Below are 57,671 nucleotides of genomic sequence, written 5' to 3'. Positions count from 1 at the left end.
ATTCGAACGGGCGCTGGAGGCGGTACTTGAGAGCTTGCGGCAAGGGCAGGCGCAATAGGCAGACACATTACAATCATTCACATGCACACGGTGTTGGCCACAGGGCATACTGTGGGCATGTTCACGGCGTTTTTCAGGATCTGCCCATGCAATTGGACCGTGCCACTGGCTGGTTCCACGGAATCGGAATCACCCACTGCCCCTCGCCGAACTTCAATGCGCGCCCCGAAGGCGAATCGATTTCCCTGCTGGTGATCCACAACATCAGCCTGCCCCCGGCCTGTTTCGGCACGGGCAAGGTGCAGCAATTCTTCCAGAACCGCCTGGCCCCTGATGAACACCCGTATTTTGCCAGCATCAACCACTTGACTGTGTCGGCGCACCTGTTTGTCGAGCGTGACGGCGCGGTGACGCAGTTCGTGTCGTTGCATGACCGTGCCTGGCATGCGGGTGTGTCGAGCTTTGACGGGCGCGAAGGCTGTAACGACTTTTCCATCGGCATCGAGCTGGAAGGCACCGACGACCTGCCCTATACCGATGCCCAGTATGCGGTGCTGGAGCAACTCACCCGGCACATCCGCAGTGCCTGGCCGGCCATCGACCTGAACCGCATTCAGGGCCACAGCGACATTGCCCCGCAGCGCAAGACCGACCCCGGCCCGGCCTTCGACTGGCCGCGCTACCGCCAGGCGCTGCAGCACAACGAGGACAAGGCATGAGTTTTCTGGTGTTGGTGCTGGCGCTGTGGGTCGAGAAGTTTTCGGCGCTGCGCCATAAGGTGCAGCGTGACGGGTTCTTTCTTGGTGAACTGGTGCGCCTGGAACGCAGCGGCAAGGTGCACCCGTGGTGGACGTTGGCCATCCTGGTGTTGGCGCCGGTAGCGCTGCTGGTGTTGCTGCTGCATGTGCTGGAGCCTGTGGCGTATGGTTTGCTGGCGTTGCCGGTGCACCTGCTGGTGCTGATCTACAGCCTGGGCCGCGGCGATGCCAAGGCATCGTTGGGGGCGTTTCGTGATGCCTGGCGGCGGGGGGACGATCAGGCGGCGCTGCACGTAGCCGAGCGTGACCTGGGCCTGGTGGCCGATGAACCCCACAGCCTGCTGGTACGGGTGCAGGGTAACTTGCTGTGGCAGGTGTACCAGGGCTTTTTTGCGGTGATCTTCTGGTATTTCGTACTGGGCCCTGGCGCTGCGCTGGCTTATCGATTGTTGGCGCTGTGTAGTGAGCACAGCAAGCAGCCGGCTTTGAAGGCGCGTGCCGAGCAGTTGCGGCACATCATGGACTGGTTGCCGGTGCGGGCGCTGGCGTTGAGCTTTGCCCTGGTGGGCAACTTCCTCGCGGTGACACGGGTGATGCTGCACGAGGTGCTCAACTGGCACATCAGCGCCGGGCACCTGGTGGCTCGGGTGGGGCGGATTGCCGATGACATTCCCGAAGAAGAGGACAGCCAGCGCGGTTTGGGGCGGCTGGACAGTCTGTGGGAATTGCTGTTGCGCTGTGCAGTGCTGTGGTATGCCGGGTTCGCGCTGTGGACCGTGCTGGTCTGATTCGGGGCCAATCGCATCCCACGCGAATCCCGGTCACCCGAGTTTCACCAGCCGAACAACGTGCAAGCATTGCGGGTGCTGGCCTGTGCCAGCACCTCGACATCCAGCTCCATCACGTGCGCCAGCGCCGTGGCAATTTCCGGCAGATGCTCCGGGCTGTTGCGTACCCCCGGGTACATCGCCGGTGCCATGTCCGGTGCATCAGTCTCCAGCACCACACTGTCCAGTGGCAGCCGCGCCAGAGTCTTGCGCAGCCGCAGCGCCTGCGGCCAGGTACCCGCACCGCCTAACCCAAGCAGGAAGCCCAGCTTGATGTACTCGCGGGCCTCTTCGTAGCTGCCGGCAAACGCATGAATCACCCCCGCCCGCGCTGGCTTGTAGCGCTTGAGTGTGGCAATCACCTGGGCATGGCTGCGGCGCACGTGCAGCAGGGCCGGTAGTTCGAAGTCGCAAGCCATCTGCAGTTGCGCTTCGAACAGCGCCTGCTGGCGGGTCTTGTCAAGGTCTGCGAGGTAATAGTCCAGGCCAAACTCACCTACGGCACATAGCCGCGGGTTGTCGCGCAGGCGCTCCAGCCACTCGCGCAACTGCACCAGGTGCTCAGGGCGATGCTGGTCGAGGTAGACCGGGTGCAGGCCAAGCGCGGCGAACAGGCGCGGCTCGGCGCAGGCCAGCTCCCACACGCGCTGGAAATTCGCCTGGTATACCCCCAGCACCACCATCCGCTCCAGCCCACGGGCCGCCGCGTTGGCCAGCAGGCGCGGACGGTCGGCGTCGAAGTCGGGGAAGTCCAGGTGGGTGTGGGTGTCGATCAGGCGCATGTTCAGGCCGCTGAGATGCGTTGCTTGAAGGTGCGGCCAACGGCGTGCACGCCGGGTTCATAGCGTTTTTCCTCGATGGCGGCCAGTGCCAGTTCAAGCGCAGTGGCGGCAATCTGGCCATGCTGCTGGGCCATGGCATTGACCGGCAGCGGCAGGAAGTCGAGCAACTGGTTGTCGCCAAAGGTACCCAGCTGCAGTTGGCGCGAGTCGACCGGGCGCGCCTGCAGGGTGTCGAACACGCCCTGCAACAGCACGTACGAAGTGGTCACCAGAGCATCCGGCAGGCCCCCCAGGTCGTCGATCAGTTGCTGCATCAGGCGTTGGCCGCACTCACGGCTGAACGCTTCGCCCTGATAGCGGCGCACTTCGCCGGTATAGCCTTGCAGGGCTTCGTCGAATCCGCCGGCACGCGCCTGGCTAACCGACAGCTCGGGGCGCGCGCCTATCAGGGCGATGCTGCGTGGGGCCGAGCTGAGCAGGCTGGCGGCCAGCTGGCGGCTGGCATCGCGGTCGTCGCTGATCACCGAGCAGAAGTGTGCGGGGTCCAGGCGGCGGTCGATGGCAATCACCGGCAGGCCTTTGTCCTGCAGTTCGCGGTAGCTGTCATCTTCTGGCGGCAGGCAACTGGCAACGAACAGCGCATCGCATCGGCGCGCACGGAACAGTTGCTGCAGTTGGCGCTCGCTGTCTGGCTGGTCGTCGCTGCTGGCGATCAGCAGCTGGTAGCCGCGGGCGCGGGCGCCTTGCTCCAGTTGCTTGGCAATGCGGGCGTAGCTGGGGTTCTCCAGATCCGGGAGAATGAAGCCCAGGGTGCGGGTATGCCGGCTGCGCAGCCCAGCAGCCTGCGGGTTGGGGGTGAAGCCGTGGGCTTCGACCACCGCGCGTACCCGCTCGACAGTACTGTTACTGATGCGCTGCTGTTCAGCCTTGCCATTGATGACGTAGCTGGCAGTGGTCACGGACACACCGGCCAGACGGGCGATATCGCTGAGTTTCACCGAATTTTCCTTGTTATTACCGGGGCTGGCTGTAAGGCCGGACCGGGTAGTTTGACCCGGTACAGGCATCACGCGCAGACGACCATTGTCGCAATTGTCCGACAGGATGGGGCTTTTTACTGGGCAGATTATCGAGTAACGTGGCCGTCTGGTCAGATTAAACGTTTCAGCTGCCGAATTTTCTGCCTCGGCTGCCACCTGCGCAAGGCTGCTGAACTGGCCCTTTATGTGAATTTCACAACAATACTCCAGTACCCGAACGGGAACTGCAAAAGGAGAAGGTCATGCTCGAGCTCGCCAATGAGCAGATAGCCATGGGCCAGAAGGCCGCCGACAAGGCCGAGGCATTGCGCCTTCTGGCGGATCGGCTGGTTGCGGACGGCCTGGTTGCCGACGGTTACCTGCAAGGGCTGCAGGCCCGGGAGGCACAAGGCTCCACGTTTCTTGGCCAGGGCATCGCCATTCCCCATGGTACGCCGCAAACACGTGACCTGGTGTATGCCACCGGCGTACGCCTGCTGCAGTTCCCCGAGGGAGTAGACTGGGGTGACGGGCAAATGGTCTACCTGGCCATTGGTATTGCCGCCCGCTCCGACGAACACCTGCGCCTGCTGCAGCTGTTGACCCGGGCGCTGGGCGAGACCGACCTGGCCGAAGCCTTGCGCCGGGCCAGCTCTGCCGAAGCGCTGCTCAAGCTGCTGCAGGGCGCGCCCCAGGCGCTGGCGCTGGATGCGCAGCTGGTCGGCCTGAACGTGCCGGCAGAAGACTTCGACGAACTGGCCTGGCGCGGTGCCCGCCTGCTGCAACGTGCCGACTGTGTCGACAGTGGCTTTGCCGCCGTGCTGCAGCAGGCCGAGCCGCTGCCGCTGGGTGAGGGCCTGTGGTGGCTGCACAGCGAGCGCCAGGTTCGTCAGCCGGGCCTCGCCTTCATCACCCCGCAGCAGCCGCTGCGTTACCGCGACCAGCCGCTCAACGGTCTGTTCTGCCTGGCCAGCCTTGGCGCCGCTCACGAGGCCCTGCTCGAGCGTCTGTGCGAAGTCTTGATCGAAGGCCGCGGGCAGATGCTCTACCAGGCCACCAGCAGCCGTGCGGTACTGGAAGTGTTGGGCGGTGAAGCGCCGGCGGACTGGCCTGGCGCACGTGTCGTGCTGGCCAATCCACATGGCTTGCATGCGCGCCCGGCCAAGGTGCTTGCACAACTGGCCAAAGGCTTTGAAGGGGAAATCCGTGTGCGCCTGGTCGATAGCGCGCAGCCAGCCGTATCGGTGAAGAGCCTGAGCAAGCTGCTCAGCCTCGGCGCACGCCGTGGTCAGGCACTGGAACTGGTCGCCGAACCGAGCATCGCTGCCGATGCCTTGCCGGTGCTGCTGGCAGCTATCGAACAAGGCTTGGGTGAAGAGGTGGAACCGCTACCGCAGAGCGTCGCGCCCATTGCCGATGACGTACCCGAAGTACTGCAAGCGCCAGCGGCCGGCAGCCGTATCCAGGGTGTGGGCGCCGCCCCCGGCATTGCCAGCGGCCCGGCGCATGTCTGTGTCGAGCGTGAGTTCGACTATCCCTTGCGGGGTGAATCGTGCGCCCTGGAGCGGCAGAAACTGCGCGAAGCCTTGGCTACCGTCAATGGCGAACTGCAGGCTTTGGTCCTGCGCAGCGACAAGGCTATTGGCGAAATTTTCGTCACCCACCAGGAAATGCTTGCCGACCCGGCCCTGAGCGACGACGTCGAACAGCGCCTGGCCCAGGGCGAAAGCGCTGCGGCCGCGTGGATGGCCGTGATCGAAGCTGCGGCCCGTCAGCAAGAGGCGTTGCACGATGCGCTGCTCGCCGAGCGCGCCGCCGACCTGCGCGATATTGGCCGCCGCGTGCTGGCGCAGTTGTGTGGTGTGCAGGCGCAGGCTGAACCCGAGCAACCCTATGTGCTGGTGATGACCGAAGTCGGTCCATCCGATGTCGCCCGCCTGGACCCCAACCGGGTTGCCGGCATTGTCACCGCCCAGGGCGGCGCCACGGCCCACAGTGCCATCGTCGCCCGGGCGTTGGGCATACCAGCAGTGGTCGGCGCGGGTGCATCGATACTGCTGTTGGAGAGTGGTACGCCGCTGCTGCTCGATGGCCAGCGTGGTGTGGTCAGCGTCGCACCGCCAGCGGATGAGCTTCAGCGGGCGCTGGCCGAGCGTGACCTGCGCGAGCAACGCCTGCAGGCCGCCTGGGCCAACCGCTTCGAGCCGGCCATCACCCGTGATGGGCATGCCGTCGAGGTGTTTGCCAACATCGGCGATAGCAACGGCATCGCCAAGGTGGTGGAGCAGGGCGCCGAAGGTGTCGGCCTGCTGCGCACCGAACTGATTTTCATGGCCCACCCTCAAGCGCCGGATGTGGCTACTCAGGAAGCCGAGTACCGCCGCGTGCTCGATGGCCTCGATGGGCGCCCGCTGGTGGTGCGCACCCTGGATGTTGGCGGCGACAAACCGTTGCCTTACTGGCCGATCGCTGCCGAGGAAAATCCCTTCCTCGGCGTGCGCGGCGTGCGTTTGACCCTGCAGCGCCCGCAAGTGATGGAAGATCAGTTGCGCGCGTTGCTGCGGGCCGCCGACCAGCGCCCGTTGCGTATCATGTTCCCGATGGTTGGCCAGGTGCACGAGTGGCGTGAGGCTCGGGCCATGGTAGAGCGCCTGCGTGCAGAAATCCCGGTAGCCGACCTGCAACTGGGCATTATGGTCGAGGTGCCTTCAGCGGCCCTGCTGGCAGCGCAATTGGCGCGCGAGGTGGACTTCTTCAGCATCGGCACCAACGACCTGACTCAATACACCTTGGCCATCGACCGTGGCCACCCCAGCCTCTCGGCACAGGCCGATGGCCTGCACCCGGCGGTATTGAGCCTGATCGACATGACCGTGCGCGCCGCCCATGCCCACGGCAAGTGGGTGGGCGTGTGTGGCGAGTTGGCGGCCGACCCGCAGGCGGTGGCCGTGCTGCTGGGGCTGGACGTGGACGAACTCAGCGTCTCCGCGCGCAGCATCGCCGAAGTCAAGGCACTGGTTCGCCAGGCCGATCATCAGACAGCCCGCGCCCTGGCGCGCGAGGCCCTGCAACAGGACAGCGCCGCAGCAGTTCGCGCGCTGGTGGAGCGTTACTGAATGGCCAAGATCCTCACTCTTACCCTGAACCCTGCGCTGGATATCACCATCGGCCTGGACACTCTGCGCCCAGGGCAGGTCAACCGTAGCCAGGCGCAGCACAGTCACGCCGCAGGCAAGGGGCTGAACGTTGCCCAGGTACTGGCCGACCTGGGGCACAGCGTAACCGTGGGCGGTTTCCTCGGGCGCGACAATCTGCAGCCCTTCGAGGCGCTGATCGACGGCCGCGGTTTTACCGACTGCTTTGTCCGTGTGTCGGGCGAAACCCGCAGCAATATCAAGCTGGTCGAGGCCGATGGCCGCGTGACCGACATCAACGGGCAGGGCCCGGAGGTCGACGAGGCGGCCCGCAGTGCCTTGCTGCACAGGCTGGAACAGATTGCCCCCGGTCACGATGCCGTGGTGGTGGCCGGTAGCCTGCCGCGTGGAATCAGTGCCGACTGGTTCCGCCAGTTGCTCGAACGGTTGAAGGCCCAAGGCCTCAAGGTAGTCCTGGACAGCAGTGGTGAAGCCCTGCGTGTCGGCTTGCAAAGCGCGCCCTGGTTGGTCAAGCCCAATACCGAAGAACTGGGCGAAGTGCTGGGCCTGGCTGTGGATAACCTGGCGCAACAGCGCGCCGCCGCCAAGCGCCTGCTGGACAGTGGCGTTGAACACGTGGTGGTGTCTGCGGGCGAGCAGGGCGTCACTTGGTTCAGTCGCGATCTGGCCCTGCAGGCCCGCCCACCCAAGGTGCGGGTGGCCAGCACGGTGGGGGCGGGGGATTCGCTGGTGGCCGGCATGGTCCACGGCCTGCTGCTGGCCGAGGCGCCTGCAGAGACGTTGACCCGGGCCACTGCCATCGCCGCCCAGGCCGTTACCCAGGTTGGCTTCGGCATCCATGACCGCGAGCACCTGGCGCAGTTGGAAGCGGCCGTGCAACTGACAGAACAACAAGAGGGTTGCCGATGAACATTGCCATAGTCACCGCCTGCCCCAACGGCCAGGTATCGAGTGTACTGAGCGCACGCTTGCTGTCCGCCGCTGCCCAGCGGCGCGGCTGGAGCACCAGCGTCGAAGTGCAGAATACTGAACACCCCGAGCGGCAACTGAGCGCTGCACAGATCGCCGAGGCTGACTGGGTGCTTGTGGTCAGCACCGGGCCGGTGGACCTGGCCCGCTTCGTCGGCAAGCGCCTGTACCAAAGCACGCCGTCCCAGGCGCTGGCTGATCGCGAAGGCTTTCTCGACGAAGCGGCGGCCAACGCCGAACTGCTGGCCGCTGTGACAGGCACCCCCGCCGCAGTTGGCAGTGCTGGCGCCCGCATCGTTGCCGTCACGGCATGCCCGACCGGCGTAGCCCATACCTTCATGGCCGCTGAAGCCTTGCAGCAAGCCGCACAACAACTGGGCTACCAGCTTACCGTCGAGACCCAGGGCTCGGTCGGTGCGCGCAACCCCTTGTCCGCTGACGCCATCGCTGCGGCCGATGTGGTGCTGCTGGCCGCCGACATTGAAGTACCCACTGCACGTTTCGCCGGTAAACGTATTTACCGTTGTGGTACCGGCATTGCCCTCAAGCAGGCCCGCGCTACCCTGGACAAAGCCTTGGCGCAGGCCACGGTGGAAAACGCTGCCGACGCTGCAGCGGCGACCACGCCGGCCAAGGGCGAGAAAACCGGCGTGTACAAGCACTTGCTGACCGGTGTGTCGTTCATGCTGCCGATGGTGGTGGCCGGCGGTCTGCTGATTGCCCTGTCGTTCGTGTTCGGTATCGAGGCCTACAAAGAGGCGGGCACCTTGCCGGCGGCGTTGATGCAGATTGGCGGTGAAGCCGCCTTCAAACTGATGGTTCCGCTACTGGCAGGCTATATCGCCTGGTCCATCGCCGACCGCCCCGGGCTGGCCCCGGGCATGATTGGCGGCCTGTTGGCCAGCACCTTGGGGGCCGGCTTTATCGGTGGCATCGTCGCCGGTTTTCTTGCCGGTTACAGTGCCAAGGCCATTGCCCGATGGGCGCGCTTGCCCAGCAGCCTGGAGGCGCTCAAGCCGATCCTTATCATTCCATTGCTGGCCAGTCTGTTCACCGGGCTGGTGATGATCTACGTGGTCGGCCAGCCGGTAGCGGCGATGCTCGAAGGCCTGACGCACTTCCTCGACAGCATGGGCACCACCAATGCCATCCTGCTGGGGCTGTTGCTGGGCGGCATGATGTGCGTCGACCTTGGCGGGCCGATCAACAAGGCCGCCTATGCGTTCTCGGTGGGGCTGCTGGCCTCATCGAGCTACGCGCCAATGGCGGCGACCATGGCCGCCGGCATGGTGCCGCCGATTGGCTTGGGTATTGCCACCTTCCTGGCCAGGCGCAAGTTCGCCCAGAGCGAGCGCGAGGCGGGCAAGGCGGCGCTGGCGCTGGGGCTGTGCTTCATCTCCGAGGGGGCGATTCCGTTTGCCGCCAAGGACCCTTTACGGGTGATTCCGGCCAGTATCGCCGGTGGTGCGTTGACCGGGGCATTGTCGATGTATTTTGGCTGCAAGCTGATGGCGCCGCATGGCGGCTTGTTCGTGTTGTTGATCCCCAACGCGATCAACCATGCGTTGCTGTATTTGCTGGCGATTGTGGCGGGTAGCCTGGTGACAGCGGTGGTGTATGCGGTTATCAAGAAGAGCGAGGGTGTGGAGTTGGCCGTGGCGCCTGCTAAAAGTGTATGAGCAGACCTCGTTCTGTGGGAGCGGCCTTGTGTCGCGAAAGGGCCGCGAAGCGGCCCCGGCATTGTTTGCATCGACGCTGAAATCCCGGGGCTGCTGTGCAGCCCTTTCGCGACGCAAGGCCGCTCCCACACGGATCGCGCCAGCTTTCAGAAATTGAGCAAGACAGTTGCTCCCACAGAGCCCGTGTTGGCCTTTCAACGGCGATGCTTCTGCCGCAACGGCACCAGTAGATCACCCAGCCCGTTGTGATCGATCTCATGCATCAATGCCAGCAACCCGCCCAGTTCTCCTGCCGGGAAGCCCTTGCGCGCAAACCACGCCAGGTAGTCACCGGGCAGGTCGGCAATGATCCTGCCCTGGTACTTGCCGAACGGCATGCTGCGGGTCACCAGTAGTTCGAGGGTTTCCGGCTTCATCTTCGCGCACCTGGCTGTGGAAAGGCGCCGACCATACTGCAATCTGCACGAAGCCCCAAGCGGCAATCATGCAGAACGCCGTAACCAACAGTCGCCAATCAAGCTGTAAGTTATTGAATAGTAAGGGGTTCGCGTTTTTTAAAAGCGTGGCACGAACACTGCAATTCTCTAGAGGACTATCACCTGCCAAGGAGTTCGACCATGAGCAACCCCAACAAAGACGTGATCGACGTACTCAACGACCTGATCGAGTACAGCAAGGATGGCGAGAAAGGTTTCAAGGCCTCGGCCGATGATGTAAAGAACCCCGAACTGAAAGCGTTCTTCGTCCAGCGTGCGGGCGAGTGCGCCAACGCTGCCAGTGAATTGCAGGGCGAAGTACGCCGCCTGGGCGGCGACCCGGAAACCTCTACCAGCATCAGTGGCGACCTGCACCGCGGCTGGGTCAACCTCAAGTCGATGGTCACCGGCAAGGACGAAGAAGCCGTGCTGAACGAGGTGGAGCGTGGCGAGGACCACGCCCTCAAGGCCTACAAGGAAGCCCGCGAAAAGCTGGTGAAACTGGGCCGCACTGCCAGCGACATGACCTACAGCCTGGTGGAAAAGCAGCTGCAAGGCGTGCAGCGCAACCATGACCAGGTCAAGGCCCTGCGCAACGCTGCCCGCGCCCGCTCCTAATCGAGCGGGCCCTCTACCCGATTTCGGCCATTGGCCTTGGCGCGGTAGAGCGCTTCGTCCGCAGCACCCAGCACCCTGCCAAGGTCGTGCTGGGTGCCGGACAGACCGATACCGATGCTCACGGTCACTGCGTGGGCATCATCCGCAAACGGCGCCAGCGCCTCGACGCTGGCGCGGATGCGTTCAGCCAGTAGCTGGGCCCCGGCCAGATCGGTTTCCGGCAGCACTACCTGAAACTCCTCCCCACCATAGCGCGCAGCCAGGTCTGCCGGGCGACGAATGCAGGCTTCGATGGCCTTCGCCACTTCGCGCAAGGCATGGTCGCCACCGGCATGGCCATGGCGCTGGTTGAATGCCTTGAAGTGGTCCACGTCCACCATCAGTATCGCCAACGGCTTACGGCTGCGTTGGGCGCGGGCCCATTCCTGGCGCAGCACATGGTCCAGCCTGCGGCGGTTAGCCAGGCCAGTCAGGCTATCGGTGGACGCGAGCATCGCCAGGTTTTCTTCGGCTTCGTGGCGGCGGCGCAGTTCGCGGCCAAGCAGCAACGTCAGCCACAGAATGCCCACGCACAGACCGCCGGTGGCGACGCTGACCAGAATGGCGGTGCGGCGCCAGGACTGAAACACCTCGTCGGCCGAATCCACCACCAGTACGATCAAGGGCAATTGCGCGACCCGGGCGAAGGTGAATATGCGCGGCTTGCCGCTGCTGTGGGAGCGGGCGGTGAAGTTACCGCTTTGTTCACTGAGGATGCGCTTGAAATTGGGCCGTTCGGTGTAGTAAGTGCCAATCAGCGGGTCTTGCGCGGGGGAGGGCTGGCGGACGAGCAACTGCCCGTCGGTATTGAACAGGTTGATGCTGCTGTCGTGGCCAATGTCCAGGCGCTGGAACAACTCATTGAAGTACGACAGGCGCAGCGCACCCGCTGCCAACCCGGCGAACTCGCCATTGGGGCCCGAGATGCGTCGGCTGAAACTGATACACCAGTCCAGGTCGCCAAGCTTGGCCTTGAACGGGGGGCCCACCAGCAAGCCGAGGTTGGCATTGTGCTGGTGGGCCTTGAACACCCCGGTGTCGCCGAAGTTGGCCTTGCGTGGCACGCTGCTGGTGGAGTCGCCGACGACATTGCCTTGCTTGTCCAGCCACAGCACGTCACCGCGCTTGCGGTCGACGAAGGCTTCATTGAACAGCAGGCGCTGGCGTATCGGGCCGGGGACTTCCGGCAGTTCCTTGCGCCCGACGGCCCAGATCAGGCCTTGCAGTGATTGGTCGTAGAGTTCGACGTTGCGCAGAATGTCGCTTTCGATCAGCTGGACGATGTTGTTCGACGAGCGCACCGCCGACTGCTCGACACTCTCGCGCTCGCGGGCAAGCAGGTAGCTGACGATGGCCACGATGGCGAGCACGGCAAGGCAACTGCCCAGATTGAGGATCAGCTCGGGGTGCGACCTGTAGATTGCGAAACGCGGGGATTGGGTGGGCATGCTCGCTACTGCGTGGGCAGGGCCATTCGCGGCGGCGGTATTCTAGGGAAGCAGGGATTGTCGGACAAGATTTGTCCGACGGAAGCACGGTGTACTGTTCTTTTCGAGTTGCCGTGTGCCCCTGTAGGAGCGGATTTACCCGCGAACATCGGCGAGCCTTCTTCGCGGGTGAACCCGCTCCTACACTGGCAGCAAAAGATCAGAACACGTTCAGTGGGTAGTCGACGATGACCCGCACTTCATCGTTGTCGCTGTTGCTGTCGATCGACGCATAACCCTGGCTGCCGCGGTGGGTGGCATAACGCACCAGCACCGACAGGTCCTTGAGGTCACCTTCCTGGAACACGTATTTCACGTCCAGGTCGCGTTCCCAGTGCATGGCGTTCTTGCCATCTTCACGGTAGTAGTCGTAGTGAGTGGTGTCCTGAGTGGCCTTGGTCAGGTCAGCCTCGCCGCGCGAGTAGGACAGCGAGGTAGACAAACCAGGCACACCGACACCGGCGAAGTCATAGCCGTACTGCAGTTTCCACGAACGCTCGTTCGGCGCGTTGAAGTCCGAGTACATGCGCGAGTTGTCCAGGTACACGCTGTCGCCCAGGTTGATGTAGTCGAATGGCGTGTTGCCGTTCACTCGCTGGTAGGCGGCGGTGACGCTGTGGAAGCCAGCGTTGACGGTGAAGTGCACGCTGTAGGTGTTGTTGTCGATCTTGCCTAGCAGGGCCTGACCGGTGTCCTGGGTGTGATAGAAGTGCACGCCTGGGTTCAGGCTGACCAGGTCATTGACCACATAGGTGTAGTCGAAGTCCGCGTAGTACTGGTTCCAGATGTCCTTCAGCTCGGCGGCGTACAGGTTGGCGGTGATGTGCTCGGTACCGCTCCACGACGCGCCGGCCCAGTTCAGGTGCTTGCTCTTGTCGTGCTCGTCCAGTGACCCGTAGTAGGTGTCGATGCGGCGGTGGCCGCTCTGGTTGTACGGGTGGGTGAAGCTGACCTGGCCGCCTTCGAGCAACAGGCCATCAATGCTGGTGTTGGTCAGGCTTACACCGCGGAAAGTTTGCGGCAGCATGCGCGTTTCACCGCCGGCGATCACCGGGTTGGTGAGGAACAGGTCACCGGCTTTCAGTTCGGTGTCGAAGGCCTTGAGCTTGACCGCAGCACCGGCAGTGGAGAACGAATGCGGGGCAGCGCCCAGTTCGCCGTCGTCCTTGATGTGTTCGGGCAGGATGCTGGTGCCGGCATGGCCGCCACCGCCGTCGAGCTTCAGGCCCAGCATGGCATGAGCATCCAGGCCAAAGCCGACCACACCTGGGGTGTAGCCCGACTCGAAACGCGCTACCGCGCCTTGGCCCCACTCGCGGGTGTCGCGCACGCCGGCGTTGTGGTTGTCGCGGTTGAAGTAGGCATTACGAAAATGCAGGTTGAAGGACGAACCTTCGATGAAGCCATCAGCCTTGTCTTCATCTGCCTGGGCGGCGAAAGGGATCGTTGCAGTCAACGCAATGAAAAGCGGGGTAAAACGAAACGCGGAAGGCACCGGTACTAGCTCCTTTGGTCTGACGGTGGGGCAGTTTTTATATTTGAATGTGCGTCTTTTTATAGGTACACGTTACAGCCGGGCTGAGTGTTAAAGCACATAAAAAAAGCCGCTGATCGGCAGCGGCTTTAAAAGGCTAACATATCGGCACCGGAGGTGCCCATGGCGTAGCCAAGGGAAAGAAGGAACAGCGACAGCGTTTGATCAGCTGTCGGCATTGGCATCGACGTTCACTTTGGAAGCTGTCTGTTTCGCGTCTTTTGCGGTATCTGCCTTGTTTGCGGCAACAGCCTCACGGGCCTCTTGATGGACCGCCGCGAACGCTGCATTACGGGTAACGAAAGCCGGGGATTCTTCGGCCATGGCCAGGGGCGACAACAACAGGGAAGACAGGACGAAGACGCTGGCAATACCCATACTGTTGGACATTTGAAACTACCTTCTTGCGGTGCAAGTGCTAATGAGGACAGGGGTAAAGTTAGTCCTTTCAGTGCACTCGAAACAGAGCGAAGTGCGATAAGCACTGTTGCGCAAAAGGTAACGATACTTGCGAAAATCAATAGGACTTTCGGCGAAAGTCCCGTGCTAGAACACCTGCACAGGGTGCTGCCTTGGGCAAAATGGTCAGGCTAGAAACCGATAAAGGCGTAATAAACCGGGGTTTGATGGGTTGTGCGCAAACCCAGTGCCTGCAAGCTTGCCGTCAGCGCTTCATCCTGCACATGCAAGGTCCACTGTGCCGCTTCATTCCCCTGTACCTGCGCCAGTGCCGCAGCAAAGGCCCCCATATCCGGCAAGTAGGCGGTAAACCCATTCCCCTTGAGCGCACTGGTCGTCATGCCCAATGCCTGGCACACCGCCACTTTGGCGGCAATGTCATCGCGGTCGGCCTGGCGCGAAGCCTGTACCAGTGCCTGCAGTTCCACATCGACCAGTTGCGCGCCATGAATCAGCTCCGGCCCCTGTTGCCAAGCCTCAGGCGGGCAGTCTTTGCTGTCTGGCCGCAGCGGGATATGCGGGTTGATTTCTACCGGATAGATGCGACACACCAGCGGGCGCTGCTCATAGATGGTGCAGAGGTCGTTGGCGTCGAGGTTACGGCAACGTCCGGGGTTGAATGCAGCAAAGGTCACCGAGACGCGTGCCTCGCCCTCGCCACAATGCACTGGATGGGAGCGTCGCAGCACATGGTCACGCTGCTCCAGCGGCATGCCGGGGCCGTCCACGACGAAGGCCTCGATCAGTACCACCACCTGGCCGGCATCGTCCGCCCAGCGACGCGCTTCGGCCAGCGTCAGTGGCACATGGTGGCCGGTGCAGCATTTGCCGCAGCCGGTACAGCCGAAACGTAAGCGGTCGGTCACTTGGCCTCCGGGCTCCATTCACTGACGAAAGCACGCTGGTGCTGGCGGTCGTACAGGCACAGTTCGGTGCCGGTGCGCTGCTGCATGTGCTTCTGTGGGTAGACGCCTTCGATCAGCAGGGCACTCATGCCGACCTGGTCATCAAACTCGGCGGGCTTGCCGCGGGCATGGGCGTCCTTGAACTGGCTGGCGGTCAGGCAAGCCTTGAGCATCTGCTGGCGTTGCTCGTTCCAGGCCTGGCTACTGGAGGCCTGGGCAATACCGCTGAAGAGGGCGCAGCTGATCAAGATAGAGCTGAGAAGCTTCATACGCGATTCCGGCAATTTTCTTGCGAGGGGCGCGAATTATGCCCGAGTCACCCCCGGCGGCAAGCCGGGGAGTTTGTCGCTGAATATATCAGTGCTCGGCGAACACCACGGTACGCGCAGCCACCACCAGACAATCGGTCAGCTCTGGCGAGGAGAACTTGGTAAGGATGGCATTGGCCCCGGCCTGGGTCGCCTTTTCACTGCTCATGGCACTGTCCAGCGAGGTGTGCAGCAGCACGTACAGGTGCTGGAAGTCGGGGGTTTCACGCAGCGTGCGGGTGAAGGCGTAGCCGTCCATTTCGCTCATTTCGATGTCGGAGACGATGATGTTGATCTCCTGCGCGGTGCCTTGCAGCTCCAGCAGCACGTTGATGGCGTCTTTGGCGCTGCGCGCGGTGTGGCATTCGATACCGAGGTTGCGCAGGGTGTGCACTGACTGCTGCAGGGCCACCTGGCTGTCGTCCACCACCAGGATGTTGGCGGCGGCCAGCAGGCTGGCGTCTTCTTCGCTCAAGGTGCCGTGCGCTGGCTCGGCGACGGGCGGGGCGATGGCGTGTATGACTTTTTCGATGTCCAGCACCTGCACCAGGGTGTTGTCCACGCGCGTCACACCGGTGATGAACGAGCGGGTGCCCGAGGCGTAGGGCGGCGGTTTGATGTCGGTGCTCAGGCAATGCACGATGCGGCTGACTGCCTGTACATGCAGGCCTTGGCGTGAGCGGCTGATCTCTGTAACGATCAGGCAGCCACCCTGCGGGTCGACCAGTGGCTGTTCGCCAATGGCGCGAGACAAGTCGATGACCGACAGCGAGTGGCCCCGCAGGGTTGCCACACCTTTTACGTGGGGGTGTGACTCGGGCAGCTTGGTCAGCGGCGGGCAGGGGATGATCTCGCTGACCTTGAGCAGGTTGATTGCCATCAGCTTGCCGCTGCGCAGGGTGAACAGCAGCAGGGATAGCGAATCCGCGCGGGCATTTTGCGTGGCCATGGTGACCTTCGGTGGGGAGCAGGGGATATCCGGTTATCGGCCTGTTTTGGTCGGGCTTTAGGCAATTTGCACAGAACTCAGGAGTGCTTGGGCCCCTTGTGGAAGCGGGTATGCCCGCGAAACGTGCGTCGCGGTGCATGGCACCGGCTTCGCCGGTGTTCGCAGGCATGCCCGCGCGCACAGGGATGTGTGTAAACAACTGGATCAGCGTTCGCGCAGGGCCTCCTTGGCCCGGTTCAGCGGCTTGATCAGGTAATCGAGGATGGTTTTCTCGCCCGTTCGGATATCCACCGTGGCAATCATCCCTGGCACGATCGCAAAACGCTTGCCGGCCTTGTTTTGCAAGCTGTCCTGTTCGGTGCGGATGAACACGCGGTAGTAGTAGATTTCCGGTTTGACCTCGTCCTGCAGGGTGTCCGGCGAAATGCCCACCACCTTGCCGTCCAGCCCGCCGTACACCGAGTAGTCATAGGCGCTGATCTTGACCTTGGCCGCCTGGTCGGGGTGAATGAAGGCGATGTCCCGTGGCGCGATGCGGGTTTCGATCAGCAGGCGTTCGTCCATCGGCACGATCTTCATCACCTGGCCACCGGGCTGCACCACGCCACCCAGGGTGTTGACCTCGATGTCCTTCACGATGCCGCGCACCGGCGAGCGCAGGGTCAGGCGGGTGAGCGAGTCGCTGCGTCCGCGGATCACTTCCGACAGGGCGTCCGCTTCGGCGCTGGCCTTGGCCAGTTCTTCCCGGGCGCGCACCAGATAGTCTGAGCGCGCCTCGTTGGCTTTGAGTTCCAGCTCGGAACGCTGGCGGTTCAGGCGGATCACTTCAACCCGGCTGGAGGCCCCCATCTTTGCCAGGTTCTCGGTGATTTTCAGCTCGCTGCGCACCAGCTGCAACGAGTCCTGAATACCCGCCAGGGTCTGTTCCAGGCCGCGGCGGCGGGTCTGGTACAACGCGGTTTCGGCATCGATCAGGTCAGGAGAGTCGCGCAGGCTTTCCGGGAAGGTCAGGGGCTTGCCGGTCACCTCTGCCTGCAGGCGAGCCTGACTGGCTTTGGCAGCCCGGTACTTGGCCTCGCTTTCACCCACACTGGAGGCCGTCTTGGTCGGGTCGAGCTGGGCCAGCACTTGGCCGCGCTCGACCAGGTCGCCTTCGGCCACGCTCATCTGCGCGACGATACCGCCCTCGAACGACTGAATGACCTGCTCTCGCGAACTTGGGATGACCTTGCCTGTGCCGGTGGACACCTCGGTCACCTCGAACCAGGCCGCCCAGGCCAGGAACGCCGCCAGCATCAGCGCGCAGAGGGTGATGATGCGGCTGGCGCGGAACACCGCCTGGTCGTCCTGCCCGTCCAGGTAGGAAGCCGGGAGTTCATGGTTGCTCATGCCTGGGCTCCCTGCAGTTTGGCCAGCGCGGCATCGCGCGCGTCATCGATGACGATGCGCCCGGCGTCCAGCACCAGGATGCGGTCGACCCGCTGCAGAACACTCAGGCGATGGGTTGCGATCACCAGTGTACGGCCCTGACAGAAGCGCTCCAGGTTATCCAGCAGCTTGCGCTCGGTCATGTCGTCCAGCGACGCGGTCGGCTCGTCCAGCAGCAGTACTTGCGGCTGGCGTACCAGCAGGCGCGACAGCACCAGGGCTTGGCGCTGGCCGCCAGACAAGCCCAGGCCTCCTTCGAGGATCAAGTGGTCCATGCCCTTGGGCAGGCGGCGGACGAAGTCCAGTGCGCCAGTGGCGGCCAGCGCGGCCACCAGTTCCTGGTCGCTGGCCTGGCCGGCGCCGAGGGTGAGGTTTTCCCGCAGGGTGCCGTGGAACAGCCTCGCGTACTGCGGCAGCAGGCCGACGTCACGGCGCAGGTCAGCAGGGTCGAGGTGGGCCATGGCGATGCCGTCCAGGCTGATCTCGCCCTGTACCAGGTCCATGGCCCCACCCAGCGCCTGCAGCAAGGTTGATTTGCCGGCGCCGTTGCGGCCCAGCACGGCAATGCGCTCGCCCGGCTGGATGTCCAGCCGGCCAATGTTCAGCACTGGCGGGTAGTCTTCGCTGTAGCGGAAGTTGGCCTGGCGCAGGCGGTACTCGCCGTGAATGGCTGGCAGGTGCACGCGGGCTTCGCCTTCGGGGTGGTCGACTGGTGACTGCATCAGCTTGTCCAGGCCTTGCAGCGCTACCTTGGCCTGCTGCCAGCGGGTCAGCACATGGGTCAGCTGGGCGAGCGGTGCCATCATCCGCGACGAAAGCATGGATGCCGCCACTAGGCTACCCGTGGTGAGGTCGCCGGCGATGACCATGGGTGCGCCGATCACGATGACCACGGCAAACACGGCACCCTGCACGTTCTGCGTCCAGGTCACCAGGCCGTTGGTGAGGGTGCGCAGGCGCAGGTTGGTGTGCGCGCAGGCCGCGTTGTACTGGTTCCACTGCCGTTCGAAGCGAGCCTCCGCCTGCAGTGCCTTGATCTCGTCCAGGCCTTGGATACTTTCCACCAGCATGGCGTTGCGCAGCGCGGACTCACGCATCGAGGCATTGGCCAACCGTGCCAGGCGCCGTTGTGCAAGCAACCCGGGCAACACCATGGCCAGCAGCGCGACCAGCGGGATGAACACCAGTACGCCGCCGATCAGCCAGAACACGAACAGGAACAGCAGGAAGAACGGCAGGTCGGCCAGCACCGTGGCGGTGCTGGACGTGATCAGGTCGCGGATCGACTCCAGCTCGCGCAACTGCGAGATGAACGAGCCGGTGGACTTCGGCCGCACCGAGTTGCGCAGGCGCAGGGCATGGCCGTAGACCAGGTCGCTCACCCGCAGGTCGGCGCGCTTGCCGAGCAGGTCGGTCACCTTTAGCCGCAGCAGGCGCATGCTGAAGTCGAACACCAGTGCCAACACCACACCGCCAAACAGGACGTAGAGGGTGGGCAGGGATTCAGCCGGTATCACTCGGTCGTACACCTGCATCGAGAACAGCACGCCGGCCAGCGCCAGCACGTTGGCCACCAGTGAAGCGACCATCACCTGCCCATAAGGGCGCAGGTCACGCAGTACGATGCGGGCGAACCAGTGGCGGTCGTAAGGCGCGGTGTAGTCGTCGGTGCGCACATCGCGCAGTGGCCGGGCCGGGCGCAGCAGGGCCACGCGGTTGATACGGCCTTTCAGGGTGTCGCGGGGCAGACGTGAAGTCAGGCCCTGGTCACCGGCGAACACCACTGCCAGGTCGTCCTCTTCGGTCACCGACTCGACCACGGCCAGCTGCCCATCGTCCAGCTCCAGCACCAGCGGCGTGCGCCATTGCCGCAGGCCCTTGGCATCGAAGTGCACGAAGCGCAATGCCAGCCCCGCCTGACGTGCCATGTGGCGGAGGATTTCATTCAACGGGCGGGCATCCTCCGCAGCGGCCAGGCGAATACGCTGGGGTGATACGTCCAGGCGGTAGTGGTGTGCCACCTGCAACATCACCTCAAGCCAGGGGCCAAGGTCTGGCCGGTGGGCGGCGGCCTGCTCCGGCGCGGGCGCCTGGTTGGGCAGGGTCACATCGATCGAATCACTCATGGCTGGATCTCCACACCTTGCAGGTTGCGCCCCTCAAGGCCAAAGGCCGTGCGCAGGGCGCCGGTGTTGTACAGGCAGTCGACATCCAGGCGCAGCAGATCGGAGCGGGTGCCGGCAAGTTCGAAGCGTGACTGGTAGATCTCCTGCTCGGCGTTGAGCAGGTCGAGCAGTGGCCGTGTGCCCAGGTCCAGGTACTGACGCCCGTAGAGCATGCGTGCCTCCTGGATGCTGACCTGGCGTGCTTCCAGCGAGGTTAGCCGGCGGCCCAGCCCGGAGGTTTGCGCCATGGCCTCGGCCAGGCCTCGACGCGCTTGCAGGCGTGCGGCGTCTTCGGCGGCGTCGGCGGCGGTCAGCGCGTGGCCGGCGGCGCGGGTACGGGCGCTGATGGAGCCCCCTTGGTAGATGGGGACTTCGACGTTCAGGTAGATGCCCGCCTGGGTGCGGTCCAGCCGTGCGTTATCGCGGTTGTAGTCGTCGTCCAGGTAATGATTGACCTGCGGTTGCAACGACAGGGTAGGGTAGGCCTCCGCCTTTGCCTGGGCCAGCTCGGCCTGGCCCTGTGCGCGCTGGGCCAGGGCCATCAGCACGGCGGGCAGGCGGTCATCACCCTGTGCAGGGCGCTTGCAGGCCTGGTTCAGCTCGGCGGGTGAGCCTTCGGCCAGTGCCGGTGGGGTAACGCGGCCCATCAGCGCCGCCAGGGTCGAGCGCCAGCGCTCGTACTGCGACTGGTACTCTTCCAGGGTGGCACGGGCGCTTTCCACGCGGGACTCGGCCTGCACCACGTCGGAACGGGTACTGGCGCCCATGTCGCTGCGCTGGCGCGCCATGCCGGCAATGTCGCCCACGCCGCGAATCTGGTCGCGGGCAATCGTCATCAGTTGCTCGTAGCGGCGGGTTTCGATCCAGGCATAGGCTGTGTCGCGGGCCAGGTCGTCGACCACCAGCAGGATATTGGCCTGGGCGCGGGCGGCGGCCGCCTGGGCCGCGTTGACGGCGCTGTCGACCTTGCCGAAGTCATAGAGCATTTGCTTGAGCGACAGGTTCAGGGCCTGGCTATTGCGGTCGCCGCCATAGCCGGTGTCATAACCGGTGCGCAGGCCACCGGAAATCTGTGGGTAATACCCCGCACGGGCGACGTTGATGCCTTCGCCCTGCTTGTAAAGGTTGCCGATGGCCTCAGCGATGCTCGGGTGCCATTGCGCTGCCTGCAGCACCGCGTCGGTAAGGCTCAGCCGTTCGCCACTGGCGACCGGGGCCATGCCGATGGGGGGGCGGGCGGGCACCGCTTCGGGCGCATCGCGTAGCAGCGACGGCCCGATCTGGCGCAGGTGGGGGTCTATATCATCGGCTGCCTGGGCAACCGGGTGGAAGTTCAGGGCCAGGAGCCCGAAGGCTCCCAGCAACAGCGGTGACAGCGGACTGCTTCGCTTCACATAGTTCCCTTACTGCTGGTCGTCCATGCCGCCGGGTATTCACCCGACGGGTTTACAGCGGCCTCAAACCACATGGATACCGTTCTGTACCCACAGGTGATGGCTTGGATCCTCCTGGGCCGTGTACTGGTTATAGTCGATGCCGTCGGCAGTTTGGTTCCCGACCAGCGTCCAGTTGTCCGTCATGTGAACTGAGTCTTTGTCGTCCCCCTTGATGATCAGTGTGTCGGTACCGGTTTCGGTGATCGCCACCACATCCGCCAGGTTGAGGGTGAGCGCCACCGAACTGGTGTCGTTGAGGTCGAGGATTTCGATGTCGTGTACGCGCCCGGCCAGGTTGCCCAGGTCAATGCTGGCATCACCGCCGCCCCACAGCAGGGTGTCGGTTCCCGAGCCACCGTCGACGCTGGCGAAGTTCTGGTCGACCACCACCAGTGTGTCGTCACCCGCACCACCCTGCAGGGTGATGTGGCCACCCTGGCTGCCATCGAGGTGGTCGTTGCCGTCAGTGCCGGCGATCACATCGGTGGCCGCTGCCAGGCTGGCGAGTGCCGCGGACTCGTCGCCGGTATCGGCCAGCAGCGATGTGGTGGCGGTGAGGCCGGCGGCGCTGTCCACGTTGATGGTGAGGGTTGCGGTGTCGGTCGTGCCGTTCGGGTGGCTTAGCTCGTAGGTGAAGGTGTCGTGCTGGCCCACCACCGCCGAGGTGAGCCCTGCGTTGAGGGTGTAGGTGTAGCTGCCGTCGGCATGCACCAGCAACGTGCCGTAGGTGCCGGCCACGCTTACCCCGTTGTAGCCCGGGATGGTGTAGGTGTTGGCCGCTGTCAGCACGCTCAGCACGGTCAAGGCCGAACCGACATTGTCGTCAGCCAGCAGGTTGCCGGTGGCGGCTGTCGCGCCACTGACCACGAACTCGGTCAGGTACGTTGTAGTGGTGTTCAGGCTGGTGGTGATGGAGCTGAGCAAGCCGATGCCGCCGGCGGTGACACGTATGTGGTAGGTACCGGCGCCCTGGTTCTCGAAGGTATACCCGGCGCCGCCGCCCAGTATGCTGACCAGCGAACCACCTGGCACCGACTGCACCAGCACGTACTGGCCGGTGGCCGGGTTGAGCTTGAGCAGCTCGATGGTGGTGCCGTTGAGCAGGCTCAACAGGTTGGTGGAGTTGACCACCACCTGCAGGTCGGCCGTGGTATTGGCGGCAACCGTGGTGGTGTAGGTGGCCTGGCGGGTACCGATCACTGGCAGGTTCAGCGAGCCCAGCGTACTGCTGCTGGAGTCCACGCGGTTGTCCAGGGTGACCTGGCTGGTACCAACGTCGTTGACTGCGTCGACCACCGTGGCCGGTGCACCGTAGTTGGTGTCGCTCCAGACCTCCGTGGCTTGCGGGCTGTCGATGCGCACGTACAGGTTGGCGGCATCGGACAGGCCGTTAGGGTGCACCAGTTGGTAGCTGAACACGTCCACCTTGCCGACACTGTTCGGGCTGCCGTTCGGCGTGTAGGTGTAGCTGCCGTCCGCACGGATCACCAGGGTGCCGTACTGGCCCTGAACCGTCGTGGCGGTCCCGGCCGAGACGTAGCTGCCGTTTTTGAGCACTTGCAGCACGGCGGCGCTGTCCGGGCCACGAGCATCCACTGCGCCATCGGTACCCACGTCGGTAATGACGTTGCCAGAGGTGGCAATGCCGGTGCCGGTGAATTGGGTCAGGCTGGTGGAGACGATGTCCAGCGTGGTGCTCACTTCGGTGATCAGGCCGATGCCGCCACTGCCCACGGTCAGTCGGTAATCACCGGCTTGCAGCACGCCGATGTCCACCTGCAAGCCGATTGGCAACACGATCAGGTCGAGCAGGCCCTGAGTGTTACCGGTGGCGATGGTCACCCAGGTGCCGCTGGCGTCTTTCACCTGCAGGGTGAAGCTGGTGTTGTTGAGCAATGCCAGCACGCTGTTGGTGGTCAGCGTGAGGGTAGGGTCAGCCGTGGTGCCTGCTGCCACCGTCCAGGTGTAGGTCTTGGAGAACCCCGACAACAGCGTGGTGAAGCTGTCGGTGTAGGTCTTCGTGGCGCTGACCGCTGCCAGGTTGACCGTGGCCGTGGCCAGGTTGTCGCTGGCGATGACCGGCGCGTTGGCATCCACATCCGGTGCAGTGACGTTGACGTTGCCCGACACGTTGCCGCGCGGGTCGCTGAGGGTCACCGAAAGGATCTGGCCGTTGTCCTGAGGAGGGCTCAGGGTCACGGTGAAGGTGCCGTCCGCCTGCACCGTCGCGGTCTGCAGCACGGTACCGCCGGCGCTGAGTACGGTGACGGTGGCACCCACTTCGCCAGTACCGGTGAGGGTACTGCCGTCGGCACTGAACAGCAGGTTGCCGGCAGCCGCAGGCGGGGTCAGGTCCGGTGCGGTCAGTGCAGTGCCCGTGGACACGTTACCGGCGCTGTCGGTGAGGGTGACGCTGAGCGCCTGGTTGTCGATCTGCGCCGCAGTCAGGCTGACCACGAACAGGCCGTTGCTGCCCACCGTTGCGGTACCCAGTACGGTACCGGCGCTGTTGCGCACGGTGACCGTGCTGCCGACCTGGCCAGCACCACTGACCGAGGTGCCGTTGGCGTTGATGGTGGCCAGCGGGGCGGCTGGCGGGGTGGTGTCCGGCGCAGTCAGGCTGGTGCTGGCGGACAGGTTGCCGGCAGCATCGGCCTGGCGTACCACCAGCAGTTGCCCGTCGTTCTGTGGCGAGGTCAAGGTAATGCTGAAGGTGCCGTTGGCTTGTACCACACCGGTACCCACCTGGCCGTTCGGGCCTTGGACGGTAATGGTAGCGCCCGCCTCACCGCTACCGGTAAGCACGGTACCGGTGCCGTTGATGGCGACGTTGGTGGGGGCAGCAGGTGGCTGCAGGTCTGCGGCGGTGTAGCTTGTGCTGCCGGACACATTGCCTGCAGTGTCAGCCTGGCTCACGCCCAGTACCTGGCCGTTGAGCTGCGCGGCGTTCAGGTTGACGGTGAACACGCCACCGCCATTCACCACCGCCGTGCCGAGCACGTTGTTGCCGGCATCACGCACTGTCACCGTGGCACCGGCTTCACCCGTGCCGGTCAGCACCAGGCCATTGACAGACAGGCTGGTGACCACCGGGTTGGTCGGTGGCGTGATGTCGGCCGCTTGCAGGAAGGTCGGCTGCGATTCGCCGCCTATCAGCGCCACCGCTGTCACCGAAATGTGTTCGCCATTGAGCTGGGCTGCGTCCAGCGTCAGGGTGAAGGAGCCGTTCAGGCTTGCGACCCCTGTACCGATCAGGTTGCCTGCAGCGTCGTACACGCGAATGCCCACACCGCTGGGTGCACTGCCTGTCAGGGTCAGGCCGTCGCTGCCCAAGGTCACGTCGGTGGGCGGCACGGGTGGTGCGATCAAGGGGGTGAGGTAGGTCGCGACCGCAGACGTATTGATGCCGTCGGACTGTGTCACTTCCAGGGTTGCGAGCGAGCCCGCCGCCGGCACCAGCGTTATCTGGAAGTTGCCAGCGGCATCCACCACGCCGGTACCGATCACGTCTCCGTCGAGGCTGACGGTAACCGTGGCATTGGCTTCGCCCTTGCCGGTCAGCACGTTGAAGGTGTTGTTGATCGCCAGGTTGGTCACCAGGTCGGGTGGCGAGGTGTCGTTGGTCTGGTAAGGGACAGCCACCGAAGCGTTGCCAGCATCATCCGTGGACACCACCGTCAGCAACTGGCCGTTGTTCTGTGCCGGGCTGATCGGCACAGTGAACTGGCCGTTCTCACCCACTTCCACCGTGCCCACGATGTTGTTGTTCGGGCCACGCACCGTGATGGTGCTGCCGGCTTCGGCCGTACCCGTCATCGACGTACCGGCTGCGTTGAGCAGCAGGTCGGTCGGCTGCACCGGTGGCGTCAGGTCTGGCGCAGTCACTGCCAGCGGTACCGACGGGTTGCCAGTGGCGTCCTGAGCGATGATGGTCAGCGTTTCGCCGTTGATTTGCGGGCGGTTCAGGTCAAGGACGAAGGTGCCGTCCGGCTCCACCGTTACCTGGCCCAGCAGGTCGCCGTTGTTGTTGACCACCGTGACGCGGGTGCCGGCTTCGGCAGTACCGATCACCTGGGTACCGCTGTCGTTGATGATGGCGACCACGGTGGCCGGTGGTGTGGTGTCCACCGCCGTGACCGAACTGATTGGCGAGATGTTGCCAGCTGCATCGGTCAGGGTGACCTGCAGCACCTGGCCATCGAGCTGCGCTGCATCCAGCTCGACGATGAAGGTCCCGTCGGCGCCCACTGTGCCGGTACCCACCTGCGTGATACCGACGTACACGCGCACGGTGGCGCCCACTTCGCCGACACCCCCCAGCTCGTCACCTGCCGCATTGAGCCGCAGCTCGGTTGCTGCCGCTGGCGGCGTGAGGTCCGGCGCTTGCACGTTGACCGGCAGGCTGACGTTGCCGGGGGGATCGGCCTGCAGTACCGACAGTGTCTGGTTGTTGATTTGTGCGGGTGACAGTTCGACGCTGAAGCTGCCATCAGCCAATACGATACCTGTGCCCAGTACGGTACCGGCCGCGTTACTGACGATTACCGTGGCGCCGGCCTCGCCCAGGCCGCTGACCACACTGCCGTCGGCGTTGATCACCACTTGGGTGAGCGGGTCGGGCGGGGTGAAGTCGGGGGTTTGCAGGATTGCCACTGCCGACACGTTGCCGGCCGCATCGGCCTGGGTGAAGCTGAGCAGCTCGGCGTTGCCCAGTGCCGGGCTCAGCGTGATGGTGAAGTGGCCACTGGCATCGACGGTGGCGCTGCCGATTTCCTCGCCTGCCGGGTTGGTCACGGTCACCCGCGCGCCCACTTCGCCGCGGCCGGTGAGGGTGACACCATCACCGGAAACGGCCAGTTCGCCGGGTGCCGTTGGCGGTGTGGTATCGGGTGCGGTGATGGCGCTGGCAGCAGACTGGTTGCCGGCCGCATCGGTCAGTACCACCTGCACCTGTTGGCCGTTGGCCTGGGGCGATGCGAGGCTGACCTGGAAAGTCCCGTCGGCGCGCACCGTGGCGCTGCCCAGCACCGAACCATCGGCGGCGAGCACACGCACGGCGGCACCCGCTTCGCCGGTACCGTTCAACAAGCTGCCACCCCCGGCGAAAGCCAGGTTGCCGGCAGCATCCGGCGCGACGCGGTCAGGGGCTGTCAGGCTGACGCTGTTGGACTCGTTGCCGGCCACATCGGACTGGCTGGCGCTGAGCTGTTCGCCGTTAATCTGCGCGCTGTTCAGGTTGACATTGAAGTTGCCATTGGCATCGACCACGGCAGTGCCCAGGTCGACACCGCCTTCGCCAATCACGGTAACGGTGGCACCTGCTTCACCGCGGCCACTGAGTACCAGGCCGTCGCTGGACAACGCCAGGTTGGTCAGTGGTTGCGGTGCCGTGGTGTCGGGTGCCTGCAGGGTAGCGGGTAGCGATACGCTGCCATCGGGGCCCGTTGCGCTGACCTGCAGCACTTCGCCATTGGCCTGCGCACTGCCGAGATTGACAGTGAACGTGCCGTCGTTGGCGACCGGGCTGCTGCCCAGCAATACGCCGTTGGGGCCGTACACCTTGATTGTGCTGCCCGCCTCGGCGGTGCCGGTCACTGACAGGCCGTCGGCGGCCAGTATCAGGTTGTCCGGTGTGGCCGGTGCCAGCGCACCCGGCGCCGTCACGCTCTGTGCAGGGGAGACGTTCTGTGCGGCATCGGCCTGAACCACGCTCAGGCTTTCACCCGTGATCGCTGCCGGCGACAGGGATACGCTGAAGTGACCGTCGGCGGCCACTGTAGCGTTGCCCAGCACGGTACCGTCCGGCGCCCGTACGATCACGGTTGCGCCTGCTTCGCCATCGCCTGTCAGGGTGGCGCCATTGGCGGAGACAGCCAGGTTGGTCACGGCGGCCGGCGGCGTGGTGTCGGCTGCAGTGTAAGGTGCGGCCGGCGACACGTTGCCGGCTGCGTCGGTGGCGGTCACCTGCAGCATCTGGCCATTGGTCTGGGCACTGTTCAAGGTGACCTGGAAGGTGCCGTTGCTGCCGGCTACCGCTGTGCCCAGCACGTTGCCGCTGGCATCGCGCACGGTCACGGTGCTGCCGGCTTCGGCGTTACCGGTCAGTTGCAGCCCGCTACCGGACAGCACGAGTGCTGTCGGTGCCGTAGGCGGGGTGAAGTCTGGCGCGGTGACCGCCACGGCGGTGGAGGTGTTGTTGCCCGCGTCGGTCTGCGTAACGCTCAGGTGCTGGGCGTTGAGCTGGGCGCTGTTCAGGGTGAGGGTAAAGCTGCCATTGGCCGCTACCAGGCCGGTGCCGATGATGGTCCCGTCCTGGCCGTGAACGGTGACCGTGGCACCGGCTTCGCCCAGGCCGGTCAGGGTCAGGCCGTTGTTGTTCAGCACCACGTTGGTCAGCGGCGCGGGTGGGGTCAGGTCCGGGGTTGTCACATTGATTGCCGGCGAGGTGTTGCTGGCGGCATCCACTTGCGTCACGCCGATGACCTGGCCGTTGGTTTGCGGCGTGTCGAATGTCACCGTGAAGCGACCGTCAGCGCCCACCGTGGCGGAGCCGAGCAAGGCACCGGCGGCGTTGCGTACCTGTACCGTGGCGCCCGCTTCACCGCTGCCGGAAAGCTGCCGGCCGTCCTGGCTCAACACCGGGTTACTGATGGCCGCTGGCGGCGTGTGGTCTGGCGTGGCCAGGCTGGCCGGGCCGGACACATTGCCCGCGGCATCACTGAGGGTGACCTGTAGCGGGCTACCGGTCACCTGCGCGCTGGGCAGGGTGATCTGGAACTGGCCGCTCTGGTTGACGGTGCCGGTGGCCAGGATGGCGCCGCTGGCGTCGCGCACGGTGACGCTGGCACCGGCTTCGCCCTGGCCGCTGAGCACGGTGGCTGCGCTATTGAGGCTGAGGTTAGTGGCCGCCAGCGGTGCCTGCAGGTCAGGCGCTTGCAGGGTGGCCGCGAGCGAAACGTTACCTGCAGCATCAGCCTGGGTGACGATCAGGTTCTGCCCATTGGCCACGGCCGGCGAGAAGCTGACGCTGAACAGGCCATTGCTCGCGACGGTTGCAGTCCCCAGCAAGGTGCCTTGTAGGTCTGTCACGCGCACAGTTGCACCCACCTCGCCTTGGCCGGTCAGCGTACTGCCGGTGGCGTTGAGGTTTACCTGCGTCGGCGCGTCCGGTGCCGTGGTGTCATTGGCCACGATAATGGCCGGCACCGAAGGCTGGCCATCGACGGTAGCCTTGGCACTGACCTGCAAGATCTGGGCGTTGAGCTGGGCGTTCTGGAGGAACACACGGAAGGTACCGTCGCTGCCGACCGTGGCGCTGCCCAGCGTGGTGCCCCCGGAGGTTACGGTAATCAGCGAGCCGACCGTACCCTGGCCGGTCAGCAGGAAACCGTCGGCGCTGATGGCAAGGGCTGAAGGCGTGGCCACTTCGGTACCGGTCGGGCCAGCCAGTGGTATTTCAGGCGATTCGTTACCGGCAGGGTCGATCACCACCACATCGACGGTTTCACCTGATGCCAGCGGTGGGGCGACCGGGATCACGAAGGTGCCGTCCGGCCCTGCAGTTACAGTGCCGCGCACGGTGTCATCCGGGTTGCGGACTTCCACTGTGCTGCCAGGCTCGGCTGTGCCGCCGACCGTGCTGCCATCCGGGCTTACGGTAAGCCCGGTCGCCGGTTCTGGGTTGGTCGTGTCCGGAGCGGTGACAGAGACCGGCGCCGAGTCGTTGCCGGCTGCGTCGGTCACTACCACGGTTACGGTCTGGCCGTTGTTCTGCGGTGTATCCAGCGGCACGCTGAAACTGCCATCCGGGTTGACCGCAACGGTGATCACATTGCCGGCCCCATCGCTCACGGTCACCGAACTGGCGCCAGGTGCGTTACCGGTCACAGCCGTGCCATCGCTGCTGACTGCAACGTCGGTGGGTAGTGCCGGTGGCGTGATGTCAGGCGCAAGGATCTGGCTGGGCTGCGAAATGTTGCCGGCCGCATCGGTCAGCGTCACATCCAGGGCCTGGCCGTCCAACTGGGCGGGCGATAGTGGGACCGTGAAGCTGCCGCCTGCGGGCACGACGACGGTGCCTACCAACGTGCCGTCGGCAAGCTTCACTTCCACCGTGGCGCCAGCTTCACCGGTACCCTGGATGGCACTGCCGCCCGGGGTGATCGTGAGGCCGGCAGGCGCAGCTGGCGCGGTACTGTCGTCAGCGGTGAAAGTGGCCGACGGCGAGGCATTGCCGCCGCCATCGATCAGCACCACCGACAGCACTTCACCGTTGGTCTGGGCCGGGGAGAGTGCCACTTCGAACGTACCGTCTGCATTCACCGGGATGGTGCCTAGCAGGTTGCCTGCGGCATCACGTACCTCTACGGTGCTGCCTGCCTCGCCCTGCCCGCTGAGCAGTGTGCCGGTAGGATCAAGGCCCAGCCCTTGCGCCGGCAGCGGTGCCTCGAAGTCAGGTGCGGTCACGGTGCCAGCGAGCGAGCCGTTGCCGCTGTTGTCCGCCTGAGTGACAGACAGCGTCTGGCCATTGAGCTGTGGCGGGTCGATGGCCACCTGGAAGGAGCCATCGGGCTGGACCGTTGCGGTGCCCAGTACTGTGCCGCCAGTGCCGGTCACGGTCACCTGCGCACCCGGCTCGCCGCTGCCGCTCAGGCTGCTGCCGTCGCCAGCCAGGACCAGACCGGTGGGGCTATCGGGTGCCTGGGTATCCGGTGCCGACACGTCGACTGCCGCCGACAGGTTGCCGGCCGCGTCGCGTTGCTCCACGGTCAGTGCCTGGCCGTTGGTTTGCGGCGTTTCGAGGGTGATTTCGAAAGCGCCACCCGCGCCAACCACCGTGCTGCCCAGCACGCTGCCATCCGGCCCGCGCACGGTCACGGTGGCGCCCGGTTCGCCGTTGCCGGTGATCGTGGTACCGGTGCCGTCGATGGCCGGGTTGGTGACCACTTGCGGCGGGGTAGAGTCGGGGGCGGTGAAGTCCACCGGCCCTGCGCTATTGCCCAGGTTGTCGGTCGCTTCGACGGTCAGGCTTTCGCCATTGCGCTGTGGCGCGTTGAGGGTGACGTCGAAACGGCCGTCGCCGCCCACGGTGGCAGTGCCCAGCACATTGCCGTCGGCGTCACGCACGGTGACGATGGAGCCGCTTTGACCCTGGCCGGTAAGGTGAATGCCAGCGGTATCGATAGCCAGCCCGGAGGGTTGCAGCGGGCCGTCGGTATCGGGCGCGACGATGTTGGCGGTCGAGGTGTTGCCAGCGGGGTCGCGCAGGACCACGTCCAGTTCCTGGCCGTCGGTCTGCGCTGGGTTCAGGACCACGCTGATCACACCGTCGGCACCGACCTGGGCGTTGCCCAGCACAGTGCCGTCGGCGCTGATGACCTGCACGGTGGTGCCCGGTTCGCCGCGACCGGTGAGCAGGCCGCCATCGGCACTCAGTTGCAGTTCACTGGCTTCATTGGGCGGGGTGATATCGGGCGCGGTGATCTGGGTCGGCAGCGAACTGTTGCCAGCTTCGTCGACCGCGACGACATCCAGTGCTTCCCCGTTGGCCTGTGCCGGGGTCAGGCCGATGGTGAAGCTGCCATCCGGGCCGGCCTGGGTGCTGCCCAGGACATTGCCCTGCGCGTCACGCACTTGCACCTGCGTATCTGCCGGTGCGGTACCGGAAACACTGGAGCCGTCACCGGCCACCACCACGCCGCTCGGGCTTTCGGGCAGCGGTGTATCGGCAACGGTCACGCTGACCCCTGCCGAGGTATTGCCAGCGGCATCGGTCTGCACCAGCACGAGGTTCTCACCTGCGGCCAGCGGTGCCTCCAGGTCAATCACGAAGGTGCCATTTGGCGCCACGGTGCCAGTACCGATGACTGCGCCTTGGGCATCACGCACTTCGACTGTGGCACCAGGCTCACCACGGCCAGACACGGCCAGGCTGCCATCGCCTGCCAGCACGTCAGTGACGATCGCCGGTGCGGTAATGTCCGGGGCCACGTAACTCAGCGGTACCGAGGTATTGCCTGCCGCATCGGTCACGGTGATGGACAAGGTTTCGCCATTGGCCTGGGGCGGGTTGAGGGTCAGGCTGAAGCTGCCATCCGGCTCGGCAATGACGCTACCGATCAGGTTGCCCAAGGCATCTTTGACCTCAATCCGTGCGCCCCCTTCTGCAGTACCGACCAGGCTGTCACCATTACTCAGCACCAGGTCGGTGGGTTGCAGCGGTGCTACCTGGTCGGGCGCCGTCAGCGGGCTAGGTGTAGAGACGTTGCCGGCGGCATCGGTCAGGGTCACTTGCAGGGACGAGCCATCCACCACCGGGGTTGGCAGTTGCACATTGAAGCTGCCATCGGGCTGAACGGTGCCGCTCACCAGCACCTGCCCCTGATCGTTGCGCACCTCCACGGTGGCGCCCGCTTCGCCGCGCCCGGAGACTGTGCGGCCATCGTTACTGATGGCCAGCTCGGTAGCGGGCTCCGGCGGTGTGGTGTCGCCGCCGTTGTCCACGATCGGTGCGGTGACGCTGCCGGCCGTGGAGGCGTTGCCTGCGACATCGGTGGCCGTCACCTGCAATTGCTCGCCTGCCACTTGTGGCGGGGTGAGGCCGATGCTGAAGGCACCGCTGGCCCCCACCACGACACTGCCCAGTACAGTGGTGCCATCGGCGGCCAGCACACGGACGGTGCTGCCTGCTTCGGCGCGGCCGCTGACAACGGTACCGTCGCCACTGATTGCCAGATCGCTTGGCGCCACAGGCGCGGTGATGTCTGGTGCGGCGACCTGCACCGGCAACGACGAGGTGCCGTTGTTGTCGATCGCCACCACGTCCAGTAATTCGCCATTGGCCTGGGCCGGTGTGAGCACCACGGTGAAGGTGCCCTCGGCACCCACCACGATGCTACCGACCAGCGTGCCGTTGGCATCATGCACTTCCACGCGGCTACCAGCAGGAGCAGAACCGCTGATGCTGCTGCCATCGGCGGCGACGACCAGTTCGCTCGGGCTGGTCGGGGTGACCACCAGTGGCACGTCGTAGGTCAGCGCTTCAGAGGCGTTGCCGCTCGGGTCGGTCTGTACCAGGCTCAGGCGTTCACCCGGCAGTGCAGCCGGATCGAGGTCGATCAGGAAAGTACCGTTCGCGGTCACTGTGCCGGTACCGATCAGCGTGCCATTGGCATCGCGCACCTCGACGGTAGCACCGGCTTCGCCGCGACCGCCCAAGGTCAGGCCGTCGGCGCCGACGACAATGTTGCTGACTACGGCAGGCACGGTGATGTCCGGGGCCTCGAACTGCAGGGGTGAAGAGACATTGCCGGCAGCATCGATCAGACGGATGTCGAGAATTTCGCCATTGGCCTGGGCCGGCGACAGGGTGATGCTGAAACTGCCGGTTTCAGTGACCAGGCCAGTGCCGAGCAAGTTGCCCAAGGCATCGCGTACCTGCACGGTCGCGCCTGGCTCGCCGTTGCCGCTCAGGGTCACGCCGTCGGCCAAGGCCACGCCGGTCGGTTGGGCCGGGGCCTGCAAGTCCGGGGTAACCACCGACGCCGGGGCAGAAGCATTGCCGCTGGCATCGGTCAGCACCACTTGCAGGTTGCTGCCATCTTTCACCGGTGGGTCAAGGGTGATCTGGAAGGTGCCGTCCGGGTTGACCGAGCCGTTGGCCAGTACATTGCCCTGGGCATCGCGCACCTGCACGCTGGCCCCGGCTTCGCCGCGGCCATTGAGCTGGGCGCCGGCCAGGCCGACTACCAAGTTGGTTGCGGCATCCGGTGGTGTGGTGTCGCCACCGTCGATGTCCGGCGCGGTGATGTCGCCGGCCGTGGAGGTGTTGCCGGCGGCGTCGGTGGCGGTGACTTGTAGTACCTCTCCACTCACCTGCGGCGGGTCGAGGGTGATGCTGAAACTGCCAGTGGCGTCGACCACCACACTACCCAGCACGGTGGTGCCATCGGCGGCCAGCACACGCACGGTGCTGCCCACTTCGGCGCGGCCGGTGACCTCGCTGCCGTTGGCACTGATCGCCAGCTCGCTCGGGGTGACCGGCGGGGTGATGTCTGGCGCAGCGATTTGCACCGGCAGGGACGAAGCGCCGGTGCCATCGATGGCCACCACGTCCAGCAGTTCGCCGTTGGCCTGGGCCGGGTTGAGGATGACGGTGAAGGTGCCACCGGCACCTACCACCACACTGCCGACCAGTGTGCCGTTGGCATCGTGTACTTCCACACGGCTACCCGTCGGGGCTGTACCAGTGATGCTGGTGCCGTTCGCAGCCACCACCAGGTCGCTTGGGCTGGCTGGGGTCGTGGTTGCCGGGACTTCATATTGCAGGGCTTCAGAGGCGTTGCCGCTCGCATCGGTCTGCACCAGGCTCAATTGCTCGCCCGGTTGCGCGGCTGGGGTGAGGTCGACCAAGAAGGTTCCGTTGGCGCCGATTGTGGCGGTGCCTATGACAGAGCCGTTGGCATCACGTACCTGTACGGTAGCACCGGCCTCGCCACGGCCACTGAGCACCAGGCCATCGGCGCCCACCACGACGTTGCTGACGGCAGCTGGCGGCGTGACGTCCGGTGCAGTGAACGCCAGCGGCGTTGAACTGTTGCCGGCGGCGTCTACCACGCGAATGTCCAGGGCCTCACCATTGGCCTGGGCGGGGAACAGCGTGACGCTGAAGGTGCCGTCTTCGTTGACCAAGCCAGTGCCGATCAGGCTGCCGCTGGCATTGCGCACCTGTACGGTGGCACCGGGCTCGCCGCGGCCGGTAAAGGTCACGCCATCAACCAAGGCCAGCTCGGTTGGCTGCGCTGGGGCCAGCAGGTCTGGCGCGGCGACCGAACCGGGTTGCGAGACATTGCCGGCAGTGTCGGTCAGGGTCACTTGCAGGGTACTGCCATCGGTGATGGCCGGGTTCAAGGTGATGGCGAAGGTACCATCGGGATTGACTGTGCCCGTGGCAACTACGGTGCCTGCGTCATCGCGCACCTGAACGCTGGTACCGGCTTCGCCACGACCGCTGAGTTGGCTGCCGGCAGCACTGATCACCAGGTTGGTCGGGGTCTGCGGTGGCGTTGTGTCGCCGCCATCGATGTCCGGCGCGGTAAGGTTACTGGCGGTGGAGGCGTTGCCTGCCGCATCGGTGGCCGTCACTTGCAGCACTTCGCCGTCTACCTGTGGCGGGTCGAGGGTGATGCTGAAGCTGCCGGTAGCGCCAACTACCACGCTACCCAGCACAGTGGTGCCGTCGGCGGCCAGCACGCGTACGGTGCTGCCCGGTTCGGCACGGCCGGTGACCACGCTGCCGTCGGCATTGATCACCAGTTCGGTCGGTGCGGCAGGGGCGGTGATATCCGGTGCGGTGATTTGGGCGGGCAGCGAGGAAACGCCGCTGTCATCAATGGCGACCACGTCCAGCAGTTCGCCGTTGGCCTGGGCCGGGTCGAGGGTAACGGTGAAGCTGCCGTCGGGGCCCGCCACCACACTGCCAATCAGCGTGCCGTTGGCGTCATGCACTTCCACACGGGTGCCGGCAGGTGCGGTACCGCTGATGCTGCTGCCGTCTTCGGCGAATACCAGGTCGCTGGGGCTGGCAGGCGCAGTGGTGACCGGGACTTCGAATTGCAGTGCCGAGGAAGCGTTGCCGCTTGGGTCGGTCTGCACCAGGCTCAACTGCTTGCCTGGCTGTGCGGCCGGGGCGAGGTCGATCAGGAAGGTGCCGTTGGCACCGACAACACCCGTGCCGATCACGGTGCCATTGGCATCGCGCACTTCCACAGTGGCACCCGGTTCGCCGCGACCGCTCAGGGCCAGGCCGTCAGCACCAACTGTAATATTGGTTACTGCCTCAGGTGGTGTGATATCCGGCGCATCGAATTGCAATGGGGCAGAGCTGTTGCCGCCGGCATCCACCAGACGCACGTCGAGTGCTTCGCCATTGGTCTGGGCAGGCGACAGGGTGAGGCTGAACAGGCCGTCGGCACCGACGACACCAGTACCGATGACAGTACCGCCGGCATCGCGCACCTGCACGGTAGCACCGGGCTCGCCGCGACCGGTGAAGGTGACGCCATTGGCCAGGGCCAGGTCAGTCGGTTGCGCGGGCGGCAGCAAGTCGGCCGAAGTGACCGAGCCCGGCTGTGATACGTTGCCGGCGGCGTCGGTGAGGGTGACTTGCAAGGTGCTGCCGTCGTTCACGGCAGGGTCCAGGGTGACGGTGAAGGTGCCATCTGCAGCGACGGTGCCGGTCGCGAGGATGTTGCCGGCCGCGTCACGCACCTGCACGGTAGAGCCGGCTTCGCCTCGACCACTGAGTTGGCTGCCGGCAAGGCCGATCACCAGATTGGTCGGTGCTTCAGGCGGGGTGGTATCGCCGCCATCAATGTCCGGCGCGGTGACCGAGTTGGCAACGGAAGTGTTGCCAGCCGCATCGGTTGCGGTGGCCTGCAGCACTTCGCCGTCAACTTGTGGCGGATTGAGGTTGAGGCTGAACACGCCGGTCGGGCCGACCACGGCAGTGCCCAGTTCGGTGCCGTCGGCAGCCACGATGCGCACGGTGCTGCCCGGTTCGGCACGGCCGGTGATAACGCTGCCGTCCGCGCTGACCGCCAGTTCGGTTGGGGCGGCAGGGGCGGTGATGTCGGGCGCGGTGATTTGTGCGGGCAGCGAGGAAACGCCGCCGTCATCAATGGCCACCACGTCCAGCAGTTCGCCGTTGGCCTGTGGCGGGTCGAGGGTGACGGTGAAGCTGCCGTCGGGGCCCGCCACCACACTGCCAATCAGCGTGCCGTTGGCGTCATGCACTTCCACACGGGTGCCGGCAGGTGCGGTACCGCTGATGCTGCTGCCGTCTTCGGCGAATACCAGGTCGCTGGGGCTGGCAGGCGCAGTGGTGACCGGGACTTCGAATTGCAGTGCCGAGGAAGCGTTGCCGCTTGGGTCGGTCTGCACCAGGCTCAACTGCTCGCCTGGCTGTGCGGCTGGGGCGAGGTCGATCAGGAAGGTGCCGTTGGCACCCACCACACCCGTGCCGATCACGGTGCCATTGGCATCGCGCACTTCCACAGTGGCACCTGGCTCGCCGCGACCGCTCAGGGCCGTGCCACCTGGGCCGACCAGAATGTCGGTGACCGCCTCGGGCGGTGTGATATCCGGGGCTGTGAACTCCAGCGGTATCGAACTGTTGTCGGCGGCATCCACCAGACGCACGTCGAGTGCTTCACCATTTGTCTGGGCAGGCGACAGGGTGAGGCTGAACAGGCCGTCGGCACCGACGACACCGGTGCTAATCAGGTTGCCGGCAGCATCGCGCACTTGCACGGTAGCGCCAGGCTCACCGCGACCGGTGAAGGTGACGCCATCGGCCAAGGCCAGGTCAGTCGGTTGCGCGGGCGGCAGCAAGTCGGCCGAGGTGACCGAGCCCGGTTGGGATACGTTGCCGGCGGCGTCGGTGAGGGTGACTTGCAGCGTACTGCCATCGGTGATGGCCGGGTTCAAGGTGATCGCGAAGGTACCATCCGGATTGACCGTGCCCGTGGCAACTACGGTGCCTGCGTCATCGCGTACCTGAACGCTGGTACCGGCTTCGCCACGACCGCTGAGTTGGCTGCCGGCAGCACTGATCACCAAGTTGGTCGGGGTCTCCGGTGGCGTTGTGTCGCCGCCATCAATGTCCGGTGCGGTGACCGAGCTGGTAACGGAAGTGTTGCCAGCGGCATCGGTCGCCGTGGCCTGCAGCACTTCGCCGTCAACTTGTGGCGGGTTGAGGTTGAGGCTGAACACGCCGGTCGGGCCGACCACGGCAGTGCCCAGTTCGGTGCCGTCGGCAGCCACGATGCGCACGGTGCTGCCCGGCTCGGCGCGGCCGGTGATAACGCTGCCGTCCGCGCTGACCGCCAGTTCGGTTGGGGCGGCAGGGGCGGTGATGTCGGGCGCGGTGATCTGTGCGGGCAGCGAGGAAACGCCGCCGTCATCGATGGCCACCACGTCCAGCAGTTCGCCGTTGGCTTGTGCGGGATTCAGTTCGATGCTGAAGCTGCCATCGGCGTTGGCAATGGCACTGCCAATCAGCGTGCCGTTGGCGTCATGCACCTCCACACGGGTGCCGGCCGGCGCGGTACCGGCGAGGGTGGTGCCATCAGCATCGATGGCCAGATTGCTCGGGCTGTCGGGCGCGGTGGTCAGTGGTACGTCGTACTCGGTAGCCACCGAAGCATTGCCGCTTGGGTCGGTCTGCACCAGGCTCAACTGCTCGCCCGGCTGTGCGGCCGGATTCAGGTCGATCAGGAAGGTGCCGTTGGCACCGACCACACCCGTGCCGATCACAGTGCCATTGGCATCACGCACTTCCACAGTGGCACCCGGTTCGCCGCGACCGCTCAGGGCCGTGCCACCTGGGCCGACCAGAATGTCGGTGACCGCCTCGGGCGGTGTGATATCCGGGGCTGTGAACTCCAGCGGTATCGAACTGTTGTCGGCGGCATCCACCAGACGCACGTCGAGTGCTTCACCATTTGTCTGGGCAGGCGACAGGGTGAGGCTGAACAGGCCGTCGGCACCGACGACGCCGGTGCCAATCAGGTTGCCGGCAGCATCGCGCACCTGCACGGTGGCACCAGGCTCACCGCGACCGGTGAAGGTGACGCCATCGGCCAGGGCCAGGTCAGTCGGTTGTGCGGGCGGCAGCACGTCAGCCGAGGTGACCGAGCCCGGTTGGGATACGTTGCCAGCGGCGTCGGTGAGGGTGACTTGCAAGGTGCTGCCGTCGTTCACGGCAGGGTCCAGGGCGATGGCGAAGGTGCCATCTGCAGCGACGGTGCCAGTCGCGAGGATGTTGCCTGCCGCGTCACGTACCTGCACGGTAGAGCCGGCTTCGCCTCGACCGCTGAACTGGCTACCGGCAAGACCGATCACCAAGTCAGTCGGGGCTGCGGGTGGCGTGGTGTCGATCCCGTCGATATCCGGTGCGGTGACTGCGCTGCTTGGCGATGTGTTGCCAGCGGCATCGGTCGCGGTGGCCTGTAGCACTTCGCCGTCAACTTGTGGCGGGTTTAGGTTGAGGCTGAACACGCCGGTCGGGCCGACCACGGCAGTGCCCAGTTCGGTGCCGTCGGCAGCCAGGACACGTACGGTGCTACCCGGTTCGGCACGGCCGGTGATCACGCTGCCGTCCGCGCTCACGGCCAGTTCGGTCGGTGCGGCAGGGGCGGTGATGTCGGGCGCGGTGATCTGTGCGGGCAGCGAGGAAATGCCGCCGTCATCGATGGCCACCACGTCCAGCAGTTCGCCGTTGGCCTGTGGCGGGTCGAGGGTGACGGTGAAGCTGCCGTCGGGGCCCGCCACCACAGTGCCAATCAGCGTGCCGTTGGCGTCATGCACCTCCACACGGCTGCCAGCCGGCGCGGTACCGGTGAGGGTGGTGCCATCAGCATCGATGGCCAGATTGCTCGGGCTGTCGGGCGCGGTGGTCAGTGGTACGTCGTACTCGGTAGCCACCGAAGCATTACCGCTTGGGTCGGTCTGCACCAGGCTCAACTGCTCGCCTGGCTGAGCGGCCGGATTCAGGTCAATCAGGAAGGTGCCGTTGGCACCCACGACACCCGTGCCGATCACAGTGCCATTGGCATCACGCACTTCCACAGTGGCACCTGGTTCGCCGCGACCGCTCAGGGCCAGGCCGTCAGCACCAACTGTAATATTGGTTACTGCCTCAGGTGGGGTGATGTCCGGCGCATCGAATTGCAGCGGCGCAGAGGCGTTGCCGTCAGCATCCACCAAGCGTACGTCGAGGGCTTCGCCGTTGGCCTGGGCAGGTGACAGGGTGAGGCTGAACAGGCCATCGGCACCGACGACACCGGTGCCAATCAGGTTGCCGGCAGCATCGCGCACTTGCACGGTAGCGCCGGGCTCGCCGCGACCGGTGAAGGTGACGCCATCGGCCAGGGCCAGGTCAGTCGGTTGTGCGGGCGGCAGCACGTCAGCCGAGGTGACCGAGCCCGGTTGGGATACGTTGCCGGCGGCGTCGGTGAGGGTGACTTGTAAGGTGCTGCCATCGTTCACGGCAGGGTCCAGGGCGATGACGAAGGTGCCATCTGCAGCGACGGTGCCAGTCGCGAGGATGTTGCCTGCCGCGTCACGTATCTGCACGGTGGAGCCGGCTTCGCCTCGACCGCTGAGTTGGCTGCCGGCAACGCCGATCACCAGATTGGTCGGTGCTTCAGGCGGGGTGGTATCGCCGCCATCAATGTCCGGCGCGGTGACCGAGTTGGCAACGGAAGTGTTGCCAGCCGCATCGGTTGCGGTGGCCTGCAGCACTTCGCCGTCAACTTGTGGCGGATTGAGGTTGAGGCTGAACACGCCGGTCGGGCCGACCACGGCAGTGCCCAGTTCGGTGCCGTCGGCAGCCACGATGCGCACGGTGCTGCCCGGCTCGGCGCGGCCGGTGATAACGCTGCCGTCCGCGCTGACCGCCAGTTCGGTTGGGGCGGCAGGGGCGGTGATATCCGGTGCGGTGATCTGGGTAGGCAGCGAGGAAAGGCCGCCGTCATCGATGGCGACCACGTCCAGCAGTTCGCCATTGGACTGGGCCGGGTCGAGGGTTACGGTGAAGCTGCCGTCGGGGCCAGCCACCACACTGCCAATCAGCGTGCCGTTGGCGTCATGCACTTCCACACGGGTGCCAGCAGGTGCGGTACCGGTGAGGGTGGTGCCATCAGCATTGATGGCCAGATTGCTCGGGCTATCGGGCGCGGTGGTCAGTGGTACGTCGTACTCGGTAGCCACCGAAGCATTGCCGCTTGAGTCGGTCTGCACCAGGCTCAACTGCTCGCCCGGCTGTGCGGCTGGGGCAAGGTCGATCAGGAAGGTGCCGTTGGCACCCACCATACCCGTGCCGATCACGGTGCCATTGGCATCGCGCACTTCGACAGTGGCACCCGGTTCGCCGCGACCGCTCAGGGCCGTGCCACCTGGGCCGACCAGGATGTCGGTGACCGCCTCGGGCGGTGTGATATCCGGGGCTGTGAACTCCAGCGGTATCGAACTGTTGCCGGCGGCATCCACCAGACGCACGTCGAGTGCTTCACCATTGGCCTGGGCAGGCGACAGGGTGAGGCTGAACAGGCCGTCGGCACCGACGACACCAGTACCGATGACAGCACCGCCGGCATCGCGCACTTGCACGGTGGCACCGGGCTCGCCGCGACCGGTGAAGGTGACGCCATTGGCCAGGGCCAGGTCAGTCGGTTGCGCGGGCGGCAGCAAGTCGGCCGAAGTGACCGAGCCCGGTTGGGATACGTTGCCGGCGGCGTCGGTGAGGGTGACTTGTAAGGTGCTGCCATCGTTCACGGCAGGGTCCAGGGCGATGACGAAGGTGCCATCTGCAGCGACGGTGCCAGTCGCGAGGATGTTGCCTGCCGCGTCACGTATCTGCACGGTGGAGCCGGCTTCGCCTCGACCACTGAGTTGGCTGCCGGCAACGCCGATCACCAGATTGGTCGGTGCTTCAGGCGGGGTGGTATCGCCGCCATCGATGTCCGGTGCGGTGACCGAGCTGGTAACGGAAGTGTTGCCAGCGGCATCGGTCGCGGTGGCTTGCAGCACTTCGCCGTCAACTTGTGGCGGGTTGAGGTTGAGGCTGAACACGCCGGTCGGGCCGACCACGGCAGTGCCCAGTTCGGTGCCGTCGGCAGCCACGATGCGCACGGTGCTGCCCGGTTCGGCACGGCCGGTGATAACGCTGCCGTCCGCGCTCACGGCCAGTTCGGTCGGTGCGGCAGGGGCGGTGATGTCGGGCGCGGTGATTTGGGCGGGCAGCGAGGAAATGCCGCCGTCATCGATGGCCACCACGTCCAGCAGTTCGCCGTTGGCTTGTGCGGGATTCAGTTCGATGCTGAAGCTGCCATCGGCGCTGGCAATGGCACTGCCAATCAACGTGCCGTTGGCATCATGCACTTCCACACGGCTGCCGGCCGGCGCGGTACCGGTGAGGGTGGTGCCATCAGCATTGATGGCCAGATTGCTCGGGCTGTCGGGCGCGGTGGTCAGTGGTACGTCGTACTCGGTAGCCACCGAAGCATTACCGCTTGGGTCGGTCTGCACCAGGCTCAACTGCTCGCCCGGCTGTGCGGCTGGGGCGAGGTTGATCAGGAAGGTGCCGTTGGCACCGACCACACCCGTGCCGATCACGGTGCCATTGGCATCACGCACTTCCACAGTGGCACCTGGTTCGCCGCGACCGCTCAGGGCCAGGCCGTCAGCACCAACTGTAATATTGGTTACTGCCTCAGGTGGTGTGATGTCCGGCGCATCGAATTGCAATGGGGCAGAGCTGTTGCCGCCGGCATCCACCAGACGCACGTCGAGTGCTTCGCCATTGGTCTGGGCAGGCGACAGGGTGAGGCTGAACAGGCCGTCGGCACCGACGACACCAGTACCGATGACAGTACCGCCGGCATCGCGCACCTGCACGGTAGCACCGGGCTCGCCGCGACCAGTGAAGGTGACGCCATCGGCCAGGGCCAGGTCAGTCGGTTGTGCGGGCGGCAGCAAGTCGGCCGAGGTGACCGAGCCCGGTTGGGATACGTTGCCGGCGGCGTCGGTGAGGGTGACTTGTAAGGTGCTGCCGTCGTTCACGGCAGGGTCCAGGGCGATGACGAAGGTGCCATCTGCAGCGACGGTGCCAGTCGCGAGGATGTTGCCTGCCGCGTCACGTACCTGCACGGTAGAGCCGGCTTCGCCTCGACCGCTGAGCTGGCTGCCGGCAAGACCGATCACCAAGTCAGTCGGGGCTGCGGGTGGCGTGGTATCGATCCCGTCGATATCCGGTGCGGTGACTGCGCTGCTTGGCGATGTGTTGCCAGCGGCATCGGTCGCGGTGGCCTGCAGCACTTCGCCGTCAACTTGTGGCGGATTGAGGTTGAGGCTGAACACGCCGGTCGGGCTGACCACGGCAGTGCCCAGTTCGGTGCCGTCGGCAGCCACGATGCGCACGGTGCTGCCCGGCTCGGCACGGCCGGTGATAACGCTGCCGTCCGCGCTGACCGCCAGTTCGGTTGGGGTGGCAGGGGCGGTGATGTCGGGGGCGGTGATCTGTGCGGGCAGCGAGGAAACGCCGCCGTCATCAATGGCGACCACGTCCAGCAGTTCGCCGTTGGCCTGGGCCGGGTCGAGGGTGACGGTGAAGCTGCCGTCGGGGCCAGCCACCACAGTGCCAATCAGCGTGCCGTTGGCGTCATGCACTTCCACACGGGTGCCGGCCGGCGCGGTACCGGTGAGGGTGGTGCCATCAGCATTGATGGCCAGATTGCTCGGGCTGTCGGGCGCGGTGGTCAGTGGTACGTCGTACTCGGTAGCCACCGAAGCATTGCCGCTTGGGTCGGTCTGCACCAGGCTCAACTGCTCGCCCGGCTGCGCGGCTGGGGCGAGGTCGATCAGGAAGGTGCCGTTGGCACCGACCACACCCGTGCCGATCACGGTGCCATTGGCATCACGCACGTCCACAGTGGCCCCCGGCTCGCCACGACCGCTCAGGGCCGTGCCACCTGGGCCGACCAGGATGTCGGTGACCGCATCGGGCGGTGTGATGTCGGGGGTTGTGAACTCCAGCGGTATCGAACTGTTGCCGGCGGCATCCACCTGGCGGATGTCCAGGGCTTCGCCGTTGGCCTGGGCAGGCGACAGGGCAATGCTGAACAGGCCGTCGGCCCCGACGACACCGGTGCCAATCAGGTTGCCGGCTGCATCGCGTACCTGGACGGTAGCACCGGGCTCACCTCGACCGGTGAAGGTGACACCATCGGTCAGGGCCAGGTCAGTCGGTTGTGCTGGCGGCAGCAAGTCGGCCGAAGTGACCGAGCCCGGCTGGGATACGTTGCCGGCGGCGTCGGTGAGGGTGACTTGCAAGGTGCTGCCGTCGTTCACGGCAGGGTCCAGGGCGATGACGAAGGTGCCATCTGCAGCGACGGTGCCGGTCGCGAGGATGTTGCCGGCCGCGTCACGCACCTGGACGGTGGTGCCCACTTCGCCTCGACCACTGAGCTGGCTGCCGGCAAAGCCGATCACCAGATTGGTCGGGGCTTCAGGTGGGGTGGTGTCGCCGCCATCGATGTCTGGGGCGGTGACCGAGCTGGCAACGGAAGTATTGCCAGCGGCATCGGTCGCCGTGGCTTGCAGCACTTCGCCGTCAACTTGTGGCGGGTTGAGGTTGAGGCTGAACACGCCGGTCGGGCTGACCACGGCAGTGCCCAGTTCGGTGCCGTCGGCAGCCACGATGCGCACGGTGCTGCCCGGCTCGGCACGGCCGGTGATAACGCTGCCGTCCGCGCTGACCGCCAGTTCGGTTGGGGTGGCAGGGGCGGTGATGTCGGGGGCGGTGATCTGTGCGGGCAGCGAGGAAACGCCGCCGTCATCGATGGCGACCACGTCCAGCAGTTCGCCGTTGGCTTGTGCGGGATTCAGTTCGATGCTGAAGCTGCCATCGGCGTTGGCAATGGCACTGCCAATCAGCGTGCCGTTGGCGTCATGCACTTCCACACGGGTGCCGGCAGGTGCGGTACCGGTGAGGGTGGTGCCATCAGCATTGATGGCCAGATTGCTCGGGCTGTCGGGCGCGGTGGTCAGTGGTACGTCGTACTCGGTAGCCACCGAAGCATTGCCGCTTGGGTCGGTCTGCACCAGGCTCAACTGCTCGCCCGGCTGTGCGGCTGGGGCGAGGTCGATCAGGAAGGTGCCGTTGGCACCCACCACACCCGTGCCGATCACGGTGCCATTGGCATCGCGCACTTCGACAGTGGCACCCGGTTCGCCGCGACCGCTCAGGGCCGTGCCACCTGGGCCGACCAGAATGTCGGTGACCGCCTCGGGCGGTGTGATATCCGGGGCTGTGAACTCCAGCGGTATCGAACTGTTGCCGGCGGCATCCACCAGACGCACGTCGAGTGCTTCACCATTGGCCTGGGCAGGCGACAGGGTGAGGCTGAACAGGCCGTCGGCACCGACGACACCGGTGCCAATCAGGTTGCCGGCAGCATCGCGCACCTGCACGGTGGCACCGGGCTCACCGCGTCCGGTGAAAGTGACGCCATCGGCCAAGGCCAGGTCAGTCGGTTGTTCAGGGGCTGTGGTATCTGGGTTGTCGACGTCCGGCGCCGTGATGCTAGCAACTGGCGAGATATTTCCAGCCGCGTCTGCGGCGCTGATCTCCAGGGCCTGGCCGTCGATTTGTGGCGGTTGCAGAGTGATGCTGAACTGGCCGTCCGCACCGGCCACCGCAGTGCCCAGCAATACGCCACCTGCGCCTCGCACGGAAACCGTCGAGCCGGGCTCGGCACGACCGGTGAGGGTGTTACCTTGCTCATTGATAGCCAGGTCGGTCGGCGCCAGTGGTGCAGTTGCGTCCGGCGCAGTGACAGTGCCAGGCGCCGAGACATTGCCGGCGGCGTCGGTCAGGGTGACATCAAGGTTTTCGCTGTTGATCTGCGGCGCATTCAGCGTCACGTTGAAACTGCCGTCGGCACCCACTGTGCCGCTGCCGATCAGGTTGCCGGCGGCGTCGCGGATGTTCACCGTGGTGCCTGCTTCGCCACGGCCGGTCAGACGCAAGCCATCCGGCGAAACCAGCAGGTCGATCGGCGTGGCCGGTGCGCTGGTGTCGGGGTCGGAACCGCCGCTGCTGCTGCTGCCGCCGCCGTTGTTCGCCGCCGCCGCTGCGCCGCCCACGCCGAGCAGGCTGAGCCCGGCTATCGCCCACGTTGGCATGGCGCTACCGGCGGTGCCAATACCCGCGACCAGTTCGTCCAACGAGGCCACGTCTTCAAAAGTGAAGCCGGTGAACGCTGCTGCATCGTACTGGGCATGCCACAGGGTGCCATCGTCGCCGACGAAGACCATATCGCTGCCGACCCCGGCCTGGTCTACGGCGAAGAAGTTACCGATGGTGACCTTTTCGCCTGACTTCAGGGTGATGATCAGGTCCTGCCCGCGCTGGGTGACCGTGGCCACTTTGTCTGGAGAAACCGGTACCTGCACGACGCTTGGTGCTTTGAGATTGATATTGCCCCAGGCGCTCTGAGTGGCGACTTCGGATTGCTTATCGGCGACGACGATGTTGTCCATGGATGCTCCCTGCTGATATCCGGATCCCCCGGCCCGAGTGTTCGGGCCACAACCGACGTAACAGAGCCCTTTCAGGGGTCTTACGCACAGCCTCGACCAGGCAGTCGACAAACGGGTGGTTAGGGAGATATAGCAGCCGGTGCGGAAGCAACCAGATGGCTTTCTGGGTTAATCCTTTGGTAGAAAAGCCTCAGCGAAGCCCTAGCCTGCGGGCCAAACGGCTCAGGTTTGCGCGGTCCAGACCGAGTTCGCGGGCCGCTGCTGCCCAGTTGTCCTGATGCCGCTGCAGGCAGGCTTCGATCACCTGTCGCTGGTAAATATCGACGGCTTCACGCAAGCCGCCTTCCGGCGGGGTGACCACTTGCAGCGGTGCAGCGGGGGAGGGCAGCGTGCCTGGCGTGGTTGCCGACACACGCAGGTCCAGGTCGATGGCTTCGAGGGTGAGGATACGTGGCCGATCAGGGTGCTGGCCCAGCGCCTTGAGTGCCGAGCGGCCGATCAGGTGTTCCAGTTCGCGCACGTTGCCTGGCCAGTCGTAGGCGATCAACGCGGCTTGGGCCTCATGGCTCAGGCGCAGGCTGTTCAGGCCCAGCCGTGAACGGTTCTGTTCGAGGAAGTAGCCCGCCAATAGCAGCACGTCTCGCCCACGTTCGCGCAAAGGTGGCACGTGCAGCGGGTAAACGCTGAGGCGGTGATAGAAGTCGGCGCGAAAGTTGCCCGTACGCACCTCGGCAGCGAGGTCGCGGTTGGTAGCGGCGATCAGGCGTACGTCCACCCGGTGCTCGCGGTCCGAACCCAGGCGCTGCAGCTGGCCGCTTTGCAGCACGCGTAGCAGTTTCGCCTGCACCGTCAGCGGCAGTTCGCCCACTTCGTCGAGGAACAGCGTGCCGCCGTTGGCCAGTTCGAACTTGCCGCGGCGCTCGCCATGCGCGCCGGTGAAGGCGCCGCGCACATGACCGAACAGTTCGCTTTCCACCAAGGTGTCGGGCAGGGCGGCGCAGTTGAGGCTGACCAGCGGCTTGTCGGCGCGGTTACTGGCCTGGTGCAGGGCCTGGGCCACCAGCTCCTTGCCAACCCCGGTTTCGCCGGTGATCAGCACGGTCAGGTCGCTGCTGCCGACCAGACGAATTTCCTCCACCAGGCGTTTGTGCGCGGGGCTCTGGCCAATCAGCTCTCTATCCTGGCCGCTGGCCTGACGGTAGAGCTCGGCGCGATGGTGTTCGTCTTCGGCGCGCAGGGCCAGGTGCTCGATACGCTCGGCCACGGTAACGGTGGCGGCAGCCAGGCTGGCAAAGGCCTGCAGGGCATCCAGCTCCAGGCTCTGGAACTGCCCGGGGGTGAGGGCGTCGAGGGTGACCAGGCCCCATGGGCGCTCATCGACCATCAACGGGCAGCCCATGCAGTCGTGCACTTCAAGGTCGGCATCGGGGGCATTGACCAAACCATCGTAGGGGTCGGGCAGTTCGGAATCGCTGGCGAATCGGGTGGGTTCCGGGCGGCTGAGCAGTATCTGGAAACGCGGGTGCTCGCTGACCCGAAAGCGCCGGCCGAGGGTGTCGGGGCTAAGGCCATCCACTGCCAGCGGCACCAGCCATTCACCATCCAGTCGCAGCAGTGCTGCAGCATCGCACGGCAGCAGGCCACGCATGGCTTGCAACAGGCGGCGGTAGCGTTCCTGGTCGGGCAAATCGCGGGACAGGTCGCTGACCAGGGGAAGGAGGGTGGTGAGCAGTGGCTGTGTAGTCATATGGACTCCTATGGGTCGATATGACTATACGCAGAGGTGGGTCGTTTTGACATGACCTGCATCAAACCCCTGATTTTACTGGCGATAAAAGTTGGCACGATTGCTGTAATGGCAGGGGCAGTCATTTGAAGCCACAGGCTCAGGAGTTGTTGCAATGCTCAATGCCGAACAACGTGCAATCATCAAGGCCACTGTACCTCTGCTGGAAAGCGGCGGCGAAGCGCTGACCACCCACTTCTACAAGATGATGCTCAGCGAATACCCCGAGGTACGGCCGCTGTTCAACCAGGCCCACCAGGCCAGTGGCGATCAGCCGCGTGCGCTGGCTAACGGCGTGTTGATGTATGCCCGCCATATCGACCAGCTGGAGCAACTGGGCGGCCTGGTCGGGCAGATCATCAACAAGCATGTTGCCCTGCAGATTCTGCCGGAGCACTACCCGATTGTCGGAAGCTGCCTGCTGCGCGCCATCGAGGAAGTGCTGGGCAAGGACATTGCCACCCCTGCGGTGATCGACGCGTGGGGCGCGGCCTATGGCCAGCTGGCCGACATTCTGATTGGCGCTGAAGAAAACCTCTATAAAGAGAAGGAAGAGGCCGAGGGTGGCTGGCGCGGTACCCGTGAATTCCGCCTGGTACGCCGCGAGCAGGAAAGCAGCGAGATCGTTTCGTTCTACTTCGCCCCGGTGGATGGCATGCCGGTGCTCAAGGCAGAACCTGGCCAGTACATCGGTCTGAAACTTGACATTGACGGTGCAGAGCAGCGCCGCAACTATTCCCTGTCGGCGCTGTGCGACGGCAAGGAATACCGCATTAGCGTCAAGCGCGAGGCGGGCGGCAAGGTCTCCAACTACCTGCACGATGAGCTGGTGGTGGGCGATACCCTGCAACTGTTCCCGCCTGCGGGTGACTTCACCCTGGCAGCCAGCGACAAGCCGCTGGTGCTGATCAGCGGAGGGGTGGGCATTACCCCGACCCTGGCGATGCTGCAGGCAGCGCTGCAAACCCGGCGCGAGGTGCATTTCATCCACTGTGCGCGTAATGGCGCGGTGCATGCCTTCCGGGACTGGATCGATGGCCTGGCGGCGCGCCATCCACAGCTCAAGCGCTTTTACTGCTATGCCGAGCCGGAAGGTGGCGCAGCGGCCGACGCCGTGGGTTTGCTCAGTGAAGACCTGCTTGCCGAGTGGCTGCCGCAGGAGCGTGACGTGGACGCCTACTTCCTCGGCCCCAAGGGCTTCATGGCGGCGGTCAAGCGCCAGCTGAAGGGCCTGGGTGTGCCGGAGCAGCAGAGCCGCTACGAGTTCTTCGGGCCGGCGGCAGCGCTGGAGTGATGTAGCACCTGCGCCGGCCTCTTCGCGGGCAAGCCCGCTCCCACAGGTATTGCACCGGTCTTGAATGTGGTGCAGTAGGAGCGGGTTTACCCGCGAAGGGGCCGGTACAGGCTTATAAAGTACTCGTCCCCCCGCTGCAGCACACCGTTCTGCCTATATATAAAGGAAAGATGAAACCGGGCGCTGCGCTTTCATCCTTAATCATCCTTTAATCACGGTATCCTTCACTCCCGGGTGTCGAGGGGCTTGCCCCTGCGCGGCACCTGGGCAGCCGTTTTTTTGCCGGCCGGCGTTGAACCGACGTCGTTGCGGCCGGTCTCAGCCACACTGGATAGCCTTGCGCAGTGCTTCCGCGACGCTCCCTCGGCATGCTCACAGGCCATGCCCAGCGTGTAGACTTGCGCCCAGGCAGGCGGACCACGCTGCCACTATCCATCGAAGGAACCGGCAATGAACGAACAAACATCGCGCCTAAATCGGGAACGGCGCTTTCTGGTGCTGTTGGGGCTGATCTGCCTTTCACTGATCGGCGGCGCCCTCTACATGCAGGTGGTGCTAGGCGAGGCACCTTGCCCGTTGTGCATCCTGCAGCGTTATGCGTTGCTGTTCATTGCCGTGTTTGCCTTCATCGCTGCGGCGATGCCTGGGCGCCGCAGCCTGACCTTCTTCGAGGCATTGGTGGTGCTCAGTGCAATTGGCGGAATCGTTGCGGCTGGCAACCATGTGTATATACTCGCCAACCCCATGGTCAGTTGCGGTATCGATACCCTGCAGCCGATCGTGGATGACCTGCCACTGGCAAAGCTGTGGCCACTGGCGTTTCAGGTCGACGGCTTCTGCAGCACGCCGTATCCGCCGATCCTCGGCCTGTCGCTGGCGCAATGGGCACTTGTGGCGTTCGTGCTGACCGCCGTCCTCGTCCCGCTCGGTATCTACCGCAATCGACGCCAGGCTTAGACAAAAGTCCCGAATTGCATGGGGTCTTTTGCACCGCATGAGAAGAGGGAAAAGTTGCGCACCGCTTGATCCAGATCAACCCGCAGGCCTTGCAGAATGCGGCTTTGAGGCCTAGCAAGCGGGGTGCGACAAACTGTCGCGAAGTTGAATTATTGAGCAGCATTGTTACGGATTCTGTAAAAGACTGTTGCTCAATAAGTCATAGTCAAGGGTTGGCGACCTATCTACAATCGCCCCCAATTTCCGTTCGGCACTGCTTGCGAGTCGCAGGATTGAAGGAAGCCCCAGCGCTCCTTTTTGCTGACTTCGTCAAGTTTCGCCCAACGGCGATACCGGGCGGACACCCCTCCGCGTTTTCCCGCACCAAATGGACTTGGTCTGAAGTACAGGCCTGTTGCCTACGAAACCATAAGCACCGCTAACCCGCTTGAAGCCAAGGTCCTGCAGTCGGACCCCAGGCAGGAGCGAGTACGGGCGCGAAATGCCTCACTTGGCAGGACGAAGTGTTGGCTACCAAAACACAAATTGCATTGAAGCAAGCTGATCTAGAGGTCGTGAGATGAGTAAAAAGCGTTACCCCAGACTGTTTGGCATATTGCCCTTTTTAGGCATGCTTTTACTCAGTGGGTGCAACTGGACCCTGCTCGACCCGAAGGGCCAGGTCGGCATTGAGCAAAAGAACCTGATCCTGATCGCTACCGGCCTGATGCTGCTGGTGGTAATCCCTGTGATCATCATGACCCTGGCGTTCGCCTGGAAGTACCGTGCTTCCAACAAGGCAGCCACCTACACCCCTGACTGGTCGCACTCGACCAAGATCGAGGCCGCGGTGTGGATCATCCCGATCCTGATCATCATCGCCCTGGGTTACGTCACCTACCACTCCACCCACAAGCTGGACCCTTATCGTCCGCTGGATTCGGACGTTAAGCCGATTCAGATCGACGTGGTCGCGCTGGACTGGAAGTGGCTGTTCATCTACCCGGAGCAGGGCATTGCCACGGTCAACAAGATCGTCTTCCCGGCTAACACTCCGGTCAACTTCCGCGTCACTTCCGACGCCGTGATGAACTCGTTCTTCATCCCGGGCCTGGGCGGCCAGATCTACGCCATGGCCGGCATGACCACCAAGCTGCACCTGATCGCCAACGAAAATGGCGAGTTCGACGGTATCAGCGCCAACTACAGCGGTGCTGGCTTCACCGGCATGAAATTCAAGGCTACTGCCACCTCTCAGGAAGACTTCGACAAGTGGGTCGCTGAGGTCAAGCAGTCGCCGAAGAAGCTGGACAAGGCCGAATACGACGCCTTGGCCAAACCAAGCGAAAACAACCCGGTCGCGCTGTATAGCGAGGCTTCGCCTGAGCAGTTCCAGCTGATCGTCGACAAGTACGAAGGCATGAACCGCGGTCGTAGCCACGAAGAAGCAGGCAGCAAAGATCTGGCCACAACCAAGGGTGTGGAATCGAGTATGCAACCAGCTGCCGGTGCAGAGGAGTAAGAGATGTTCGGTAAATTAAGCCTGGAGGCGATACCCTATCACGAGCCGATAGTCATGGTGACGCTTGCCATGATCGCGCTCGGCGGTATCGCTGTCGTCGGTCTTATCACCTATTTCCGCAAGTGGACCTACTTGTGGAGCGAGTGGCTGACTACTGTCGACCACAAAAAGATCGGCGTGATGTACATCATCGTCGCGATGGTCATGCTGCTGCGTGGCTTTGCCGACGCCATCATGATGCGTACCCAGCTGGCTGCCGCAACCGGCGGCTCCGAAGGCTATCTGCCGCCTGAACACTATGACCAGATCTTCACCGCTCACGGTGTGATCATGATCATCTTCATGGCGATGCCGTTCTTCACCGGCCTGATGAACCTGGCGGTTCCTCTGCAGATCGGTGCACGTGACGTTGCCTTCCCGTTCCTGAACTCCCTGAGCTTCTACCTGCTGCTGGCAGGCGTGCTGCTGGTCAACATCTCGCTGGGCGTTGGTGAATTCGCCAAGACCGGCTGGGTTGCCTATCCGCCGCTCGCGGGCATTCAGTACAGCCCTGGGGTGGGTGTCGACTACTACATCTGGGCGCTACAGCTATCCGGATTGGGTACGACGCTTACCGGCGTGAACTTCCTCGTCACCGTGATGAAGATGCGCGCACCTGGCATGAAACTGATGGACATGCCGATCTTCACCTGGACCTGCACCTGGGCCAACGTACTGATCGTCGCTTCGTTCCCGATCCTGACTGCTGCACTCGCTCTGCTGACTGTTGACCGTTATCTGGACTTCCACATCTTCACCAACGAGCTTGGTGGGAACCCGATGATGTACGTCAACCTGTTCTGGGCGTGGGGTCACCCTGAGGTTTACATCCTGATCCTGCCGGCCTTCGGCGTGTTCTCGGAAGTCACTTCGACGTTCTCTGGCAAACGCCTGTTCGGCCACCACTCGATGATTTACGCATCGGGCGCGATCGCCATCCTCGGCTTCGCTGTATGGCTGCACCACTTCTTCACCATGGGTGCCGGCGCCAGCGTCAACACCTTCTTCGGCCTGGCGACGATGCTGATCTCCATTCCGACCGGTGTGAAGCTGTTCAACTGGCTGTTCACCATGTACCAAGGCCGTGTGCGCTTCACCGCACCGATGCTCTGGACCCTGGGCTTCATGGTCACCTTCTCCATCGGTGGCATGACCGGCGTACTGCTGGCCGTTCCGGGTGCTGACTTCGTCCTGCACAACAGCCTGTTCGTAATTGCGCACTTCCACAACGTGATCATCGGTGGCGCGGTATTCGGCTACATCGCCGGTTTCGCCTTCTGGTTCCCGAAAGCCTTCGGCTTCACCCTGAACGAGAAGTGGGGCAAAGCTGCCTTCTGGTTCTGGCTGTCGGGCTTCTACGTTGCGTTCATGCCGCTGTACGCCCTGGGCTTCATGGGCATGACCCGTCGTCTGAACCACTCCGACAACCCACTGTGGGAACCCTACCTGTACGTAGCCGTTGTCGGCGCCGTGCTGATCCTGTTCGGTATCGCTTGCCAGCTGATCCAGATCTTCGTTTCGGTCCGCGACCGCAACCAGAACCTGGACGTGACCGGCGACCCATGGGGCGGCCGTACCCTGGAATGGTCGACTTCTTCGCCACCTCCGTTCTACAACTTCGCTCACATGCCTGAGAAAGTTGGCCTGGACTGCTGGCACGAAGCCAAGGAAGCGGGCGTTGCGTACAAGGCCCCGGCCAAGTACGAAGCCATCCACATGCCGAGCAACACTGCTACCGGTCTGTTCATGGGCCTGTTCCTGACCGTCTTCGGCTTCGCCTTCATCTGGCACATCTGGTGGCTGGTGGGCGCGAGCCTGGTTGCAACCATCGCTGTCTTCGTTCGCCACGCTGCACGTGACGACCAGGGCTACATGGTTCCGGCCGAAGAAGTGGCGCGCATCGAAGGCGAGCGTATGAAAGCGCTGGCCAAAGCAGGTGCTCTGCCTGCCGGCGCACGTGTCGAATCGTTTGAGCGGGTGTAATCAATGTCCAGTCAAGTAATGCACGGCGGCGCTGCTCATGGTCACGACCATGGGCATGACGACCACCACCACGACTCGGGCCAGATGACCGTACTGGGCTTCTGGCTGTACCTGATGACCGACTGCATCCTGTTTGCGTCGCTCTTCGCCACCTACGCGGTGCTGTCCGGCAGTTTTGCCGGCGGCCCGTCGGGTCATGACATCTTCCAGCTCGATTTCGTAGCTGTTGAAACGCTGTTCCTGCTGCTGTCCTCGATCACCTTCGGCTTCGCCATGCTGAAGATGTTCGATGGCAAGAAAGCGGGCGTACTGGGCTGGTTGGCTGTGACCTTCCTGTTCGGTGCAGGCTTCATCGCGATGGAAATCTATGAGTTCCATCACCTGATCAGCGAGGGCTTCGGCCCGCAGCGCAGTGGCTTCCTGTCGGGCTTCTTCGCCCTGGTAGGTACCCACGGTCTGCACGTGACTGCTGGTCTGATCTGGATGGCAATCATGATGTACCAGATCAACAAGCACGGCATCACGCCGACCGCCAAGACCCGCATGAGCTGCCTGAGCCTGTTCTGGCACTTCCTGGACGTGGTCTGGATCTGCGTATTCACCGTCGTTTACCTGCTGGGGGTTCTGTAATGGCTAACGCACACGACACTCATCACGAAGGTAATCACGGCAGCGTCAAGTCGTACATGATCGGTTTTGTACTGTCGATCATCCTGACTGCGATCCCGTTCGGCCTGGCCATGACCGCCAGCCTGCCGAAGAACCTGACCGTTCTGATCATTGTTGCCATGGCCGTGATCCAGGTAGTTGTTCACCTGGTTTACTTCCTGCACATGGACCGCTCGAAAGAGCAACGCAACAACGTTTCGACGTTCCTGTTCACCACCCTGGTGATCGCTCTGCTTGTCGGCCTGTCGCTGTGGATCATGTTCAGCATCCACTTCGAAATGTTGGCCAAGTGAGGTAAGACTGCATGTCCGTTAAGCACTTTATCCAAATCACCAAACCGGGGATCATTTTCGGTAACGTGCTTTCCGTGGCAGGCGGTTTCTTCCTTGCCTCGAAGGGCCATGTGGATTTCGCCCTGTTCCTGGCGGTGGTGATCGGTACTTCGCTGGTGGTTGCGTCCGGATGCGTGTTCAACAACTGCATCGACCGTGACATCGACCACAAGATGGAGCGCACCAAGAACCGCGTCATGGTCCAGGGCGGCATGTCGCTGCCCCTCGCGCTGATCTACGCCACCCTGCTCGGGGTGGCGGGTTTCAGCCTGCTGTATGTCCAGGCCAACCCGCTGTCTGCGTTCTGCGCACTGATTGGCTTTGTCGTCTATGTCGGTTTCTACAGCCTGTGGCTGAAGCGTAAATCGGTGCACGGCACCTTGGTCGGCAGCCTGTCCGGTGCCATGCCTCCGGTGATCGGCTACTGCGCCGTGAGCAACAGCTTCGACCTGGCTGCGGTAACCCTGCTGGTGATGTTCAGCCTTTGGCAAATGCCGCACAGCTTTGCCATCGCGATCTTCCGCTTCAAGGATTACAGCGCTGCCAACATTCCGGTCCTGCCGGTGGCACGTGGCATCCTCGCGGCGAAGAAGCAGATTGTGCTGTACGTGCTGGCCTTTGTGCTCGCCACCTTGATGCTCACCCTCGGCGGTTACGCCGGCCTCGGCTACCTGGCCGTGGCAGCTGCCATGGGCCTGTACTGGCTGTACATGGCCTGGGGTGGTTACAAGGCCGAGGACGACAGCAAGTGGGCCCGCAAGGTGTTCGGCTTCTCCATCCTTACCGTCACTGCCCTGAGCGTGATGATGGGTGTGGACAGCCAGACCGCTGCGGATGTGCTGATGACCTACGCACGCTGAAACTGCTGCCTGTTTCACGAAAACCCCGGCCACTGTGCCGGGGTTTTTTTTGGGTATTTTTCCTGTGCCGGCCTCTTCGCGGGTAAACCCGCTCCTACAAGGTTCCTGTAGGAGCGGGTTTACCCGCGAAGGGGCCAGCACAGGAAAATATAAATCTCTGATTTTCAAACAATAGATCTGAAAAGTTCTAACAAAACAGGAAATTATCCTTTACAAGGATCCTGTTTCGGCACTATCTTCTGATTCAGGCCGCCACATCGGCCAGCGTCGCTCGGACGGTTCCGGGCGCTTACGTCCTCAGAGGAAGCCATGGCCAACCCAGGTTCGCCGCGCCGCTTTGCGCGCATCGATCGTCTCCCCCCTTACGTCTTCAACATCACTGCCGAGCTCAAGATGGCCGCCCGCCGCCGTGGCGAGGACATCATCGACCTGAGCATGGGCAACCCCGATGGCGCCACCCCGCCGCACATCGTCGAGAAGCTGGTACAGGTCGCCCAACGTGAAGACACCCACGGCTACTCCACCTCGCGCGGCATCCCGCGCCTGCGCCGGGCCATCTCCAACTGGTACAAGGACCGCTACGAGGTCGACATCGACCCGGAAAGCGAAGCCATCGTCACCATCGGCTCGAAAGAGGGCCTGGCCCACCTGATGCTGGCCACCCTCGACCAGGGCGACACGGTGCTGGTGCCCAACCCCAGCTACCCGATCCACATCTACGGCGCAGTGATTGCCGGTGCCCAGGTGCGTTCGGTGCCGCTGGTGCCGGGTGTGGACTTCTTCAACGAGCTTGAGCGGGCCATTCGCGAGTCCATCCCCAAGCCGAAGATGATGATCCTGGGCTTCCCGTCCAACCCGACCGCCCAGTGCGTGGAGCTGGACTTCTTCGAGCGCGTGGTGGCCCTGGCCAAGCAGTACAACGTACTGGTGGTGCATGACCTGGCCTATGCCGATATCGTCTACGACGGCTGGAAAGCCCCGTCGATCATGCAAGTGCCGGGTGCCAAGGACATTGCGGTGGAGTTCTTCACCCTGTCCAAGAGCTACAACATGGCCGGCTGGCGCATCGGCTTCATGGTCGGCAACCCCGAACTGGTCAGCGCCCTTGCGCGGATCAAGAGCTACCACGACTATGGCACCTTCACCCCGCTACAGGTTGCAGCCATTGCCGCGCTGGAAGGCGACCAACAGTGCGTGCGCGACATTGCCGAGCAGTATCGCCAGCGTCGCAACCTGCTGGTCAAAGGGCTGCACGAACTGGGCTGGATGGTCGAGAACCCCAAGGCGTCGATGTACGTGTGGGCGAAGATCCCGCCGGAGTATGCACACCTGGGCTCGCTGGAGTTCTCCAAGAAGCTGCTGGCCGAGGCCAAGGTCTGCGTGTCGCCGGGGATCGGCTTTGGTGACTATGGGGACGACCATGTGCGCTTTGCGTTGATCGAGAACCAGGACCGTATTCGCCAGGCCATCCGCGGGATCCGGCAAATGTTCCGGGCTGATGGTTTGGCTCGCAAGTAAGCCCATTGGGGCTGCGAAGCAGCCCCAACTGCCTCTTGGGTGAGTTTTCCGCCTGCCTTCTGATTACCCGTACGCCTACCGTCAGCACTCATTTCTCACCAAAGAGATCCCCCCATGAGTGTCTTCACCGCCTACTTCTGCGGCACTGGCTCGCACCGTTTCGACGACGCCAATCCCAACTTCTGGAATGGCGAGCTGGTCTCGACCCTGGCCAGTAATGACCAGAGCCGGGAATTCGCCCACTGGATCGCCGTCGACGGCCCAGGCAGCGGCAACCTTCAGGATGACAACCTGTTCGTCGAACCCGGCGGCTATTTCAACTGGACCGGCCAGCTGTTTGGCCGCGGCTGGGAGGAGAACGTCAACCATGTGCTGCAGGTCATCAAAGGCGAAAGCAGCTGGCGGCGCACCAAACTCAGTGAGCAAGAATACGAGCGGCTGAAAGCTGCCGGCGTGCCCATTCCGGACGTGTCTTCCTCCGCCTCATGGTTCTGGCGAACCTACGACTATGGCGATCGCCACCCGACCCCGCAGGAACTGCAGGAGCGCATCATCAGCATGTTCCGCAAACCGCGCCTGCCAACCCAGGTCAACCTGGTGGGCTGGAGCAGGGGAGGGATCAGCTGCCACATGCTGGCCAATGCCATGGCGCAAGACCCTGTATTGCGGGGCATACCGGTGAACATATTTGCCATCGACCCGGTGCCTGGTGTTGGTAACGTGCAAGTCGAACGCGTAACGTTGGCGGATAACGTCAAAGAGTACGTAGGCTTCTACTCAAGGGATGAGCGCTCCAAAGGTTTTGCCTGCGTGATCCCTTCGGTCGCCAAAGGGACACGGATATGCGTTTATCCGATGCCGGGTCGCCATGCCACGCTGGTGGGCAACGCCTCGGCTGATGGCGCAGGCGATGGCAAGGTGCTGGCCGAACCTGGGCTGATCGTTCGCCACTTTGCCGAGGTTTGCCTGACCCGCTGGGGCGTGCACCTGGACAAACGTCTGGCCTTGAGCAGCAGCCAGTTGATGAAGTATCACCAGGTCATGGCGGCTGCCGACAGGCAGTATCAGGCCATGCGCAGTGAGTCCTACACGGTACTCACCGAGGGCGATAAAAATGATCGTCTGGTGCATTGTGGTGAGGTGCATACGCAGTTCAGCAAGGTACAGGGAGGCAGCTACAAGCCGAGCGCAGGCCTGGGTTTACAATGCTGGGACGCTGAAGCCTACCAGCCCATCTGCTAGCTGAAAGGGGGCGGCCGGTGAATGCACTGGTCGCCCTTGTTCAGTGGCCGGATCAGCGGCAACTTTTTTTGCATTCCCCCTCTATCCAGCGGCCCCTGGTTGGATTAAAAATGGCGCCGCGGGCCAGCCCCGATAACAACCACCTTCCCTCCGTGACATCATGTCTGAATATAACCCTTGCCTTGACTGCGGCGCCTGCTGCGGGTACTTCCGTGTGTCCTTCTTCTGGGGCGAATGCCAGTCTGCCGGGGGCGTAGTGCCGGACGACCTGGTGGTACAGATCAACCCCACGCGCGTTGCCATGATTGGCACCGATGCCAAGCCCTGCCGCTGTGTCAGCCTTCAGGGCGAGATCGGTAAAGAGGTGGCTTGTACGATTTACGCCAACCGTTCCA

At 64.2% G+C, this 57,671-nt stretch carries 31 protein-coding genes (2 of these 31 running past the window's edge); 17 read left to right on the top strand and 14 right to left on the bottom strand.

Annotated elements, in window-relative coordinates; translation table 11 throughout:
* The 3 genes from AA098_RS23515 to ampE all read left to right on the top strand — a co-directional run.
* Positions 1-58, top strand: the 3' end of a protein-coding gene (locus AA098_RS23515; protein ID WP_064615038.1) for a DUF1631 domain-containing protein. It extends 2,102 nt beyond the left edge of the window; the window shows 58 of its 2,160 coding nt (coding positions 2,103-2,160); its start codon lies off the left edge, out of view; it ends in the stop codon at positions 56-58.
* Between the two features lie 88 nt (positions 59-146).
* The gene (gene ampD / locus AA098_RS23510) at positions 147-719 is read left to right on the top strand and encodes a 1,6-anhydro-N-acetylmuramyl-L-alanine amidase AmpD (protein WP_004575862.1); all 573 of its coding nucleotides are present in this window, start codon (positions 147-149) and stop codon (positions 717-719) included.
* The gene (gene ampE, locus AA098_RS23505; protein WP_003247314.1) at positions 716-1,546 is read left to right on the top strand and encodes a regulatory signaling modulator protein AmpE; all 831 of its coding nucleotides are present in this window, start codon (positions 716-718) and stop codon (positions 1,544-1,546) included. Before ampD ends, ampE begins: the two co-directional genes overlap by 4 nt.
* A gap of 44 nt (positions 1,547-1,590) precedes the next feature.
* Here ampE and AA098_RS23500 read toward each other — a convergent pair whose 3' ends face one another.
* A complete protein-coding gene (locus AA098_RS23500) occupies positions 1,591-2,367 on the bottom strand; it encodes a TatD family hydrolase (RefSeq protein WP_003247313.1) in 777 nt (258 codons plus the stop codon).
* 2 nt (positions 2,368-2,369) lie between these two features.
* Entirely contained in the window at positions 2,370-3,365 is a 996-nt protein-coding gene (gene cra / locus AA098_RS23495; protein ID WP_003247312.1) for a catabolite repressor/activator, read from the bottom strand.
* Positions 3,366-3,649: 284 nt separating this feature from the next.
* On the opposite strand from cra, the gene ptsP reads away from it, so the two are divergent.
* From ptsP to AA098_RS23480, 3 genes are read left to right on the top strand one after another with little or no spacing between them, the layout of a single operon-like run.
* Entirely contained in the window at positions 3,650-6,502 is a 2,853-nt protein-coding gene (gene ptsP, locus AA098_RS23490) for a phosphoenolpyruvate--protein phosphotransferase (RefSeq protein WP_064615037.1), read from the top strand.
* Positions 6,503-7,450 carry a 1-phosphofructokinase gene (gene pfkB, locus AA098_RS23485; RefSeq protein ID WP_064615036.1) on the top strand — a complete coding sequence of 316 codons (948 nt, stop codon included), beginning with the start codon at positions 6,503-6,505 and terminating at the stop codon, positions 7,448-7,450. It begins immediately after the preceding gene.
* The gene (locus AA098_RS23480; RefSeq protein ID WP_003247309.1) at positions 7,447-9,189 is read left to right on the top strand and encodes a PTS fructose-like transporter subunit IIB; all 1,743 of its coding nucleotides are present in this window, start codon (positions 7,447-7,449) and stop codon (positions 9,187-9,189) included. Before pfkB ends, AA098_RS23480 begins: the two co-directional genes overlap by 4 nt.
* A gap of 194 nt (positions 9,190-9,383) precedes the next feature.
* Here the strand turns inward: AA098_RS23480 and AA098_RS23475 are convergent, their stop codons facing one another.
* Complete coding sequence (locus AA098_RS23475) at positions 9,384-9,605, bottom strand: DUF3820 family protein (protein ID WP_003247308.1); 222 nt, start codon at positions 9,603-9,605, stop codon at positions 9,384-9,386.
* 201 nt (positions 9,606-9,806) lie between these two features.
* Between AA098_RS23475 and AA098_RS23470 the strand changes: the two genes are divergently transcribed.
* Entirely contained in the window at positions 9,807-10,283 is a 477-nt protein-coding gene (locus tag AA098_RS23470; protein ID WP_003247307.1) for a PA2169 family four-helix-bundle protein, read from the top strand.
* Here AA098_RS23470 and AA098_RS23465 read toward each other — a convergent pair.
* The 11 genes from AA098_RS23465 to norR form a co-directional block, all read right to left on the bottom strand.
* Positions 10,280-11,770: a sensor domain-containing diguanylate cyclase gene (locus AA098_RS23465; RefSeq protein ID WP_003247306.1), complete on the bottom strand. Its 1,491-nt coding sequence runs from the start codon at positions 11,768-11,770 to the stop codon at positions 10,280-10,282. The genes AA098_RS23470 and AA098_RS23465 overlap by 4 nt on opposite strands.
* A 199-nt stretch (positions 11,771-11,969) precedes the next feature.
* Complete coding sequence (locus AA098_RS23460) at positions 11,970-13,304, bottom strand: OprD family porin (protein WP_003247305.1); 1,335 nt, start codon at positions 13,302-13,304, stop codon at positions 11,970-11,972.
* 204 nt (positions 13,305-13,508) lie between these two features.
* Positions 13,509-13,733, bottom strand: a complete 225-nt coding sequence (locus AA098_RS23455; protein ID WP_003247304.1) for a hypothetical protein — start codon at positions 13,731-13,733, stop codon at positions 13,509-13,511.
* 200 nt (positions 13,734-13,933) lie between these two features.
* Positions 13,934-14,668: a YkgJ family cysteine cluster protein gene (locus AA098_RS23450; RefSeq protein ID WP_003247303.1), complete on the bottom strand. Its 735-nt coding sequence runs from the start codon at positions 14,666-14,668 to the stop codon at positions 13,934-13,936.
* Complete coding sequence (locus AA098_RS23445) at positions 14,665-14,976, bottom strand: hypothetical protein (protein ID WP_003247302.1); 312 nt, start codon at positions 14,974-14,976, stop codon at positions 14,665-14,667. Before AA098_RS23445 ends, AA098_RS23450 begins: the two co-directional genes overlap by 4 nt.
* An 88-nt stretch (positions 14,977-15,064) precedes the next feature.
* A complete protein-coding gene (locus AA098_RS23440) occupies positions 15,065-15,964 on the bottom strand; it encodes a chemotaxis protein (RefSeq protein ID WP_004576925.1) in 900 nt (299 codons plus the stop codon).
* A 204-nt stretch (positions 15,965-16,168) separates the two neighbouring features.
* On the bottom strand, positions 16,169-17,353 hold the full coding sequence (locus AA098_RS23435; protein ID WP_064615035.1) for an HlyD family type I secretion periplasmic adaptor subunit: 1,185 nt from the start codon (positions 17,351-17,353) through the stop codon (positions 16,169-16,171).
* A complete protein-coding gene (locus tag AA098_RS23430) occupies positions 17,350-19,518 on the bottom strand; it encodes a type I secretion system permease/ATPase (protein WP_003247299.1) in 2,169 nt (722 codons plus the stop codon). The genes AA098_RS23435 and AA098_RS23430 overlap by 4 nt, the downstream gene beginning before the upstream one ends.
* The gene (locus AA098_RS23425) at positions 19,515-20,951 is read right to left on the bottom strand and encodes a TolC family outer membrane protein (protein ID WP_003247298.1); all 1,437 of its coding nucleotides are present in this window, start codon (positions 20,949-20,951) and stop codon (positions 19,515-19,517) included. The genes AA098_RS23430 and AA098_RS23425 overlap by 4 nt, the downstream gene beginning before the upstream one ends.
* Positions 20,952-21,014: 63 nt before the next feature.
* Positions 21,015-45,095, bottom strand: coding sequence for a BapA/Bap/LapF family large adhesin (locus AA098_RS23420; RefSeq protein ID WP_064615034.1), 24,081 nt, complete (start codon positions 45,093-45,095; stop codon positions 21,015-21,017).
* Positions 45,096-45,285: 190 nt separating this feature from the next.
* The gene (gene norR, locus AA098_RS23415) at positions 45,286-46,842 is read right to left on the bottom strand and encodes a nitric oxide reductase transcriptional regulator NorR (RefSeq protein ID WP_003248614.1); all 1,557 of its coding nucleotides are present in this window, start codon (positions 46,840-46,842) and stop codon (positions 45,286-45,288) included.
* Between the two features lie 154 nt (positions 46,843-46,996).
* Between norR and hmpA the strand changes: the two genes are divergently transcribed.
* From hmpA to AA098_RS23365, 10 genes are all read left to right on the top strand, one after another.
* Positions 46,997-48,175, top strand: coding sequence for an NO-inducible flavohemoprotein (hmpA, locus tag AA098_RS23410; RefSeq protein ID WP_019750481.1), 1,179 nt, complete (start codon positions 46,997-46,999; stop codon positions 48,173-48,175).
* A gap of 450 nt (positions 48,176-48,625) precedes the next feature.
* Positions 48,626-49,132 carry a disulfide bond formation protein B gene (locus AA098_RS23405; protein WP_003248609.1) on the top strand — a complete coding sequence of 169 codons (507 nt, stop codon included), beginning with the start codon at positions 48,626-48,628 and terminating at the stop codon, positions 49,130-49,132.
* Between the two features lie 559 nt (positions 49,133-49,691).
* The gene (gene cyoA, locus AA098_RS23400; RefSeq protein ID WP_003248605.1) at positions 49,692-50,633 is read left to right on the top strand and encodes a ubiquinol oxidase subunit II; all 942 of its coding nucleotides are present in this window, start codon (positions 49,692-49,694) and stop codon (positions 50,631-50,633) included.
* Between the two features lie 3 nt (positions 50,634-50,636).
* The gene (gene cyoB, locus AA098_RS23395; RefSeq protein ID WP_003248603.1) at positions 50,637-52,655 is read left to right on the top strand and encodes a cytochrome o ubiquinol oxidase subunit I; all 2,019 of its coding nucleotides are present in this window, start codon (positions 50,637-50,639) and stop codon (positions 52,653-52,655) included.
* Positions 52,656-52,658: 3 nt separating this feature from the next.
* Positions 52,659-53,285 (top strand): cytochrome o ubiquinol oxidase subunit III, encoded by a 627-nt coding sequence (gene cyoC, locus AA098_RS23390; protein ID WP_012051225.1) that lies wholly within the window; start codon positions 52,659-52,661, stop codon positions 53,283-53,285.
* Positions 53,285-53,617: a cytochrome o ubiquinol oxidase subunit IV gene (cyoD, locus tag AA098_RS23385; protein ID WP_003248599.1), complete on the top strand. Its 333-nt coding sequence runs from the start codon at positions 53,285-53,287 to the stop codon at positions 53,615-53,617. Before cyoC ends, cyoD begins: the two co-directional genes overlap by 1 nt.
* Before the next feature lie 11 nt (positions 53,618-53,628).
* On the top strand, positions 53,629-54,516 hold the full coding sequence (cyoE, locus tag AA098_RS23380) for a heme o synthase (protein WP_003248596.1): 888 nt from the start codon (positions 53,629-53,631) through the stop codon (positions 54,514-54,516).
* Positions 54,517-54,825: 309 nt separating this feature from the next.
* Positions 54,826-56,034 (top strand): alanine transaminase, encoded by a 1,209-nt coding sequence (gene alaC / locus AA098_RS23375; protein WP_004576357.1) that lies wholly within the window; start codon positions 54,826-54,828, stop codon positions 56,032-56,034.
* A gap of 114 nt (positions 56,035-56,148) precedes the next feature.
* Positions 56,149-57,276: a hypothetical protein gene (locus AA098_RS23370; RefSeq protein ID WP_004576356.1), complete on the top strand. Its 1,128-nt coding sequence runs from the start codon at positions 56,149-56,151 to the stop codon at positions 57,274-57,276.
* Between the two features lie 160 nt (positions 57,277-57,436).
* Positions 57,437-57,671 carry the 5' portion of a YkgJ family cysteine cluster protein gene (locus AA098_RS23365; RefSeq protein ID WP_003248590.1) on the top strand. Its footprint extends 149 nt past the window's final position, so the window shows 235 of its 384 coding nt (coding positions 1-235); it begins with the start codon at positions 57,437-57,439; its stop codon lies off the right edge, out of view.

The sequence above is a fragment of the Pseudomonas sp. JY-Q genome (genome assembly GCF_001655295.1).
Classification (GTDB): Bacteria; Pseudomonadota; Gammaproteobacteria; order Pseudomonadales; family Pseudomonadaceae; genus Aquipseudomonas; species Aquipseudomonas alloputida.
This window is presented reverse-complemented; position numbering and strand designations above follow the sequence as displayed.

Bases quoted from the DNA above. Each gene is read 5' to 3' on its own strand.
- cyoC (WP_012051225.1), top strand. From the start codon at position 52,659: ATGTCCAGTCAAGTAATGCACGGCGGCGCTGCTCATGGTCACGACCAT.
- alaC (WP_004576357.1), top strand. From the start codon at position 54,826: ATGGCCAACCCAGGTTCGCCGCGCCGCTTTGCGCGCATCGATCGTCTC.
- AA098_RS23370 (WP_004576356.1), top strand. From the start codon at position 56,149: ATGAGTGTCTTCACCGCCTACTTCTGCGGCACTGGCTCGCACCGTTTC.
- ampD (WP_004575862.1), top strand. From the start codon at position 147: ATGCAATTGGACCGTGCCACTGGCTGGTTCCACGGAATCGGAATCACC.
- AA098_RS23420 (WP_064615034.1), bottom strand. From the start codon at position 45,095: ATGGACAACATCGTCGTCGCCGATAAGCAATCCGAAGTCGCCACTCAG.
- cyoD (WP_003248599.1), top strand. From the start codon at position 53,285: ATGGCTAACGCACACGACACTCATCACGAAGGTAATCACGGCAGCGTC.
- AA098_RS23465 (WP_003247306.1), bottom strand. From the start codon at position 11,770: ATGCCCACCCAATCCCCGCGTTTCGCAATCTACAGGTCGCACCCCGAG.
- AA098_RS23455 (WP_003247304.1), bottom strand. From the start codon at position 13,733: ATGTCCAACAGTATGGGTATTGCCAGCGTCTTCGTCCTGTCTTCCCTG.
- cyoE (WP_003248596.1), top strand. From the start codon at position 53,629: ATGTCCGTTAAGCACTTTATCCAAATCACCAAACCGGGGATCATTTTC.
- hmpA (WP_019750481.1), top strand. From the start codon at position 46,997: ATGCTCAATGCCGAACAACGTGCAATCATCAAGGCCACTGTACCTCTG.
- cyoB (WP_003248603.1), top strand. From the start codon at position 50,637: ATGTTCGGTAAATTAAGCCTGGAGGCGATACCCTATCACGAGCCGATA.
- AA098_RS23470 (WP_003247307.1), top strand. From the start codon at position 9,807: ATGAGCAACCCCAACAAAGACGTGATCGACGTACTCAACGACCTGATC.
- AA098_RS23480 (WP_003247309.1), top strand. From the start codon at position 7,447: ATGAACATTGCCATAGTCACCGCCTGCCCCAACGGCCAGGTATCGAGT.
- cyoA (WP_003248605.1), top strand. From the start codon at position 49,692: ATGAGTAAAAAGCGTTACCCCAGACTGTTTGGCATATTGCCCTTTTTA.
- AA098_RS23500 (WP_003247313.1), bottom strand. From the start codon at position 2,367: ATGCGCCTGATCGACACCCACACCCACCTGGACTTCCCCGACTTCGAC.
- AA098_RS23435 (WP_064615035.1), bottom strand. From the start codon at position 17,353: ATGAGCAACCATGAACTCCCGGCTTCCTACCTGGACGGGCAGGACGAC.
- ampE (WP_003247314.1), top strand. From the start codon at position 716: ATGAGTTTTCTGGTGTTGGTGCTGGCGCTGTGGGTCGAGAAGTTTTCG.
- AA098_RS23475 (WP_003247308.1), bottom strand. From the start codon at position 9,605: ATGAAGCCGGAAACCCTCGAACTACTGGTGACCCGCAGCATGCCGTTC.
- AA098_RS23445 (WP_003247302.1), bottom strand. From the start codon at position 14,976: ATGAAGCTTCTCAGCTCTATCTTGATCAGCTGCGCCCTCTTCAGCGGT.
- norR (WP_003248614.1), bottom strand. From the start codon at position 46,842: ATGACTACACAGCCACTGCTCACCACCCTCCTTCCCCTGGTCAGCGAC.
- AA098_RS23440 (WP_004576925.1), bottom strand. From the start codon at position 15,964: ATGGCCACGCAAAATGCCCGCGCGGATTCGCTATCCCTGCTGCTGTTC.
- ptsP (WP_064615037.1), top strand. From the start codon at position 3,650: ATGCTCGAGCTCGCCAATGAGCAGATAGCCATGGGCCAGAAGGCCGCC.
- AA098_RS23430 (WP_003247299.1), bottom strand. From the start codon at position 19,518: ATGAGTGATTCGATCGATGTGACCCTGCCCAACCAGGCGCCCGCGCCG.
- pfkB (WP_064615036.1), top strand. From the start codon at position 6,503: ATGGCCAAGATCCTCACTCTTACCCTGAACCCTGCGCTGGATATCACC.
- AA098_RS23405 (WP_003248609.1), top strand. From the start codon at position 48,626: ATGAACGAACAAACATCGCGCCTAAATCGGGAACGGCGCTTTCTGGTG.